The 57671-nt window shown below is 56.4% G+C and carries 53 protein-coding genes, 1 tRNA gene, 1 pseudogene and 1 riboswitch (2 of these 56 running past the window's edge); of the genes and pseudogenes, 27 read left to right on the top strand and 28 right to left on the bottom strand.

Annotated features, from left to right (window positions below; genetic code table 11):
- The 3 genes in view from leuS to holA are tightly spaced (each overlapping or abutting the next) and all read left to right on the top strand, a layout consistent with a single transcriptional unit that may run on beyond the window.
- A protein-coding gene (gene leuS, locus ABMA60_RS06135; RefSeq protein ID WP_392800196.1) for a leucine--tRNA ligase crosses the window boundary here: on the top strand, positions 1-1012 show its final stretch. It extends 1568 nt beyond the left edge of the window; 1012 of the gene's 2580 nt are visible here — the last part of the coding sequence; its start codon lies beyond the left edge, outside the window; it ends in the stop codon at positions 1010-1012.
- Positions 1002-1505 (top strand): hypothetical protein, encoded by a 504-nt coding sequence (locus ABMA60_RS06140; RefSeq protein WP_392800199.1) that lies wholly within the window; start codon positions 1002-1004, stop codon positions 1503-1505. The genes leuS and ABMA60_RS06140 overlap by 11 nt, the downstream gene beginning before the upstream one ends.
- On the top strand, positions 1505-2527 hold the full coding sequence (gene holA, locus ABMA60_RS06145) for a DNA polymerase III subunit delta (protein WP_392800202.1): 1023 nt from the start codon (positions 1505-1507) through the stop codon (positions 2525-2527). Before ABMA60_RS06140 ends, holA begins: the two co-directional genes overlap by 1 nt.
- Before the next feature lie 24 nt (positions 2528-2551).
- On the opposite strand, the gene ABMA60_RS06150 is transcribed toward holA, so the two are convergent.
- The 3 genes from ABMA60_RS06150 to ABMA60_RS06160 all read right to left on the bottom strand — a co-directional run bounded on the left by ABMA60_RS06150 (position 2552) and on the right by ABMA60_RS06160 (position 6254).
- Positions 2552-4369 (bottom strand): TonB-dependent receptor domain-containing protein, encoded by a 1818-nt coding sequence (locus ABMA60_RS06150; protein ID WP_392800204.1) that lies wholly within the window; start codon positions 4367-4369, stop codon positions 2552-2554.
- Positions 4370-4508: 139 nt separating this feature from the next.
- A riboswitch (cobalamin riboswitch) is annotated at positions 4509-4707 on the bottom strand.
- A 71-nt stretch (positions 4708-4778) separates the two neighbouring features.
- Positions 4779-5255 (bottom strand): Dps family protein, encoded by a 477-nt coding sequence (locus tag ABMA60_RS06155; RefSeq protein WP_392800424.1) that lies wholly within the window; start codon positions 5253-5255, stop codon positions 4779-4781.
- A 129-nt stretch (positions 5256-5384) separates the two neighbouring features.
- Positions 5385-6254, bottom strand: a complete 870-nt coding sequence (locus tag ABMA60_RS06160; RefSeq protein WP_392800207.1) for a LysR family transcriptional regulator ArgP — start codon at positions 6252-6254, stop codon at positions 5385-5387.
- 97 nt (positions 6255-6351) lie between these two features.
- On the opposite strand from ABMA60_RS06160, the gene ABMA60_RS06165 reads away from it, so the two are divergent.
- The gene (locus ABMA60_RS06165) at positions 6352-6951 is read left to right on the top strand and encodes a LysE/ArgO family amino acid transporter (protein ID WP_392800210.1); all 600 of its coding nucleotides are present in this window, start codon (positions 6352-6354) and stop codon (positions 6949-6951) included.
- A gap of 17 nt (positions 6952-6968) precedes the next feature.
- Here the strand turns inward: ABMA60_RS06165 and ABMA60_RS06170 are convergent, their stop codons facing one another.
- From ABMA60_RS06170 to queA, 9 genes and pseudogenes are all read right to left on the bottom strand, one after another.
- Positions 6969-7229 carry a hypothetical protein gene (locus tag ABMA60_RS06170; protein ID WP_392800212.1) on the bottom strand — a complete coding sequence of 87 codons (261 nt, stop codon included), beginning with the start codon at positions 7227-7229 and terminating at the stop codon, positions 6969-6971.
- Between the two features lie 235 nt (positions 7230-7464).
- Positions 7465-10197: an aconitate hydratase AcnA gene (gene acnA, locus ABMA60_RS06175; protein WP_392800215.1), complete on the bottom strand. Its 2733-nt coding sequence runs from the start codon at positions 10195-10197 to the stop codon at positions 7465-7467.
- Positions 10198-10295: 98 nt separating this feature from the next.
- Positions 10296-11522 carry a glycosyltransferase gene (locus ABMA60_RS06180; protein ID WP_392800218.1) on the bottom strand — a complete coding sequence of 409 codons (1227 nt, stop codon included), beginning with the start codon at positions 11520-11522 and terminating at the stop codon, positions 10296-10298.
- 2 nt (positions 11523-11524) lie between these two features.
- Positions 11525-12538, bottom strand: coding sequence for a tryptophan--tRNA ligase (locus ABMA60_RS06185; protein ID WP_392800427.1), 1014 nt, complete (start codon positions 12536-12538; stop codon positions 11525-11527).
- 113 nt (positions 12539-12651) lie between these two features.
- Positions 12652-13602 (bottom strand): protein translocase subunit SecF, encoded by a 951-nt coding sequence (gene secF, locus ABMA60_RS06190; RefSeq protein ID WP_392800221.1) that lies wholly within the window; start codon positions 13600-13602, stop codon positions 12652-12654.
- 10 nt (positions 13603-13612) lie between these two features.
- Positions 13613-15460: a protein translocase subunit SecD gene (secD, locus tag ABMA60_RS06195; RefSeq protein ID WP_392800224.1), complete on the bottom strand. Its 1848-nt coding sequence runs from the start codon at positions 15458-15460 to the stop codon at positions 13613-13615.
- 97 nt (positions 15461-15557) lie between these two features.
- A complete protein-coding gene (yajC, locus tag ABMA60_RS06200; RefSeq protein ID WP_392800226.1) occupies positions 15558-15911 on the bottom strand; it encodes a preprotein translocase subunit YajC in 354 nt (117 codons plus the stop codon).
- A gap of 130 nt (positions 15912-16041) precedes the next feature.
- Positions 16042-17178, bottom strand: coding sequence for a tRNA guanosine(34) transglycosylase Tgt (gene tgt / locus ABMA60_RS06205; protein WP_392800228.1), 1137 nt, complete (start codon positions 17176-17178; stop codon positions 16042-16044).
- Between the two features lie 289 nt (positions 17179-17467).
- A pseudogene (queA, locus tag ABMA60_RS06210) lies at positions 17468-18487 on the bottom strand (tRNA preQ1(34) S-adenosylmethionine ribosyltransferase-isomerase QueA); the annotation flags it as partial.
- 246 nt (positions 18488-18733) lie between these two features.
- Here queA and pyrC point away from each other — a divergent pair.
- From pyrC to ABMA60_RS06230, 4 genes are all read left to right on the top strand, one after another.
- Positions 18734-19774 (top strand): dihydroorotase, encoded by a 1041-nt coding sequence (gene pyrC, locus ABMA60_RS06215; protein WP_392800231.1) that lies wholly within the window; start codon positions 18734-18736, stop codon positions 19772-19774.
- Between the two features lie 63 nt (positions 19775-19837).
- Positions 19838-19924 (top strand) — tRNA-Leu (locus ABMA60_RS06220).
- A gap of 656 nt (positions 19925-20580) precedes the next feature.
- On the top strand, positions 20581-21123 hold the full coding sequence (locus ABMA60_RS06225) for an NADPH-dependent FMN reductase (protein WP_392800234.1): 543 nt from the start codon (positions 20581-20583) through the stop codon (positions 21121-21123).
- A 328-nt stretch (positions 21124-21451) separates the two neighbouring features.
- Positions 21452-22057 (top strand): hypothetical protein, encoded by a 606-nt coding sequence (locus ABMA60_RS06230; RefSeq protein ID WP_392800236.1) that lies wholly within the window; start codon positions 21452-21454, stop codon positions 22055-22057.
- 48 nt (positions 22058-22105) lie between these two features.
- On the opposite strand, the gene ABMA60_RS06235 is transcribed toward ABMA60_RS06230, so the two are convergent.
- From ABMA60_RS06235 to ABMA60_RS06250, 4 genes are all read right to left on the bottom strand, one after another.
- Positions 22106-22729, bottom strand: coding sequence for a LuxR C-terminal-related transcriptional regulator (locus tag ABMA60_RS06235; RefSeq protein ID WP_392800238.1), 624 nt, complete (start codon positions 22727-22729; stop codon positions 22106-22108).
- Positions 22726-24537, bottom strand: coding sequence for a 7TM diverse intracellular signaling domain-containing protein (locus ABMA60_RS06240; protein ID WP_392800241.1), 1812 nt, complete (start codon positions 24535-24537; stop codon positions 22726-22728). Before ABMA60_RS06240 ends, ABMA60_RS06235 begins: the two co-directional genes overlap by 4 nt.
- An 803-nt stretch (positions 24538-25340) precedes the next feature.
- Positions 25341-25751: a VOC family protein gene (locus ABMA60_RS06245; protein ID WP_392800243.1), complete on the bottom strand. Its 411-nt coding sequence runs from the start codon at positions 25749-25751 to the stop codon at positions 25341-25343.
- A gap of 75 nt (positions 25752-25826) precedes the next feature.
- The gene (locus tag ABMA60_RS06250) at positions 25827-26183 is read right to left on the bottom strand and encodes a GFA family protein (protein ID WP_392800246.1); all 357 of its coding nucleotides are present in this window, start codon (positions 26181-26183) and stop codon (positions 25827-25829) included.
- Positions 26184-26305: 122 nt separating this feature from the next.
- Between ABMA60_RS06250 and ABMA60_RS06255 the strand changes: the two genes are divergently transcribed.
- Both ABMA60_RS06255 and ABMA60_RS06260 read left to right on the top strand, forming a co-directional pair.
- Positions 26306-26998, top strand: a complete 693-nt coding sequence (locus ABMA60_RS06255) for a phytanoyl-CoA dioxygenase family protein (RefSeq protein WP_392800249.1) — start codon at positions 26306-26308, stop codon at positions 26996-26998.
- A gap of 27 nt (positions 26999-27025) precedes the next feature.
- Complete coding sequence (locus ABMA60_RS06260) at positions 27026-27385, top strand: nuclear transport factor 2 family protein (RefSeq protein ID WP_392800251.1); 360 nt, start codon at positions 27026-27028, stop codon at positions 27383-27385.
- Positions 27386-27398: 13 nt separating this feature from the next.
- Here the strand turns inward: ABMA60_RS06260 and ABMA60_RS06265 are convergent, their stop codons facing one another.
- The 3 genes from ABMA60_RS06265 to rnk form a co-directional block, all read right to left on the bottom strand.
- On the bottom strand, positions 27399-27986 hold the full coding sequence (locus tag ABMA60_RS06265) for a hypothetical protein (RefSeq protein ID WP_392800254.1): 588 nt from the start codon (positions 27984-27986) through the stop codon (positions 27399-27401).
- A gap of 175 nt (positions 27987-28161) precedes the next feature.
- Positions 28162-28437, bottom strand: a complete 276-nt coding sequence (locus ABMA60_RS06270) for an Lrp/AsnC ligand binding domain-containing protein (RefSeq protein WP_392800256.1) — start codon at positions 28435-28437, stop codon at positions 28162-28164.
- Between the two features lie 17 nt (positions 28438-28454).
- A complete protein-coding gene (gene rnk / locus ABMA60_RS06275) occupies positions 28455-28862 on the bottom strand; it encodes a nucleoside diphosphate kinase regulator (protein ID WP_392800259.1) in 408 nt (135 codons plus the stop codon).
- Between the two features lie 296 nt (positions 28863-29158).
- On the opposite strand from rnk, the gene ABMA60_RS06280 reads away from it, so the two are divergent.
- On the top strand, positions 29159-29635 hold the full coding sequence (locus ABMA60_RS06280) for a GNAT family N-acetyltransferase (RefSeq protein WP_392800263.1): 477 nt from the start codon (positions 29159-29161) through the stop codon (positions 29633-29635).
- Here the strand turns inward: ABMA60_RS06280 and ABMA60_RS06285 are convergent.
- On the bottom strand, positions 29632-30339 hold the full coding sequence (locus tag ABMA60_RS06285) for a substrate-binding periplasmic protein (protein WP_392800266.1): 708 nt from the start codon (positions 30337-30339) through the stop codon (positions 29632-29634). The two genes, ABMA60_RS06280 and ABMA60_RS06285, sit on opposite strands and share 4 nt — an antisense overlap.
- A 209-nt stretch (positions 30340-30548) precedes the next feature.
- On the opposite strand from ABMA60_RS06285, the gene ABMA60_RS06290 reads away from it, so the two are divergent.
- Entirely contained in the window at positions 30549-32186 is a 1638-nt protein-coding gene (locus ABMA60_RS06290; RefSeq protein WP_392800268.1) for an EAL domain-containing protein, read from the top strand.
- A gap of 7 nt (positions 32187-32193) precedes the next feature.
- Here ABMA60_RS06290 and ABMA60_RS06295 read toward each other — a convergent pair whose 3' ends face one another.
- From ABMA60_RS06295 to pobA, 5 genes are all read right to left on the bottom strand, one after another.
- On the bottom strand, positions 32194-33519 hold the full coding sequence (locus ABMA60_RS06295) for a TRAP transporter large permease subunit (RefSeq protein ID WP_392800271.1): 1326 nt from the start codon (positions 33517-33519) through the stop codon (positions 32194-32196).
- Positions 33509-34039 (bottom strand): TRAP transporter small permease subunit, encoded by a 531-nt coding sequence (locus ABMA60_RS06300; protein ID WP_392800273.1) that lies wholly within the window; start codon positions 34037-34039, stop codon positions 33509-33511. The genes ABMA60_RS06295 and ABMA60_RS06300 overlap by 11 nt, the downstream gene beginning before the upstream one ends.
- A 39-nt stretch (positions 34040-34078) precedes the next feature.
- Complete coding sequence (locus ABMA60_RS06305) at positions 34079-35176, bottom strand: TRAP transporter substrate-binding protein (protein ID WP_392800275.1); 1098 nt, start codon at positions 35174-35176, stop codon at positions 34079-34081.
- 338 nt (positions 35177-35514) lie between these two features.
- Positions 35515-35961: an Lrp/AsnC family transcriptional regulator gene (locus tag ABMA60_RS06310; protein ID WP_392800278.1), complete on the bottom strand. Its 447-nt coding sequence runs from the start codon at positions 35959-35961 to the stop codon at positions 35515-35517.
- A 166-nt stretch (positions 35962-36127) separates the two neighbouring features.
- Positions 36128-37309 carry a 4-hydroxybenzoate 3-monooxygenase gene (pobA, locus tag ABMA60_RS06315; RefSeq protein ID WP_392800281.1) on the bottom strand — a complete coding sequence of 394 codons (1182 nt, stop codon included), beginning with the start codon at positions 37307-37309 and terminating at the stop codon, positions 36128-36130.
- A 243-nt stretch (positions 37310-37552) separates the two neighbouring features.
- Between pobA and ABMA60_RS06320 the strand changes: the two genes are divergently transcribed.
- Positions 37553-38380, top strand: a complete 828-nt coding sequence (locus ABMA60_RS06320) for a helix-turn-helix domain-containing protein (RefSeq protein ID WP_392800284.1) — start codon at positions 37553-37555, stop codon at positions 38378-38380.
- Between the two features lie 11 nt (positions 38381-38391).
- Here ABMA60_RS06320 and ABMA60_RS06325 read toward each other — a convergent pair whose 3' ends face one another.
- Together ABMA60_RS06325 and ABMA60_RS06330 are read right to left on the bottom strand one after the other, a co-directional pair.
- Positions 38392-39267 (bottom strand): ion transporter, encoded by an 876-nt coding sequence (locus ABMA60_RS06325; RefSeq protein WP_392800286.1) that lies wholly within the window; start codon positions 39265-39267, stop codon positions 38392-38394.
- Positions 39268-39280: 13 nt separating this feature from the next.
- Positions 39281-40345, bottom strand: a complete 1065-nt coding sequence (locus ABMA60_RS06330; protein ID WP_392800289.1) for a BamA/TamA family outer membrane protein — start codon at positions 40343-40345, stop codon at positions 39281-39283.
- 167 nt (positions 40346-40512) lie between these two features.
- On the opposite strand from ABMA60_RS06330, the gene ABMA60_RS06335 reads away from it, so the two are divergent.
- On the top strand, positions 40513-41109 hold the full coding sequence (locus tag ABMA60_RS06335; RefSeq protein WP_392800291.1) for an IMPACT family protein: 597 nt from the start codon (positions 40513-40515) through the stop codon (positions 41107-41109).
- Here the strand turns inward: ABMA60_RS06335 and queG are convergent.
- On the bottom strand, positions 41093-42178 hold the full coding sequence (gene queG, locus ABMA60_RS06340; protein WP_392800294.1) for a tRNA epoxyqueuosine(34) reductase QueG: 1086 nt from the start codon (positions 42176-42178) through the stop codon (positions 41093-41095). The two genes, ABMA60_RS06335 and queG, sit on opposite strands and share 17 nt — an antisense overlap.
- A gap of 152 nt (positions 42179-42330) precedes the next feature.
- Here queG and tsaE point away from each other — a divergent pair, with 152 nt between their 5' ends.
- From tsaE to ABMA60_RS06405, 13 genes are all read left to right on the top strand, one after another.
- Entirely contained in the window at positions 42331-42804 is a 474-nt protein-coding gene (gene tsaE / locus ABMA60_RS06345) for a tRNA (adenosine(37)-N6)-threonylcarbamoyltransferase complex ATPase subunit type 1 TsaE (RefSeq protein ID WP_392800297.1), read from the top strand.
- Positions 42795-44138 (top strand): N-acetylmuramoyl-L-alanine amidase, encoded by a 1344-nt coding sequence (locus tag ABMA60_RS06350; protein ID WP_392800300.1) that lies wholly within the window; start codon positions 42795-42797, stop codon positions 44136-44138. The genes tsaE and ABMA60_RS06350 overlap by 10 nt, the downstream gene beginning before the upstream one ends.
- Before the next feature lie 85 nt (positions 44139-44223).
- Positions 44224-46083 (top strand): DNA mismatch repair endonuclease MutL, encoded by a 1860-nt coding sequence (mutL, locus tag ABMA60_RS06355; protein ID WP_392800303.1) that lies wholly within the window; start codon positions 44224-44226, stop codon positions 46081-46083.
- Positions 46083-47054, top strand: a complete 972-nt coding sequence (gene miaA, locus ABMA60_RS06360; protein WP_392800305.1) for a tRNA (adenosine(37)-N6)-dimethylallyltransferase MiaA — start codon at positions 46083-46085, stop codon at positions 47052-47054. Before mutL ends, miaA begins: the two co-directional genes overlap by 1 nt.
- A gap of 267 nt (positions 47055-47321) precedes the next feature.
- Positions 47322-47564 (top strand): RNA chaperone Hfq, encoded by a 243-nt coding sequence (gene hfq, locus ABMA60_RS06365; protein WP_108124953.1) that lies wholly within the window; start codon positions 47322-47324, stop codon positions 47562-47564.
- A gap of 59 nt (positions 47565-47623) precedes the next feature.
- Positions 47624-48937, top strand: a complete 1314-nt coding sequence (gene hflX, locus ABMA60_RS06370) for a ribosome rescue GTPase HflX (RefSeq protein WP_392800309.1) — start codon at positions 47624-47626, stop codon at positions 48935-48937.
- 78 nt (positions 48938-49015) lie between these two features.
- Complete coding sequence (hflK, locus tag ABMA60_RS06375; RefSeq protein ID WP_392800312.1) at positions 49016-50218, top strand: FtsH protease activity modulator HflK; 1203 nt, start codon at positions 49016-49018, stop codon at positions 50216-50218.
- A gap of 11 nt (positions 50219-50229) precedes the next feature.
- Entirely contained in the window at positions 50230-51156 is a 927-nt protein-coding gene (gene hflC / locus ABMA60_RS06380; protein ID WP_392800315.1) for a protease modulator HflC, read from the top strand.
- Between the two features lie 199 nt (positions 51157-51355).
- Positions 51356-52552, top strand: coding sequence for an ATP phosphoribosyltransferase regulatory subunit (locus ABMA60_RS06385; RefSeq protein ID WP_392800317.1), 1197 nt, complete (start codon positions 51356-51358; stop codon positions 52550-52552).
- A 2-nt stretch (positions 52553-52554) separates the two neighbouring features.
- Positions 52555-53850, top strand: a complete 1296-nt coding sequence (locus tag ABMA60_RS06390) for an adenylosuccinate synthase (RefSeq protein ID WP_392800319.1) — start codon at positions 52555-52557, stop codon at positions 53848-53850.
- Between the two features lie 92 nt (positions 53851-53942).
- Complete coding sequence (rnr, locus tag ABMA60_RS06395; protein ID WP_392800430.1) at positions 53943-56318, top strand: ribonuclease R; 2376 nt, start codon at positions 53943-53945, stop codon at positions 56316-56318.
- A 12-nt stretch (positions 56319-56330) separates the two neighbouring features.
- A complete protein-coding gene (gene rlmB, locus ABMA60_RS06400) occupies positions 56331-57092 on the top strand; it encodes a 23S rRNA (guanosine(2251)-2'-O)-methyltransferase RlmB (RefSeq protein ID WP_392800322.1) in 762 nt (253 codons plus the stop codon).
- Positions 57093-57339: 247 nt separating this feature from the next.
- A protein-coding gene (locus tag ABMA60_RS06405; RefSeq protein WP_392800324.1) for an alpha/beta fold hydrolase crosses the window boundary here: on the top strand, positions 57340-57671 show its beginning. Its footprint extends 508 nt past the window's final position; the window shows 332 of its 840 coding nt (coding positions 1-332); the start codon lies at positions 57340-57342; its stop codon lies off the right edge, out of view.

A 57671-nucleotide genomic window follows, 5' to 3' on the forward strand; every position in this document is an offset into this window, starting at 1 on the left:
CGATCAATACATCGGCGGCATCGAACACGCCACCATGCATTTGATGTACGCGCGTTTCTATTACAAGGCGATGCGCGATGAAGGTCTGGTTAAGTCCGATGAGCCGTTCACCAACTTGCTGTGTCAGGGCATGGTGCTGGCGGAAACCTGGTTCCGCGTCGGCGATGAAGGCCGCGTTTGGGTATCGCCGACTGATGTCGAAGCGCAGCGCGACGATAAAGGCAAGGTGATTGGCGGCCGCCAGATTTCCACCGGTTTGCCAGTGGAATACGCCGGCATGGCGAAGATGTCCAAGTCGAAAAACAACGGCAAGGATCCGCAACAGGCGATTGAAGAATACGGTGCCGACACGCTGCGTCTGTTCTCCATGTTTGCTGCGCCGCCGGATCAGACTCTGGAGTGGACCGAGTCAGGCGTGCAGGGCGCGCAGAAATTTTTGCAGCGCCTGTGGCGCGCTGTGCATCAGTTGGTTGAAGGCGGTGATATTGCCAAACTGGATGTGGCGGCACTCAGCGACGATCAGAAAACACTGCGTCGTAAAACCCACGAAACCATCGTTGGTGTCACGGCCGATTTTGGTGAGCGCAAAACCTTTAATACCGCCATCGCCAAGGTGATGGAATTGCTCAACGCGGTGAACAAGTTCGAAGCCAAAGACGCCCAGGATCGTGCCGTTATCAGCGAGGCTCTGGAGACCGCTGTACGGGTTTTGGCGCCGATCGTGCCGCACATCACTCAGGTGCTGTGGAACGAACTGGGCCACGACGGTTTAATCCTCGACGTCAGTTGGCCGCAAGCCGATGACAGCGCGCTGGTCAAAGATACTCTGCTCTATGTGCTGCAGGTCAACGGCAAGGTGCGTGGTCGCGTTGAAGTGCCGGCCGATGCCGATAAAGCCAGCGTCGAAGCCGCCGCCATGGCCGATGAAAATGTGCAGCGTTTTATCGGCGATGCCACGGTGCGCAAAGTGATTGTTGTGCCCAACAAGTTGGTGAACATCGTTGCGAATTAATGCGTTGATCAAACAGAGTGTTCTGGTTGTGTTGCTGGCCGCAGTGCTCACGGGTTGCGGCTATCAGCTGAAAGGCCAGTTTCGTTTTGCCGAAGGGCTCAGCCCTTTGGTGTGGCAGGCCAGTGGTAATCAGGATGAGCTCTACCTGATCACCCGCGATATCTTTGCCATCTATGGCTTGGCGCTGTCGGAACGACCGGCCGATACTCTGTTACAGATTCATCGTGTTGAAGATGCCAACGTTGAGTTGAGCGAAGCCGAAGTGCTGACGCTTGAGGTCGAATGGAGCCTGGTGAATGCTCAGGGTGTGGCGGTAATTGATCATCGCCGCACTCGTTCGGAAACGCGTTTGAGCCTGAGCCCGGAAGTCGACGAAGACGATGCACGAATCGAACGCCAATCCTTCCTGCGTCAGCGTATTGCCTTGCGCTTGCTTGACCAGCTTGAAGCCATTTCCGACGCAGAACTGAACCGGGTGCCGGAGTCGCGCTGATGAAAATCACCGCCCAACAGCTGACTCAGCAACTGCAGCAGAACCTGCCAGCCATTATCTGGATCAGCGGTGATGAGCCCTTGTTGACTCTGGAAGCGGCCGATCAGGTGCGCATGGCGGCGCGAGCAGCCGGCATCAATGAACGCCAGGTGTTTCATGCCGACACCAACTTTGACTGGAATTTATTGCAAGACGCCAATCAATCGATGTCGCTGTTTGGTGACCGTCAACTGCTGGAAGTTCGGCTCAGCGCCAAACTGAAAGATGACGGTCGCAAAGCCTTGGTGGCTTATGCTGCCAACGCCAATCCCGATAATATTTTGTTGGTCCAGTCGGAGCGTTTGGAAGCCGCCCAAAGCAAAGCCAAGTGGTTTAATCAGGTAATCGACCAAGGCTGGTGGCTGCCGATCTGGCCGGTAGAACGCCATCAATTACCCGCCTGGCTGCGTCAGCGACTGCAAGCTCAGGGGCTGACCATCGACGATGATGCGCTGGCATTATTGGCCGATAAAGTGGACGGCAACCTGCTCGCCGCTCGTCAGGAAATTGATAAATTATTGCTGCTCAGCGATAACACCAGCATCGATCTCGATACCGTGATTCAGTCCGTCGCTGACAGCGCCCGCTTCGATATTTTCGATTTATCCGACGCCTTTTTAAATGGTGACTTGGCGCGCAGCCAACGAGTGCTGAGAGGGCTGGCTGCCGAAGGTGTGGAAGCACCTATTGTGCTGTGGGTGTTATCACGCGAACTGCGTCATCTGGTGCAGTTGGCCGAAGCGCAACAGGCCGGTCAACAATTGCAGTCGGTATTCAAGCGACTGCGTATTTTCGACAAACGCCAAGGCCCCTACCAACAAGCGATACGCCGTGCCGGCCTTGAGCATTGGCAACACTGCCTGGTGCGTTGCGGTGAAATCGACGCCACCATCAAAGGCCGCCGCGCTGGTGATCCTTGGCATGCATTAAGTGTGGTAATCAGTGAAGTCGCGCAGCCGGGGCGCGTGCCGGCTGCGCTTTAATAACCGATTAAAACCGGTGATTAATCAGAGGTGATATTCGATACCGACTTTGAAGGTCCGGCCTGGGGTGTTGTAGTCGAAGTCGTCAGCGAAGTCGCTGGTCGTGTGGTTCAGGGTGTAGTCCGTATCCAGCAAATTGTCGATGCGACCGAATAGGCGACTTTGTCCCTGGCTGCCGAAGTTATATTGAGTTCCTAAGCCAAGCAAAACGAAGCCGTCAAAGGTTTTGCCACCAGATTTTCGCTCACCTTCCAATTGGACATCCGCACTGATTTGAGCAGCTCCGAAATGGCGTGCCAATGAAGCATCTCCGCTCCAGCTGGCTATGTTCTCCAACTCTTCGTCATCCGCATCTCGGGCATTGATATAGCTGGCGCTAACGGCCATATCGACGCTGTTAAAAGTGCGCGACCATTCCGCCTCTATGCCCTGCACTGTTGCTTCGGCAACGTTGATGGCCTTGTATTTTTGGCTTGGATCAAGTTGGATCAAGTCATCGTAGTTAGTTTGATAGAGGCTGATGCGCCAGTAGCCCATATCGGTAATTTCCCGTAAGGCCAACTCGACCGTCCTGGACTGTTCCGGATCCAGATCTGGTGAGGGTGCATAGGCGTTGTATAAGTCGGCGAAGGTGGGGGCGCGGAAGGCCGTACCGGCACTGACGATGGCGTCTATGTCATTAACGACGTTCGCTAGCAGTGCAATATTACCGCTAGGCTTGGTTCCATAGGCGCTGCTCTCATCGACTCGGGCTGATGTTTCTATTGCAAAATCGCCTGTGCTGAAGCGCGTATGGCCGAACAAGCCAAAGTTATTTCGTTCGGTCTCGTCATAATCGCTTGAGCTGTCAATACTATCGAACAACCCATCGGTGCCGAAGCTAGCACTCAGTGAGGGATTGAATGTTTTTGCGGCCAGAATGCTGTAGGACAAACGTTCTGTTGTATTTTCCGAACCATATTCCTTTTCGAACTGGTCGTCCCAGTGTCTTCCCAACTGAGCTTCAAGTTGCCAGTTATTGGCTGCCTGGTAGTTCAGGGTGATGCTTGAGGTCATTAGGGTCGTTTCATTTTCAACCTGAGTATCACAGTTGCTGGAGCAGCCATTGTTGTCATATTGAACGACACCAGACGATTGGCTATGGGCTAATCCTAATCGAAGGTTTTCGTTCAGTTCAGTATCAACGCCAATATTGGCTGACCATTGCTCGAAGCCGTCCTTGTCTTCATTGCCATTGCTGTTGAGTGTGGTGCTGTCAAAGCCATCCGTTGTCAGGTAACTGAAGCCACCTGTTGCACTGGTGTTCCCCGCTACGGCGGTAAAACCTGTGCTGAAGCGCTGCTGATTAAAGCTGCCGTATTCAGCGGCTACGAATAAATCCTCTTCTTCTGGCGTTGGTGCTTTAGTGAATATTTGTATGACACCACCAATGCCATCAGCACCATAGAGACTGGAAACCGGACCTCTAACAATTTCGATTCTTTCAATATTATTCACCGGAATTGCCGAAAGTGTTACGCCCCCGAGGGTAGCGCTGCCGACCCGAACGCCATCGATCAGTACGATCATTTGTTTGGTGCTGGCACCTCGGATTTTCAGTGAATCAGCAGAACCTAAACTGCCTGTAGGTGTTTGGGAAATACCGACGACACGAGACAATATTTCAGTCAATCTGCTATCACCAAAGCGTTGAATATCTTCCTCAGTCAACACCGTAACCGCCGCCAATGTATTCGTAATCGGCTGCTCATACCGACTGGCAGTCACCACCACCGTATTGTCTTCACCCAAAGCGAAGATTGGCAGGGAAATTAATCCCAATGCCAGAAGTGAATGTTTCATGGAATGTTCCTTTCGTTATTCATGATTGAATAAACGAAGGCGCAAAGAAGCGCAGCGCATTGTTGATGCACGCTGGTAGCCACCTTGTTGCCCTCCGCAACAACAGCGAGTGTTACAGCACCATCAAAACTCGATGTGCTGGACACATAAGGCCATCGGCCGGTCTCCGGGCTTGAGGTGTGATAAGCAGGCTTATCGGGCTTGGCGCCTTCCCACGAATAAATCGCAGTGGCTGGTTGCGTCGCGCACCTCTTACCGTTGCGGGGGCAGCATCAGCTTTGCACTGATTTCCCGTTCACCGACGGCTTTCTGTCGAGCGCGATGTTAGCGATGGGGGTGGTCTAAAACAAGCGGCCGATGCGGGTGCATCGGCCGTGAAAGGTTATTTCAAAGGGGAGCTGGAACGTCGTTATTCACCCATGTAAGAGCGATACATCCAGACGGTTTTTTCCTGTTCGCGAATATAGTCGCTCATCAGGGCGGCGGTGCCTTCGTCGCCAGCATCGGATGCGACGGCGAGCAAGCTGCGCTGTTTGCCGATCAGTGACTGGAAGGATTCCAGGATGTGACCAATGGCAACGCGACCGTCACGAATTTTAGTGTGCTCTTCAATGGACGCCTGTTTGATGTAGTCGCTGTAGCTGTGCAGCGGTTCGTGACCCAGAGTCTGAATACGCTCAGCCACTTCATCAATTTTGGTTAACAGGTCGGTGTACAGCTCTTCGAATTTGACGTGCAGTTCGAAGAAGTTGTCGCCCTTGATGTTCCAGTGATATCCCCGGGCGTTCATGTAGAAGACCTGATAGTTAGACAACAACTCATTCAGGCCTTTGGCCAGTTTTTCGGCGCTGGCGGTGTTTAAGCCAATAGCATTGGTACTCATGATTTGCCTCCTATTCAGGCTTCAATTTAATTGCTGCCTAGTGTCTTACACCTACCAGATAAGGGCGAATGAATTGGTTTAAAGGTGGCGATAGTTTTTATGATTGAAAATGAATCTTTTCAATCATAATTGTCAATTGATGAGCGGTCGCAAGACTTGCTCTGCATGCTGTGTTACTGCCTCGCGCAGCTCGCCCAGGGCGTCGCTTTCGGTCTGCCAGTAGTGCCAGTACAGCGGCACATCGAGATGATAGCCGGGGCGGATGTCGATCAACTGCCCCCGTCTAATGGCGTCGGTGACCTGCAGTTCCGGTATCATGCCGAAACCCAGGCCGGCTTGCGCCATACGCACAAAGCCTTCGGAGGTCGGGCAGCGGTGCACCCGGCCGGGCCCCGCCACGCCCTGATCGGCGAGAAAACGGTGCTGTAGTCGGTCGTCGTGATTGAAGATCAGACAGGGCGCCTGGCTCAGGGCGTTGTCGTCGCTTAAGTCGTAGCGTTGCATAAAGTCGGGACTGGCCAGGGCGCGGTAACGCAGAATACCCAAAGGCTGGACGCGGCCGCCGTTAACGCTTTGGCTCTGCGCACAGATGCAGGCCATGACTTCACCATCACGCATCCGCTTCAAACCAATGTCTTGATCTTCAACGATCAGGTCGAAATTGAACCGCTGGCTGGATTCGGCCATACCCAGTGCTGCTGGCAGCCAAGTTGCCATGGAGTCGGCATTGGCGGTCAGGCGAATGCTCAGCGGCTGATCGGCCTGGGTCAGATCGTGTTCCAGCAGACGAACCTGCTGCAGATGGTTGTTCAGCCGTCGACCCAGGTCGGTGGCAACCGGTGGCTGGGTGCGGATCAGCACCGGCTGGCCTTGCAGGCTTTCCAGTTGGCGGATGCGTTGACTGACGGCGGACTGAGTCAGATGCAGCTGTTCGGCGGCGCGTTCGAAGCCGCCGGTTTCAATCACGGCGGACAAGGCTTCCAGCAAACGATAGTCGATCATTAGAAACTCTAATTAAGCATTAAGATTATTCGTTGGATTAATGATAGTCGCAGCGCTTAGGCTGCGCCCAGTCATTCTTTCGCTGAGAGTTGTTTTTATGTTGTCGTCGCTAATGACGGGCTTTGCGGTATCCCTGGGTTTGATCGTGGCTATTGGGGCGCAGAACGCCTGGGTGTTAAGCCGCAGTCTGCGCGGTGAGCATCGGCTGGTACTGGCTTTGGTCTGTGCCGGTGTCGACGCGGTGCTGATTGTGACCGGAGTCTTTGGTCTGGACAGCGTACAACGTCTGGTGCCGGCGCTGGTGCCGGTGTTGACCTGGTTGGGCGTGGGGCTGTTGTTGTATTTAGCGGCGCAGTCACTGTTGCGCGCTTGGCAGGGGAATTCGGGTTTGCTGGCGGGACCGGCGGTCAGTGCGACGGGCGCCTGGACGCTGGCGGGTCAGGCACTGGCGATCTCGCTGCTGAACCCTCATGTCTATCTGGATACGGTGGTGTTGATCGGCAGTGTGGGTGCTCAGCAGCCGGCACCTGGCTGGTATGCCTTGGGTGCCGCTCTGGCGTCGCTGTTCTGGTTCAGTGCTCTGGCTGGCCTGGGGCGCTATTTGCAGCAGTGGCTGCGTTCGCCCTGGCACTGGCGTTGTTTCGATGCGGTGATTGGCCTGGTGATGGTGGCCGTGGCGGTATCACTGTTGGTTTAGCAACGACAGCATCGTCCTCAAGCTAGATCCCGACGCTTTGACTGGCCGATGGCGTAGTGCAGGCCCGACCCTTTGCGATGTTTGTCGTAGAGACTGGCTATGGTTTCATCCAGCAATTGCAAATACTTGCCGTCGATGGGATGAATTTCCATACCGCGTTTCGCGCATTCAGACGCAGCATGGGCGTGCTTGATGACCATAAAAGGCGTGTGGTCGTGCTCACGCAGATGAATGGCCAGTTGGCGTTTTTCGTGTTCTGTAAGACCGTCGATAAACATCCCGGTTACCCGACTCAAATAAAAGAATGCAGCCTACAAGGGGCCACCTGATCGACCAAGTTTTGTGATTCAGTCGTCTCGGAAAGTGTGATTTATATCGCCTTAAAGTACAAGTCGCGTCAATAAATTGTCGTTTCGGGTAATGGTAACGTCAGTTAGGGGCAGGATGTCAAACTATTGGATGAGTATAAGCTGAGGTGTTAACGGCCCCGGGAAGGATCCCGGGGCGCGTCTTTTATTGCGCCGCAAGCTCCCGCAAAACGTAGTGCAGGATGCCTCCGTGGCGGTAGTAATCCCACTCCACAGCGGTGTCGATGCGCACCTGAACGGTAAAGCGGGTTTGGTTGCCTTCGTCACTGGTGGCGGTGACCTCCAGTGTTTCCGGCTCACCTTCGATCGGTTGGATATCGAAGCTTTCCGCACCGCTCAGACCCAGGCTTTCGTGGTTGTCGCCGGGCTGGAACTGCAATGGCAACACGCCAAAGCCGACCAGGTTAGAGCGATGAATACGCTCGAAACTCTCGGCGATCACCGCTTTCACGCCCAGCAGATTGGTGCCTTTGGCGGCCCAGTCACGTGACGAACCGGTGCCGTACTCCTTGCCGGCCAGCACCACCAGCGGCACGCCATCTTTCTGGTACTGCATGGAGGCGTCGAAGATGCTGGTCTGCTCACCGCTCGGGAAGTGGGTGGTAAAACCGCCTTCGGTGCCCGGCGCCAACTGGTTGCGCAAGCGCACGTTGGCGAAGGTGCCGCGTACCATCACTTCGTGGTTGCCGCGGCGTGAGCCATAGCTGTTGAAGTCTTTGGGCTCGACACCGTTTTCCTGCAGGTATTTACCCGCCGGGCTGTCCGGTTTGATCGCACCAGCCGGGGAGATGTGGTCGGTGGTGATCGAATCGCCCACTTTAACCAGGCAGCGTGCGCCGGTGACCGGGGCCGGAGCTTTGGGCTCCATGGTCATGCCTTCGAAGTAGGTCGGCTGCTTGACGTAAGTGGAGTCCGGCCAGGAATAGATTTCGTCTTCCGGCACCGGCAGGTTGCGCCAGGCTTCGGTGCCGGCGAAAACGTCCTGGTATTTTTCCTGATACAGACCGGACGAGACGGCACTGTTCACGCAGTCGGCAATCTCATGCTGGCTCGGCCAGATGTCTTTTAAGTAAACCGGTTTGCCGTCGCTGCCTGTGCCCAGCGGTTCGGTGTTCAGATCGATGGCCATGGAACCGGCCAGCGCGTAAGCGACCACCAGCGGTGGCGAGGCCAGATAGTTGGTCGGCACGTCCTGGTGAATGCGGCCTTCGAAGTTGCGGTTGCCCGAGAGCACCGACGATACCTTGAGGTTACCCGAGCGAATGGCCTCGGAAATGGCGGCATCCAACGGACCGGAGTTACCGATGCAGGTGGTGCAGCCGAAGCCGACGATGTTAAAGCCCAGCTCCTGCAAGGGCGCCAGCACGCCGGCCTTTTCCAGATAGGCCGGAACCACTTGCGAGCCCGGCGCCAGTGAGGTTTTCACCCAGGGTTGTGACATCAAACCCTTCTCGCGCGCCTTCTTGGCAACCAGACCAGCGGCCATCAGCACCGCCGGGTTGGAGGTGTTGGTGCAACTGGTGATGGCGGCGATGACCACGGCGCCGTGTTTAAGCAGATGGCGGCTGCCATCCATTTCGTATTCCACCGCGCCTTTGTCCTGCAGCTTGGCGCTGTCGACCGCCGTCTGGCCGCCTTCACTGAGGAAGCGGCCATCGGCCTGATCGGAAGCGATGGTGTTTTCGTCGTCTTCCAGCAGCTTGAGGAACTCGGCTTTGGCGTTGCTCAATGGCACGCGGTCTTGCGGACGTTTCGGGCCCGCCAGGCTGGGTTCGACGGTTGAGAGGTCGAGTTCCAGCGTATCGCTGTAGTCGGCCTCGCGGGCGCCGGTTTCGCGCCACATGCCCTGTTGCTGAGCGTAGGCTTTGACCAGATCGCGGTTTTGCTGACTGCGACCCGAGAGTTCCATATAGCGCAGGGTTTCGTCGTCGATCGGGAAGATGCCGCAGGTCGCGCCATATTCCGGCGCCATATTGGCGATGGTGGCACGGTCGGCCAAGGGCAGGTTATCGAGGCCGTCGCCGTAGAATTCGACGAACTTACCGACCACCCCTTTCTTGCGCAGCATCTGGGTGACAGTCAACACCAGATCGGTGGCGGTCGCGCCTTCCGGCAGCTTGCCGTTGAATTTGAAACCGACCACTTCGGGAATCAGCATGGTGATCGGCTGGCCGAGCATGGCGGCTTCGGCTTCGATGCCACCGACACCCCAGCCGAGTACGCCCAGACCGTTAATCATGGTGGTGTGCGAATCGGTGCCGACCAGGGTATCGGGCAGTGCCCAGGTTTCGCCGTCTTTCTCTTCCGTCATCACCACTTCGGCGAGGTATTCCAGGTTCACCTGGTGCACGATGCCGGTGCCTGGCGGTACCACGCGGAAGTTATCCAGCGCCTGTTGGCCCCAGCGCAGGAATTGATAGCGCTCGTTGTTGCGTTCGAATTCTTTGTCGGTGTTTTTCTTCAGCGATTCCATATCGCCGTAGTAGTCGACCATGACCGAGTGGTCGATCACCAGGTCCACCTGGGAGCGCGGGTTAATGCGCGACGGGTCGGAGCCGAGTTTGCTCATGGCATCGCGCATGGCGGCCAGATCGACCACGGCCGGCACGCCGGTGAAATCCTGCAGCACCACACGCGCCGGCGAAAAACCGACCTGATGGCTGGGTTCGGCTTTGGCGTCCCAGTTGCACACCGCTTTAATATCCTCGGCGCTGACGTTCTTGCCGTCCTCTTTGCGCAGCAGGTTTTCCAGCAGGATTTTCAGTGAGAAGGGCAGGCGGTCGAGGTCGGTGTTATCGGCCAGTGCCTGTAGATTGTAGTAGCGGTAGGTTTTGTCACCTACTGCCAGGCTGTCGAGGGCGTTGAAGCTGTTGCTCATCGAAAATCCTCCGTCGTTGGTCCGCATTCCCTACAAGATGGGAGCTGCGCGATCAGTTGTCCACTGCCGGACCGATGAGTCTTCGCTATGAGCGCGGTTTATTTGTTTCCTCTGTTCTTGGCTTCGATCCAGCGGCTCATAAACTCTTCGGCCCGGTGCTCGGTGCGCCGCAGAATACGACCCCAGATCTGACGGTTGCGATGCTGCGCCAGATCCAGCGCCACACTGTGCAGGCGACGAACAAAGCCTGGAACATAATCTTGATGCCAAAAGCCGCTTTTCAACGCTTGCACAGCGGATCGCTGCGTTTGCTGCCAGGCAACTTTGTTCGAATAAAGCTCGACGATGTTGTTCGCCAGCTGTTGCGGAGCGTCGCTGACGCTATAGCCCCAGCTGTCCAAAGGCGCCATGGCTTCAGCGCCGATCGGCGTGGTGACGGTGGGTGTACCGCTCAGCCAGCCATCGAGAATCTTGCCTTTCTGGCCGGCACCAAAGCGCAATGGCGCCAGGTTAAGTCGATATTGTTTCAGCGTTGCCAGCGCATCTTCAGCGCGGCCTTTCAGATAAAAACCGGCCTTGGGTTGATGTTGCTGCTGGATGGCGTGGTCGGCATAGGCGCCGTAAACGTGGCATTCCAGGGTCGGTAACTGCTGACGGACTAATGGCCAGACCGCGGTGCGAAACCAGGCGACGGCGTCGCGATTCGGCGCGTGTTTGAAGCCACCGATGATCATCAGATTTTGGCGTTCATCGAAACCGGGCAGGGCGTCCAGATCGGGCAATTGGTCGACCAGAAAAGGCAGATACAGCAGTTGCTCGGCCGGGAACTGAAACTGCGTTTTTAGCAGTTCGATTTCGAATTGAGAAATCATCAGTGTTAAATCACAGCGCGCCATAGCCGCCAATTCGCGCTCGGCGGTGGCGTTAAAGAGGTTCAGCGGTTGGCCGGAAGTGAGTGCTTGCTGACGCGCTTCGCGCAGGCTGTGGAAGTCGCTGGTGTCGAGCAGTGTCATGGCGCCTGGGCATTGCTGATGCACGCGCCAGCCGAACTGTTCTTCCATCACGAAGCGGTCATAAACCACTAACGCGGGCTTGAGTTCGGCAATCCACTGATCGAAAGCTGAGTCGTTTACAGCGATAGCGTGTTGGCGGTGGCCGGTAGCGGCCTGGAACGGAGAAGCCTCTGCCGCGCTGGCAATCTCGACCTGATAACCGGCGCTTTCCAGTGCGCCAATCAGGTCGAGCGTGCGCCGCCCGGCGGCGGTCGAATTGGGCTCCGGCCAGTGCCGGGCGAGCAACAGTGCCAGGCCGGCCGAAGTGGTCATGTTCAGCCGGCGATCGGGCCGATGCCGACTTTGCGACGCACGTCGGCCATCAACGGCACCGACAAGTCACGCGCTTTTTCGGCGCCGCGTTTCAGGATGGCGTCGAGCTGAGCCGGATCGTCCATCAAGGTCAGATAATGCTCGCGTTTGTCTTTGAGTTCCTCATTGAGGAATTCAAACAACTGCTGCTTCATCTCGCCCCAGGCGATGCCGTTGGCGTATTGCTGACGCATGTCGGCAATCTGCTCGGGGCTGGCGAAGGCCGAATAAATATCGAATAAGGCAGAATCATCCGGATCTTTCGGTTCGCCCGGTTCCAGCAGGTTGGTCTTGATCTTATTGATCAGTTTGCGGAATTTTTTCTCGCCTTCGAACAACGGAATGGTGTTGTTGTAGCTCTTCGACATCTTGCGACCGTCGAGACCAGGCAGAATCATGCCCGACTCTTCAATGACCGCTTCCGGCAATTTAAAAGTATCGCCATAGATGTGGTTAAAACGACCGGCGATGTCGCGCGCCATTTCGATGTGCTGAGTCTGGTCTTTACCGACCGGAATTTTTTCACCATTGAACATCAGGATGTCGGCAGCCATCAGCACCGGATAACTGAACAAACCCATAGTAATGCCACGATCCGGGTCGGCATTGTTGTCATCGATGTTGTCCTGCACCGCCGCTTTATAAGCGTGAGCGCGGTTCATCAGACCCTTGGCGGTGACCGTGGTCAGCACCCAGGTCAGTTCGGTGATTTCCGGAATATCGGTCTGCCGATAGAAGGTCACGCGATCCGGGTCCAGGCCACAAGCCAGCCAGGTTGCTGCAATGGCGCGTACCGATTCCTGTACCCGTTCCGGCTCCTGACATTTGATCAGGGCGTGATAGTCGGCCAGGAAAAAGAAAGATTCGGTGTCCGGGTTTTGGCTGGTGGCGATGGCGGGACGAATCGCGCCGGCGTAGTTACCCAGGTGAGGAATGCCGGTCGTGGTGATGCCGGTCAGGACGCGCGTCATGCTGATGGTTCTCGATTGGCTGTAAACAGGAAGGGCGAACCTTAGCGGAAAGGGCCGCTAAAATCGAGAGCCCCGGCGCAGTGGCCGGGGCTCGAAAGGTGTTGCTTAACGCTGCCGGATCAGGATTTTTCTTCGTCCGGATCGGTCAGCCAGGAAGGCACTTCTTCTTCGTCCACCTTCTCTTTTTCCGGCGGCATCAAATCTTCTTTGGACAGCTTCAGGGTCAGCAGAATGTTAGACGCCACGTAGATGGACGAATAAGTACCGATGACGATGCCGACGATCAAGGCTTCGGCAAAACCACGAATCAATTCACCGCCAAACACACCCAGGGCGATCAATACCAATAAGGTGGTCAGAGAGGTGATGATGGTTCGATCCAGCGTTTGCGTCAGTGACAGGTTGACCAGATACGTCGGATCGTCACGGCGCACGGTACGGAAACTTTCACGCACCCGGTCGAACACCACGATGGTGTCGTTCAGCGAATAACCGATCACCGCCAGAATTGCAGCCAGTACGGTCAGGTCGAACGCAAATTGTGTGACCGAGAAAAACCCCAACACGATGGTGACATCGTGAATCAAGGCGGCAACAGCGCCTACTGCAAACTTGAACTGGAAGCGTAGCGCGATGTAGACCATCACCAGGCCGAGCGCGACGATCATGCCGATGCCGCCTTTCTCGCGCAGTTCCTCGCCCACCTGCGGGCCGACGTATTCGTTACGACGCAGTTCAACGTCATCGCGTTCGGCCGACAACAGACCCAGCACCTCGTTACCCAGGTTGGGGTTGTTGTCTTCCTGCATACGGATCAGCACATCGGTGTTATTGCCGAAATACTGCACCACCACATCGCGGTAACCGGCGTCGGTTAAAACGCTGCGCACCTGCTCGACATCGGCGGGCTGCTCGTAGCCGACTTCAATCTGAGCACCGCCGGTGAAGTCCAGACCGTAGTTCAGACCGCGCACCGCCAGCGACACTACGGAAATGATCAGCAGGGTGATGGAAAAAGCCGTCGCCAGGTGGCGGCGGCCCATAAAGTTAAAGACTTTGGGTTCACTCATGTCGGCGTCCTCAGATCGGCAGCTTTTTCAGGGCCCGACCACCAAAGGTCAGGTTTGCCAGCGCACGCGTCAGCATGATGGCCGTGAACATGGAGGTGATGATGCCCACCGACAGCGTCACCGCGAAACCTTTGACCGGGCCGGTGCCGATGGCAAACAGAATCACCGCCACGATCAAGGTGGTGATGTTGGCATCGAGAATGGTCACAAAGGCGCGGCCGTAACCGGCGTCGATGGCTGCTTGCGGTGGTCGTCCCTGGGCCAGTTCTTCGCGGATACGGCTGAAAATCAGCACGTTGGCGTCCACCGCCATACCGATGGTCAGCACGATGCCGGCAATACCGGGCAAGGTCAGGGTGGCGCCCATCAGCGACATCACCGCCACGATTAACACCAGGTTGGCGCTCAGCGCGACGCTGGCGAAGATACCGAAAACCTTGTACCAGGCGATCATAAACAGCACCACCAGGGCAAAGCCGATCAGCGCTGAGTTGGTGCCTTGGCTAATGTTTTCCGCACCCAGGCTGGGGCCGATGGTGCGTTCTTCGACAAAGCTCATCGGCGCCGCCAAGGCACCTGCGCGCAGCAACAGCGCCAGCTCGGAGGCTTCTTGCGGGCTGTCCAGACCGGTGATCACGAAAGAGTTGGAGAAGGCGCCGCGAATGGTTGCCAGCGAGATAATCTCTTTCTCTTCGACGCTGTCGTAAATCGGTACTGTTTCGCCATTCTGCTGCTCGTAACGCTGCAGCACCGACTTCTGCTCGATAAACAGCACGCCCATCGGCCGGCCGATATTGGAACGCGTTACCTGGCCCATACGCGAACCACCTTCGCCGTCCAGGCTGACCTGAACCTGCGGCAGACCGTTCTGGTCGTAAGAGGTACGCGCATCGGTGACGTTGTCGCCGGTGACGATGACATCGCGTTCCAGAGACGCCGTACCACGGCCGCCCTGGCTGGAGCGCATCGGGAAGACTTCACCACCGCTGGTGGCTTCCAGACGGAATTCCAGGTTGGCAGCTTTGCCGAGAATGTTCTTCGCCTGAGCGGTGTCTTGCACGCCCGGCAGTTCGACGACGATGCGGTTTTCACCCTGGCGCTGCACCAGCGGTTCGGCCACACCCAGTTCGTTCACCCGGTTGTTCAGGGTGGTGCGGTTCTGGCTGACGGCGTAGTCCTGCAATTCATTGATGCGGGCGTCGGTCAGCGTCAGCGACAGGCCCGGCAAGCCGCGTACTTCGATGTTCTCGTGTTGGAAATCGGGCAGGTTGTCGCGCAGCCAGTCTTCGGCCTGGTCGCGGAAATCGGTGTCGGCCAGCAGAATCTGAATGGAATCGTTGTCGAGCACATCGACGCCGCGATAACGGATATTTTCTTCGCGGAAGCTGCGCCGGATATTGGCCGAGTAACTGTTCAACTGAGTATCGATAAAGCGGTCCATATCGACTTCCAGCAGGAAGTGCACACCGCCGGACAGATCGAGACCTAAAGCCATGGGTTGCGCGCCGAGGGCGGTCAACCAGTCGGGCGTGGTCGGTGCCAGGTTCAGGGCAACGATGTAGTCGCCGCCCAGGCCGCGTTGGATAGCGGCTTTGGCGTCCAACTGATCGTTGTTGGAACGCAGTCGAACCAGCGCTGACTGACCGACGATTTCATCATCAAAATGGTCAATGCCAGCTTCGTCGAGCAAGTTGGTAATGCGATTTAGACTGGTCTGGTTCATAACCATGCCGGCGTCGGCGCCACGCACCTGCACAGCCGGGTCGGCGGGAAAGAGGTTCGGCAAGCTGTAGAGGATGCCCAACGCCAGCACAACGATGACGATGGCGTATTTCCACAGCGGATACTTGTTCAGCATGAGGGTTTCCTGAGCGATTGAGCAGGCCAGCGAGCCAGCGGGCTACCGACTTAATTGAAAACGCCGCTTCCGGGGAAGCGGCGTTAGCTGTGGCCGATTAGAGGGCCTTCAGCGTGCCCTTGGGCAGGGTGGCGACGATGGCCTGTTTTTGGAAAGTCAGTTCAACTTTCTCAGCAACTTCAACGCTGACGTAGTCGTCGCTGACTTTGGTGACCTTGCCAGCGATGCCAGCAGCGGTGGTCACTTCATCGCCTTTGCTCAGCGCAGCGATCAGCGCTTTGTGCTCTTTGGCGCGCTTGCTTTGCGGACGCCAAACCATGAACCAGAAGATCAGTACGAACAGGCCGAGCATGATCGGCAATTGCCAGGTCGGTTGTGCCGGAGCGGCAGGAGCAGCCAGGGCCAGTGCCGGGGACAGAGCCAGGGCAGCGGCGGCGAGCAGTTTTTTCATTGTGTAACTCCGAAATGCCAGAGGTTGATTGAATTTGTAATAAGCCAGAGGCAGTTAAATAGGCATAGCAGCCCCATTTGATGGGGCCGTTTGGCCAAGCCTCAAGGCTGGGTGTTCGGTTGTTGGTCGATCACAGCGTCAGCGGGGGTGTTTCCAGGCCGCGAGCCGCGTAGAAGTCGTCCACAAAGGCCGACAATTTACCCGCTTCAATGGCACCGCGCAAACCAGCCATTAAGCGCTGGTAATAACGCAGATTGTGCAGTGTGCCGAGTTGGGCGCCGAGCATTTCGCCGCATTTGTCCAGATGGTGTAAATAGGCGCGGCTGAAGTTCTGGCAGGTGTAGCAATCGCACTGGGCATCGAGCGGCGCGGTGTCGTGGCGGTGGCGCGCATTGCGGATGCGCACCACGCCGTCGGTGGTGAAGAAGTGACCGTTGCGACCGTTACGCGTCGGCATCACACAGTCGAACATATCGACACCACGGCGCACGCCTTCAACCAGATCTTCCGGCGTGCCGACGCCCATCAAGTAACGCGGCTTGTCGGTCGGCATTTTTGGAGTGACGTGGTCGAGCATGCGCATCATGTCTTCTTTCGGTTCGCCAACGCTGAGGCCGCCGATGGCGTAGCCGTCGAAACCGATGTCGGTGAGGCCGTTCAGACTGACGTCGCGCAGGTCTTCATACATGCCGCCCTGAATGATGCCGAACAGGGCTGAGGGGCTGTCGCCGTGGGCGGTCTTGGAACGCTTGGCCCAGCGCAGGCTCAGTTCCATCGACTTTTTAGCGACCTCGTGCGTGGCCGGGTGCGGCGTGCACTCATCGAAAATCATCACGATGTCGGAACCCAAAGCGCGCTGTACTTCCATGGAACGCTCCGGCGTCAGCTCGACTTTGGCGCCGTCGACCGGCGAACGGAAAGTCACGCCCTGCTCGGTGATCTTGCGCATCTTGCCCAGCGAGAACACCTGGAAACCGCCGGAGTCGGTGAGAATCGGTTTGTTCCAGCCAGCGAAATCGTGCAGGTCGCCGTGCTCTTCAATGACCTGAGTGCCCGGACGCAACATTAAATGAAAGGTGTTACCGAGAATGATGTGCGCGCCGATCTCTTCGATCTGCTGCGGCGTCATGCCTTTCACCGTGCCGTAGGTGCCGACCGGCATAAAGGCCGGCGTCTCGACTTTACCGCGCGGGAAATTCAGGGTGCCACGACGGGCAGCGCCGTCGGTGGTTTTGAGTTCAAAGTCCAAAAAGCATTGGCGGCTCATGCTAGTGTCCCGATCCGGAAGTTCGTTGATTTTTGAGGGTGTCAGCGGTGTCTGAACGAGGCGCGCGACGCAGAGCCGTAGTCATTCTACGGCCAAGTCGTGCAACGTGGTGCAGGCGCCGCTGACGCCCTCCCAAAGGGCCGGCTCGCCGGGTCCCCCCGACTGCGTTGCCAGGGCTTGACGTGGAACCACCACGCCGGCGCCCTGGCGCCTTGCGATGCGACCCGGCGGGCTCGGCAAAATTCAACGAACTTCCGGATCGGGACACTTGGTCCTCTGAATGGGGTTTGCGGCTGACAAACATGGCATCGCCATAACTGAAAAAGCGGTAGCGTTCTGCGATGGCGGCTTCATAGGCGGCCATCACCGCATCGCGGCCGGCAAAGGCGCTGATCAGCATGATCAACGTCGACTGCGGCAAATGAAAGTTGGTGACCAGCGCATCCACCACCCGGAAACGATAGCCCGGATAGATAAAAATGTTGGTGTCGCCAGTAAAGGGCTGCAATTCGCCCGAAGCGGCGGCCGATTCCAGCGACCGCACCGAGGTGGTGCCGACGGCAATAACGCGGCCACCGCGAGCGCGGGTTGCGCGCACGGCCTCGACCACGGCATCGGAGACTTCAATCCACTCCGAATGCATATGGTGGTCTTCGACCTTATCGGCTTTCACCGGCTGAAAGGTGCCGGCGCCGACGTGCAGCGTGACGAAAGCCGTGTTCACGCCCTTGTCGGCCAGCTTCTTTAATAGCGCTTCATCGAAATGCAGGCCGGCGGTCGGTGCCGCTACCGCGCCACGGCGTTCGGCGTAGACGGTCTGGTAGCGGTCACGGTCGCTGGCCTCATCGGCGCGGTCGATATAGGGCGGCAGCGGCATATGGCCGTGTTGCTCCAGCAACTCGACCAGCGGGGTGTCGTTCAGGCAACGCAGCTTAAACAGATTGTCGTCACGGCCGGTGACTTCCAGTTCGATGCCGCCTTCCAGTTGCAGGTGAGCACCTTCTTTAGGCGAGCGCGACGAACGCACATGCGCCAGCGCGGTTTGCTCGCCGGTCATGCGCTCGATCAGCACTTCGATCTTGCCACCACTGGCTTTCTGGCCGAACAGCCGCGCCGGTATCACCCGAGTATTGTTGAACACCAGCAGATCGCCGGGTTCGAGCTGGTCGAGCAAGTCCGGGAACTGGCGATGAGTGATGGCGCCGGTCGGGCCATCGAGGCACAGCAGGCGGCTGCCGGTGCGCTCAGCTGTGGGTTGGCGAGCGATCAGCTCGTCGGGCAAATTGAAGTCAAAATCGCGAACGTCCATGCGGGTCGTCGGGCCTGGAAAAAGGGCCGCGTATTTTAGGGGCTGAGCGGAGATAAAAAAAGCCGGCAGGAGCCGGCCAAAGGTTCCGAGGTTCTCCGATCGGACCGATCGGTTGCCGAGTGCTTTAACGACGAGCGCAGACTAACCCCGTTTGATGACCGCCCAATGACAGCGCCAGGAAATGAAATCTGGTAAACTCCGGCGCGCTTATTTTCACTGCTGTTACCACCTATTTAGGCCCTGTCGATGACTCAACTGACCCTGCGTACCCCGGACGATTGGCACCTGCACTTTCGCGACGATGCCATGCTGGCCGAAACTGTGCCCGCCACCGCACGCTGTTTTGCCCGCGCCATCGTCATGCCCAACCTGACCCCGCCGGTGACCACCGCCGACCTGGCCAACGCCTATCGCGAGCGCATTCTGGCGGCACGTCCGGCCGGTAGCAGTTTCGAACCCTTGATGACTATTTACCTGACCGACCGCACCACAGCCGCCGACATTCAGGCCGCCAAAGCCGCCGGAGTGGTCGCCGCCAAACTCTATCCGGCCGGTGCCACCACCAACTCCACGGCGGGTATCAGCGCCTTAGATAGCCTCGACCCCGTATTCGACGCCCTGGCCGAAGCGGGCTTGTTATTGCTGATCCACGGTGAAGTCACCGACGGCGATGTCGACATCTTCGACCGCGAACAGGTGTTTATCGACCGTCATCTGGCCGGCATTGTCGAGCGTCATCCGGGCTTAAAAGTCGTCTTCGAACACATCACCACCAAAGACGCCGCCGATTTCGTCATGGCCGCGCCCGACCGCGTCGCCGCCACGCTCACGCCGCAACACCTGATGCTCAACCGCAACGACTTGCTGGTCGGTGGCATCCGCCCGCACAACTACTGCTTGCCAGTGCTCAAGCGTCGCACTCATCAGGAAGCGCTGCGCGCCGCCGTCGCCAGCGGCTCCCCGAAATTCTTCCTGGGCACCGATTCCGCCCCACACGAACGCCACAAGAAAGAAAGCGCCTGTGGCTGCGCCGGCTGCTACTCCGCCTGGTCGGCGCTGGAGCTCTATGCGCAGGTGTTCGAAGAACTGGGCGTACTCGACAAACTCGAAGCCTTCGCCAGCGAACACGGCCCCAACTTCTACGGCCTGCCGCTGAACCAAGGCACAGTGACGCTGGTGCGCGAACCCTGGCAGCTGCCAGAACAGATCGAACTGGCCGACGGCGAGACCATCGTCCCCTTCCAAGCCGGCCGAACCATCAACTGGCGCATGAAAAGCGCAACTTGAAGTAGACAAGCCATTGACGGGCAAGGTTTTTTCGCTAGAATGCCCGTCACTTGCGAAAGCAATGCCAGAGTGGCGAAATTGGTAGACGCAGGGGATTCAAAATCCCCCGGTGGCAACACTGTGCCGGTTCGAGTCCGGCCTCTGGTACCAAATTAGATAGCCCCGATCACGTTGAGTGGTTGGGGCTTTTTTGTGCTCGGCGTCGCTACCGGACTCTCACCGTTCGGCCGATGTGTCGGACCATCGAGTCCGGCCTCTGGTACCATATTTAAGGAGCCCTGATCATTTACGGTGGTCGGGGCTTTTTTGTGCCCGGCGTCGCTAGCCGGTCTCTCACCGTTCGGCCGATGTGTCGGACCATCGAGTCCGGCCTCTGGTACCATATTTGAGAAGCCCTGATCACTTACAGTGGTCAGGGCTTTTTCGTTGCTGAGCGTCGCTAGCCGAACACGAACCGGCACGTGCCGGCCGAAGCGTCGGACCGTCGAGTCCGGCCTCGTTCGAGCACTGGCTAATCGGCCACGCCTGTGAAATTGCACAGCAGGGTCTGGACGTTCAGCGCTTGCGTGCAGATGCTCATCAATATGCCTCGTCGCTTGCGCCCAAAGCGAAACAGATGATCACAAACTGGCTGACGTTGCTGAATTAATCCGCCAGGCAAACCAGCCAACGTCCTGCTGATTGGCGCCTTTAACCGCATGGCGGTCATCATCGTGGTGGACTTTGAAATTTGCAGCACAGATATTAACTAAACTCGTACCCGAGCCTCACTTGCTGGGCAAATTTTTGTGAAAAGGACATAAACCATGACAAAGACGATTCTTGGTCTGAGCGGCAGCTTACGACGCGCCTCTTTCAATGCCGGTTTGTTGAGGGCGGCTGCAGAGCTCGCGCCTGCCGGTACAAAGATCAACGTCGGCTCAATTCGCGAGGTGCCGCTTTACGATGGCGATCTGGAAAAAGCTGAGGGTTTACCGCCCGCTGTCCAGACTCTCCAGCAGCAACTGCAGGCAGCGGATGGAGTTTTGCTTGTGACGCCGGAATACAACAACGGCATTCCGGGTGTTTTCAAGAACGCCATTGACTGGATGTCACGTGGGCCGGGTCTGCAGATGTGGGCCGGCAAGCCGGTCGCCATTATCGGCGCCTCGCCCGGTGGTTTCGGCACGATCATGGCGCAGAACCATTGGTTGCCGGTGTTGCGAACGCTTAAAGCATCCGTCTGGACTGAGGGGCGGCTTCTGGTGTCACAGGCGGGTAAAATGTTCGATGAACAGGGCGACCTGATCGATACCGCAAACCGTGACAAATTGGCCGACTTCATCAGCGGTTTTGCCAAAGTGATTTAACGACAACTGCTAATACCCACCGATTAGATTGGTCGGGACTCCTGTTGTATCGAATGTTTCATTTACATCACACCCTATGGTGATAAACGTATCTTGGTGGCCTGTGTTCCAAAGTTGGGCTTAGGTCAACCTCAAGGGTGTGCCAATCTATCCTCCGTCAATTTAACGACAGCCAGCCAGGAATCATCAGAATTTCCTGGCTGACTTTCTGCATCAATCGGCCACTCTTTTGCGTCAATTTTCCAATGGGTTCATTGGCTAATAATGTAATGATGCCTGATAAACCATCGGGACATGGGTCAGAGTTATTTTATTGTTTGGAATGACTATGAAAAAGGTGGCGCTATTCCTGGGACTTATTACGCCAATACTGGCGATGGCTGACTGGCCAATCGGCTATGGGGTGGGCTTGGAAACACAAGCTGGCGGATATCACTGGGCGACCGACAGGCGAGCAGGAGAACCCGATCAAGAGATTAATCTAGGCTCCGGAATGTACTTCTATGGTGTCGCTGTTGCGGAATTTCCGTGGCTAAGTCAGCTTGAGCTGCGCAGCCGATTGGGTGTGAAAACCAATTCAGGCGAAGATGATGATGTCGCCTATTCTAAACGCTCATTTCCAGTTGAGTTGGGCGTTCGTTACACCAATGATTGCACGATACTGACTGCACTAACCTGCGGTTTTTTTGTCGAAGCTGGTGCCGTTCATCAGTTTAATGCCCGTTACACGGCCCGCGGTAATCGATTTCAGCGTGACGAATTTTCAACGGAAGCATCCTATTCCGTTCGGGCAGGCTGGTACTTTTTCTACGTCAGCTATTGGCATCAGGAGTACCAGTTGGCAGGGGAAACCTATGATGCTTCTTCAGTGAATTTTGGTTTGGAAATAGCGCTGACTAAAGTCGGAAATTGGGCGTTCGGTCTTAAGAAATAAGCCCGTGCTTGATTCAACAGTGGATGGATCGGTTCTGGCTATGTTGGATTAAAAAATCCCAAACCGCTTCCCCTTACTGATCGCATCCCGCTTGCTGCTTACCTGCAGCACGTCGTAGATGTTTCGGATGTGTGTACGTACCGTCATTGGGCTGATGTTGAGTTCCTGAGCGATGTCTTTGTATTGGTAGCCCAACGCCAGGTAGCGAAGAATGTCACTTTGCCGTTCGGTGAGCGGAGACTTTTGTTTGGCGGTGGGTTGGAGGATTAATGACATTTTTTGCGCCAGGCCGGCACTCAGCGGTGAGCCTCCCAGCTGCAACGACTTGATTTCATGAACCAGCAATTCGTCTTGTTGACCCTTTACCAGATAACCCTTGGCACCCGACTGGAAAGCGCGAATCAATGAGTGTTCGTCATCCAGTAAACTGAGGATGCAGATACGGGTTTCGGGTGAGATCGATACAAAATCAGCCAAGGCGTCTAAAGAGTTTTCCTGATGCAGACCGAGGTCGAGCAACAGAATATCCGGCTGCAATTTCGCGAGTTTTGTTTTGATGTCAGTGATGGTGTCTACGATGCCGACAAGCTCGAACTCAGCTTCTAACTCAACCAGCTGGCTTAACTTATCCTGATATAGCTGTTCATCTTCGGCCAATAGTATTGAAATCATGATGAGGCCTCCTTTATCGGCATTCTCAACACAAAGCGGCAACCAGAGTTCTGGCCTGCCATCACCCGGACTCGGGCTTTTAGGTTGTTGCATCTGTGCTGGATGTTTATCAAACCGGAACCCACTGCTTGGTTGATTCTGCGGCTGTTCCAACGAAACTTCGCACCGTTGGACTGTATGCGCATTAGGATGAAATCCGCACGTTGTATTAATTCAATTCGAAATTGGTTGGCGCTGCCGTGTCGCAGGCAGTTGCTCATCCACTCTTGAAAGATTCGATACAGCTGTAATTGTGTGGGCGTAGAGAGCTGCAGTTGCGTCGAATAGACAAGCTCGGCCTTTTTATCGGCGTGTTGTTGCAAAATATTTAAGTACTGACGAATGCCATTGTGCAGACTGAACGACGAACCTTTGTGGGATTGACCCAGCAGCGATGCGAGATCGCGGGCATTGTTGAGTGCGCGTTGCAAGAGCCCGGTGGAAACCGTCTCGGTTTTATCTGGTAACGCCAGTATTGCCGTGTGAATGTCGGTGGCGATGTTGTCGTGCACCTCACGCATAAGCTGACCCATTTCCTCTTGATGCTGTTGCTGATCGCGGCGGCGAGCGCGTGATTGTTCGCGGTACAAATCCGCCAAACCCAGCGAGAACAGCAGCAGTTCGATCAGCACTACGATACGCAATAACAATAGTCGGTACGGGAATTCCGGCAACACACCGAATACCACCAGCGCTGGAACAGGAAAAACGATGGCCGACAAGCCAACGGCCACAGCCAGCCAGCGGGCTGGTCGAAAACCGTGGAACAATCCAATGCCGACTGCTACCACGCAGCTAACGACGGCCAGCAGAATGCTGACCTGATTGATCAATGAATAAGGAATGTCGCTTTCCGACGTCGGCGGTAAAAAAGGATTAATACCGATTAACAAAACCGCCACGGCGATCTGCACCTTCATGACGACGTCAAAACGCGGGGTCAGTTGTTTGATTGGCAGGAAGCTGCGAAAGAATAGCAGGGCAGTTAATACCGGTAAGTTATAGAACAGTGCGGCGGTGCCGTTGGTGGATGGCACACCGAGATGACGTAACAAGCCGGAATCAAAAACCACACCTGTAGAAACGGCCAAGGTGTATAGGCTGTAATAGGCATAAGGGCTTTTAAATAAGATAAGCGCTAACATCAGGTTGTAACCAACCATGATCAAAGCGCCACCCAGAAAAATTCCCATGCCCAGATATTCCAGCAGACTTCGTTTATAGAATTGTTGTTGGCTGAGAACATCAATCTGAAAATTCATCCGGGTACCGGCTCTGACTTTAAAAAACACCTCGGCAACGGCTGCGTCATTAAAATCCATGGTGAAAACGTAGTTGTAGTGCGCAATGGGTTGTTCATTGATGCTGAGGCGATATCCCGCCTGTTGGATTGGCTGCCCTTGCTGATACATATCGACGCTTTTCAACATCGAAGATTCAATGATGAACGCCAGTCCCGATTCGTCGGCCGACCAGATTGTTCGATCAATCTGTAAACGAAACCAATAGGGTGCCAATGTCCTGGGTAGGTTGATGCCGGTGGCTGGGGCGGGTTGGAACTGATCCAGCTGTTGCTGAACCTCAGTAATGGTCAGACTGGTGGAGGCGTCAGGCAGATAGCTCAGACGGATGCCTTTTTGCTGGGCGTCATCGCTTGAACAGCCGACTAACCCAATGAAAACACCGATACTGAGTGCTAGAAAATAGCCCAATCGAAGGTTTGTCATATCCTTGTATCCCGCTGTCAATAGATCAGGCACTTTGTCCATACCGCAACCTGCAGTATTCAATAAACGACTCTAGTTGTGGTACTAAACTGACAATGAAATGAATAGTTACTGGAAAAAATAATATTAAATACTAAGCGGTAAATTATATTCAAACCAATTTTTTATATACCACATCCTGCGGTATTCCACTTCCTTGCTCCCTGTTCAATACTCCATGCCTTCCATAGGGTTCTGTCTGGCTATACAGGAGCAAAAGATGCGGTCACTTATCAGTAAAATCACCTTGTTTCTGGTTGCTATGACTTAAAGCCTGACGTCGTATTCGGCGAATCAAACAGTGCCGTTGTAGGGTGGCGTGAGGACGTTGACTACACCTACTATCTTAGGTCAAAAATCTACGAATTCAGTGAAGGGTGGGGCGGTGTCGTTCTCTTGGCCGACGAAACAGTGGGTGACTACAGTGATGAAATTCGGGTGGTTTCAGACACTCAAGATAATGTGATTGCGTTGTGGTCACGATTGCACTTTCTCGTTGGCTCTGTACTTCAGCGTTTTTTATCCGCCATGCGGCTTCTCTGGGCATTATGAAAATGGATTATTGGCAAGGTGTAGAATAATTCGCGCAAATGTCTGAAATATAAATCAATGTTAAGTTTGCGATGAACGTTGGACCGGACCGTGTGGCTGGCCGGCTGGCGCTATCTGCTGATGGACTATTACTGAGTAGCGGCGCTTTAGGTGGCGTTGGCGCGACAGGGGCAGGGCAGATCCGGGGGCTGGATGGCACCTGGAGCCCTGCTGTGTTATGGAGCGTTTTGGCTATCAATCTTGGTTCAGGTTTACTAGCTTTCGCTTTCCATTCCCGCCATATCCATCCAAACCATTTCCCAGACATGACCATCCGGATCAGCCAGGTTGCGGTTGTACATAAAGCCCAGGTCTTGTTTGGGGTTGATGTCGGCGGTGCCGCCGTTGTTGGTGGCGGCTTCGTTCAGGGCATCCACCTGGTCGCGGCTTTCGCAGGCGAGGGCGAGCATGACTTCGCTGCTGGAGCTGGGTGGAATGGGCCGGTCGGTAAAGGTTTTCCATTTGGCGTGGGTCAGTAACATCACCATGATGGATTCACTCCATACCATGCAGGCGGCGGTTTCATCGGTGAATTGCGGGTTGTTGGTGAAGCCCAGGGCGGTGTAGAAATCCATGGCGGTGTTCAGGTTGGAGACGGGCAGGTTGACGAAGATCATCGGGGTCATCGTTACTATCCTTCTGTTGTGGATTGGCTGACTCTAGCTGGTCGAAATCCGGGCTCTATTTTCGACAAGGCAGTATTAAGCACTACGACCATCAAAGTGATGGCTGGCCAGTTGTCTTGGTTCGACGCCGTCCAGGCAATTAACATTGATGGCCGCCATTTCGCTGCCGTCGGGCATGCGACCGTAAGCAAAGCTCTCTACGCCGCAGACCGAACAGAACAGGTGCTGGATTTCGTGCTTGTTGAACAGGTACTCGGTCAGTGATTGTTCGCCGGATTGCAGCTCGAAGCTGGCTTTGGGCGCGAAGGCCAGCACCAGTCCAAGCCGTTGGCAACGTGAACAGTTGCAGGTGATGGTATTGTCCAGGTCGACATCGACGTCATACTGAACAGCGCCGCACTGGCAACTGCCATGATAGTGAGAGGTGGCCATTGGCTTCTCCTTTTGGCGTGCAGAAAGGTTTGCTGTTGGTTTGGTCGAATCAGCCGCTTCATATTCGACAAGGCCAGCAAGGAAATCCATAAAATAGCTAAGATTTAACCCGAGGCAGGCTGATGACGCCGGAACAGAGCACAGAATTTGAGGCCAAGGGCTGCCTTTATCTGGGTGAGGCCCTGTCTAAACAGGTAGTACAACCGATTAAGACCCGGATATTGGACGACCTTAAACGACTCAATATCTGGTCGTCGGGCCGTACTTTGTCGCAGCGCCTCAAAGGCGTGCCCATCTTTCAGCAGACCGACAAGCTGGGGCAGTGGATTGCCTGCCCCGAGCTGCACCAGACCTTGATGACCGCGTCTTTAAGTTCGGCCATGGAACAACTGGCACAACGGCCTCTGTTGCCAGCGCAAAGTGCTCCGCTGTTAATTTCGTTACCGCAGAAAGACGCTTGGACGCTGACTGGCCTGAACTGGCACCGCGATATCGCCCAGTCGCAGACGCGATCGATACCCGGCATCCAGGCTTTTGTATTGCTGGATGATGTGCCGGTTCACGGTGGCGCGACGCTGGCGTTGGCGGGTTCGCACCGGTTAAGCAATCCGACGACAGCCAGGCAGCGGCTTGAAGAACTGAGCAAGGGCGGTGTTATTTCTGTTGAGGGCTGCGAGTTGTCCCTCGTTGAAATGAGCGGTCGTGCTGGCGATGTTTATCTGATGGATATGCGGGTGTTGCATACACCGTCGATCAACGCATCGAAAAAACCCAGGTTAATGGCGACGATGCGACGGCTGGTCGATGCACACTGATTATTTTCAGCAGGGAGTCAGGTTGGTATGACGCAGATAAACCGCAGCGCCGATTGCGGCAATTCACCCAAAAATACCACCACGGAATGCATTGGCGTGGCGCTGGAAACGCTGGCTATGAAACAGTTGCAAGGCTTGCTGGCTGAGACTGTTATGTGGCGATTGCCAGAGGTAACACTTACCGGGATCGATGCTATTGCCGTTTATTTATCCGAACAGTCCGCGCCGATAAAACTGGATATCGACCGGGTAGCCTCACACGGCAAGGCGGGCGCGGTGAATGGTATTGCAACGCATGGCAAGACGCCGCGACGCTTTTGCCATCTGATCGAATTTACGTCGGTAAAGTGTGAGCGAGTCAGTCGTATTGAATCCTATCTGGGCTGACGTGGATTCACACTCAACTGAGCGCTGTCACAAAATAAGGTTTGCCTTGCTCAAAAGCCTGACGCATATCGTCGGGTAATAATTCCAGTTGCTGAGCGCGTTGTTCCATAAACCAGTCTGGCACGCTTTGCTGGCTGGCAACGATGGCGTGGTGGTCAAAGGCGATACTGGCTGGGCCATCCGTTGTATTGAAGGCTTCTTTAAATGCTTGCTGGAAGGTACGACCGGCTTCTATCAGGGTTTCTTTGGTCAAGTCGAGTCCTTGTTGAGTCCAGCCTTCAGCTGAACTGCCCATGATCATCCAGCCCAGCATCAGTTCGAGCTCAGGTCCGTATATCAATTCCCCGGAGTGAAGCTTTTCATCCAGTTCCTGCATGGCTTCAAGGTCCAGCGGCTCCGGCTCTTTGCCCGGCTCCTGAACCATTGAATTAACCAGCGCTTCCAGCCGGCTCAGATGTTGTGCTTTGTCGGACAGGGTGACGGCGGAATCGGTGTTGTTGGCAATACCAGGCGTCGGTGATTCCTGCTTGGCATACAGAGTGTTTTTCTGCGGATTGTTTTGCACCGAAGTGATCAGATTGGCTATCGACAGGCCGTTCACGGAGCCTCCTTACGGGCAAAACGATGCTGGTTTGCCGGTTGCTGTCCCTGCGTTGATGAACGCATATTTCGGGCCAGAATTAAGGCCGCGCGGTCTGCGGGTTTTTACGGCGTGCCGCGAGTAGACCGGCAAGGTTTTACCGGTCTGGCGGAGGGCGTTGCCGACGGCCTGAATATTATCCAGGTGTCGGTTTTGTCGATCGTTTTATGGTGGCGACTACCACCTGATCGTTAATGGCACTGACTGCCGGCACGGATTGATACATCCGATATTTCAGTCGTTGATATTCAACCGAATTGCGGGTGTTTATTTTCATCACATAGTCGTTATCACCAAAGACAAAATAACAGTCAGCGATTGCCTGTTCCTGCCGCACGAACGTCTCCAGCGAGCTGGGATCATAGCCGCGTTCGCGGCTCAGTGAGACGTACCAAAAAGCTTCAAGAATCATGGTCTTGCCTCTTGGTATCAGCGATGCAAATGGCCGTCGCGCTCGGGTTGATAGTGAATCTGGTGCAAGGTGATGGTGTGTGCTTCATCGCCATCCGGCGCTGTGCTTAACGTCTCGCCCAGCCGTGCGCCGAGCAGCGCTGTTCCAATGGGTGAAAACACCGACAGCGTCGACTGAATGTCATTTGCTTCGCGGGGATAAACCAGCGTCAGATTGAAATGTTTCCCCGATGGCGACAGGGAGAATTCAACGATGGAATTCATGCTGACCCGATCGGCTGGCATCTCGCAGGGTTTGACATAGGTGGCATTGGCCAGCTTGTACTGCAGTCCGGACAAATTCTGGATAAGGTTTTTCGGTGTTGAGTCGAGCAGTGTCTCCAGGCGTTCGCAATCCAGAGACGAAAGAATCAGTTCTGTGTTCATAACCACACCTTGCGATCTTGTTGTCACAATAAAATGGCGTCATCCCGTTCGAGCAAAGACGGGCACTGTGAGTTTTTCAGCAATGAACTGGCCGGACAGCGAGAAACCGCCCGGCTTAGATGGGGAAGGTGAGCGAGGTTTTGTGGTGTGGCTGGGCCAGGGGGTTAATCATGGCAATCAATAAACAGGTCGCGTGGGATGCTTAAACCCTAGTGTAGCCTGTGGGTAAAAGCAAGGCAGCCCTGTGGTCTGCTAATATCGCCAGCTTGGTTATTTTTTCGGTCGATACCCTAATGATGAGCAGTAAAGACAGTCAGCCTGTTGACGTCACCATCACCCCGGCTACAACGGCCGATATTCCCGATCTGGATGCCATTGCCGATGCGGCGCATCAGCACCAAATATATCCATTGCTGTCGGCCGCAGGCGTCGAAACATTGGAGCAGCAGCGATCCAGGCGCTGGCAGAGGCCGTTGAATGACGACGGTTTCGGAGCGCTTAAGGCGACGCTCGGTGATGGTACGGTTGGCTATATTCGCTGGCGTGACGATTATTTTGTGTTTGCGCTTTATGTGGCGCTGGACCATCAAGGCCAGGGTATCGGGCGTCAGTTATTGGATGCCATGCTGGCGCAATGCCCGGCGACAGACATTCATTTGCGTTCTTCCATTAACGCCGTCGGTTTTTATCAACGCTATGGTTTTGTGGCAGAAGGTGATGAAGCGGTTATAGACGGCATCCGCTTTGTGCCGATGGTGTACCGCCATCGTTAAAGCGCGGCTTCCAGTTCAAGTCGAAAATTCCGGTGGATGCTTTCCAGGTATCCCGATGCTGTCCAGTCTTCCAGCACGGCGGTCAAGGGTGCGACCAGATGCTGATGCCGTTGGTGCAGGTAGTGATAGACCGGTACTTCGGCCAGTACCGGGCCAATGGCGTGCGTATTTGTCAGGCCGCTGTCGTTAATGATGCCCAGGCCCTCGGTGTAGGGCAGCAGGACCAGATCGAGGCGTTGCCGGTCGACCATGCGCATCATCTGCTTTGGATTGTTGATAGCCACGAAGCTGAGGTCGTTAGGCAGTGCCGCGCGAGCGTCATTGTCAATGATGCCTCTGAGCACACCCAGCGTGAGGCCGGCAGGCAGTGGCCACTCAAGATCGTCGCGGCTGGTAAACAGACGCAGTCTGACGGCGGTAATCGGCACCGGCAGGCGGATAAATTCAGCCTGGGTTCGTTCCAGCCCTTCGGGATAGACAATGATGGCGTCGACCTTCTGTTGTGACAGCATCATCGCCTGACGTGGTGCTGGAACGGCCAGGGTGGCAACCTCGACACCCACTTGCCGGTAGAGTTCTTCAATCAGTGGAATGCCGATTTTGTTATAACTGGATTCCGGCAAGGTGACGACTGTCAGAGGTTCTGCCAGGGCCGTGGTGGTCAGCAACAGGAGAGTCAACCCATACAGAAGGCGGTGCAACATCCGGCGTTCCTGAGGTTTTGAATCGGTGTACACAGAAGTCTAGTCGCCGCTGAGGGGTTTTGCTGTCATCGAACCGTCATAAAATCTTCATAGACTGCGCGCCACGATACTCCGGGACGACGCGGTCATAACGGCCGTCGTCGCCAGGACGATTCCTCCTCGATTCGAGCGTGGTTAAAGGCCACGGTTGTCGGTGGTTCGAGAGCAAAATGCCCCTGCATTTACGTTGGAAAGACAGTTTAACGGACCGTTGGACCTGGCTGGTCAGCCTGATGTTGATGGTGATTCCGGTTACGCTGGTCTGTTTATTGATGTTGTCGACGGTACGCAGCCATCAGGCCGATCAGGCCAGAGAGACTTCGCTGGCGGTGCTGGCTGATCTGGATATCCTGCTCGACCACGTCAACGGCAGTTTGATCAATCTGCAACTCGATAACAGCGCCGGCTGCTCTGTTGAACGTCGTCAGATGATGCAGCGGGAGGCCTATGGCCTGCCGGGTATCGAGGGCTTTTTGCGCATCAATGCGGGCTACCGTCTGGTCTGCACCAGTTGGGGAGCTTTGGACCAAGCGCAACCTTTAACCGCACTGCGCGACGGCCTGGGCCTGCATCTGTCGCTGGAGCGCTATATCCCGGTGGTAGAGCGTCCCGGACTGTTGATCTACCGCTGGGATGCCCGGGGCGTGGCCACGGCGGCAGTGCTGTCTTCGGCGGCGTTGCGACAGCTGTTCGACCGCGTCCGTCAAGCCAATGAAGCCATCATGATTGGTCACCGCGATCAACGTCGACCGCTGCTGGTTGAAGGCGCTATATCGTCACTCAATCGCCAGGCGGCGGAAGCCGTGCTGGAGCGCAATGACACCCTGATCGAAACTGCTTTAAGCCCACATGCACGCCTGGTGCAGGTGCGCTCCAGTCAGGATGCCAAGCTCAGTGTGTCACTTATTTATCCGCCGGAAACACTCTGGTCGGTGATCAGACTGGAGCGCTGGGCGGTGTTCAGCATTCTTTTGCTCAGCTGTGCGCTGACCGTGGCCTGGGTGCTGTTGCGTCGCCATCGTCTGGAACAGGTCAGTCATCAGATTCGTTTAGGGCTGGCACGGCAAGAATTCGAAGCCTGGTTTCAACCCATTGTCGATCTGCATTCTGGACAATGGCTGGGTGCGGAAGCCTTGGCACGCTGGCGCCGTAATGGTCAGTTTGTGTTGCCGCCGGTGGAGTTTATTGCCGAGGCCGAAAGCAGCGATCAGATCCGCCCGCTGACCGCCATCATCGCCTGGCAAAGCTGTGAGTTACTCAATCGGTTGATGCCGCAAGCACCGGATTGCTATATCTCCATCAATGCGTCGCCACTTGCCTTGGGTGCGCATAGCCAGGAATTCGCCGCTCGACTACAGCGTTATTTTCCGGCGTTAAGGCCGCATCATCTGCGTGTGGAAATGACCGAATCGGCGCTCGATCCCGGCCATCGGGGTCAGGTGCGCGAGGCGTTGGTTAAACTGGATGCTCTGGGTTGCATCCTTGGCATCGACGACTTTGGCACCGGTCAGGCCGGTCTCGATTATCTGAGCGACCTGCCGTTTCATTTCCTGAAACTCGATCGCCGCTATGTGCAGGCAATCGGCACCGACAGCATCGATTTCCGTTTGCTGCAAAGCATTATTCAACTGGCTTGGTCGCTCGACTTAACGCTGGTCGCTGAAGGTGTGGAGACAGAGCAACAAGCCGAATGGTTACGCGCCCAGGGCGTTAATTACGCCCAGGGCTGGCTCTATGGTAAGCCGATGCCTGCCGATGAATTTTACAGCGCCTTTGTCGCCAATCGACGCCAGCGCAAGGCTGCCTAGAACGTCGCTACCAACCAATCGCTTCGGGCAACCAGGTTGCCAGACCGGGCAGATTAAACATCACCAGCAAGGCCAATAATTGCAGCAATACAAAGGGAATGACACCGACATAAATATCGCGGGTGGTAACACCCGGCGGCGCCACGCCTTTGAGAAAGAACAGCGCCCAACCGAAAGGCGGCGTTAAAAACGACATCTGCAAATTCATCGCGATCAGAATCGATAGCCACACCATGTCGGTGCCGTAGTTGAGAAAAACCGGCAAAAACATCGGCAAGGCAATGTAGGAAATTTCGATCCATTCGAGAAAAAATCCAAGCACAAAAAGCAGCGCCATTAAAAAGATCAGCGCGCCTAATTCGCCGCCGGGAACCTGGGCAAACAACGCCTGCACCATCTGATCGCCACCGAGTCCGCGAAACGCCAGTGAAAATGGCTGAGCACAGAGCAGGATAAAAAACACCATCGCCGAAATGGTTAAGGTGCCGTGAGTCACATCGCGCAATAACGACAATTTTAATCGACCAAATAACGCCGCTATTAAAATCGACCCCAGCGCGCCCATCGACGCCGCTTCGGTCGGCGCCGCGATACCACCAACAATAGAACCCAGTACTGCTACCACCAACAGCAGCGGCGGCACTACATTGCGCAGTAACTTTATCGCCAGTTGTTTGGCATTGACCTGGGCACGTTCCTCTTTGGGAATGGCCGGTACCCAATCGGGTTTAAACACGCCCAGTAATAACAGGTAAGCCATATAAATCAGCGCCAGCACCAGGCCGGGAATAAAGGCCGCTGCGAACAAAGTGCCGACCGATTCACCGACGATATCGGACAGCAAAATCAGCACTAAACTGGGTGGAATAATTTGCCCCAGAGTACCGGATGCGCAGATGGTGCCAGTGGCAACGCTGGGTGCGTAACCGCGACGAATCAGGGACGGTAAAGTGAGCAGACCGACGGTCACCACCGTAGCGCCGACGATGCCGGTGGAGGCGCCCATCAAGACACCGACCAGAATAATCGCCAACCCCATACCACCGCGCAGTCCGCCCATGGCGGTGCCGATGGTTTCGAGCATGTCTTCGGCGACGCGCGATTTTTCCAGCATAACGCCCATAAATACAAAGAGTGGAATGGCGAGCAGGGTGTAGTTGGTGACCACCCCGGTTAAACGCGCCGGCATCAGGCTGAAGAGCAACGGACCGAAACCGATAAAACCGGCAACAAAACCCGACACCGCCAGCGAAATCGCCACCGGAATGCCGATCATCATCATGCCCAGGAAACCGACGATCATGCCGATGATTAACCATTCATTACCGGTCATGTTCAGGCTCTCCTGCGGACTGGAATTTGGCCGGTAGTAATTCCGTGATGGCGTGCAAAATATTGGCGATAGCCTGCAACGCCAGCAACGCAAAACCGAGCGGGATAAAGACTTTTAACAGATAGCGGTAAGGCAACCCACCGGGGTTGGGTGAGCCTTCCATCATGCGAAAAGATTGCAGCACATAAGGCAGCGCCAGCTTGGTGATGATGACACCAACAGCAAGCGTTAATAACGCCGCAACTAAGTCGACCAGGGCGCGGCCGCGCGGACCAAAACGGTCATAAATAAAATCCACTCGAACGTCGGCTTTATGCTTCATGGTATAAGCCAGGCCGAGCAGGGCGATGGGCGAAATCAGATGCCATTCCAGTTCCTGCAAGGCAACCGGACCGATGGAAAACAGATAACGCAGGATGACATTGGTGGCGACCAAAAAAACCAGGGCCAGCACGCACAGGCGCGCCAGCCCTCCGAAAGCCTCCACCAGCCATTCAATCAAGGCAATGGCTTGCTTCATAAAACGACTTCCTAGATTTGACGTTGAGAAACGCTAAGTTCAGACAATATTGAGAAACGGCTTCTCACTCAGTGCCGCCCAGGCCAGATGTTTCTGACGGAAAGCCATAAAGGCGTCGTACACTTGGCGGGTTTGTTCGTCGGCATTGGCCATGCTTTCCAACGTGTCGAAAGTGGCCTCTTTCAGGCGCGCGACGATGTCGGCATTGAGTGGCTGGGCGATAACGCCTTCGTTTTCAACCAGATCGGTCATGGCTTCGGAGTTAACGCTTTCCGACCAGGACAGACTTTCCAGCACGCCGGCTTGTGACGCCGCGCGGATGATGGCTTTGATGTCATCGGGGAAGCTGTCCCAAACCTCTTTATTGATCAGCAATTCGGTCAGGTTGGTCGGCTCGTGCCAGCCGGTGGTGTAGTAATATTTGGCGGCGTTATGCAGGCCCAGACGACGATCCTGATAGGGGCCGACAAACTCCGCCGCATCAATAACGCCACGTTCCAGCGCCGGGAAAATTTCACCGCCGGGCAGCAACTGCACCGATACACCCAGCTCGCTGTATACCTGACCCGCCAGACCCGGGATGCGCATTTTCAGGCCGTTGAAATCGTCGATCGATTCAATCGGTTCGCGGAACCAGCCGGTCATCTGCACGCCGGTGTTGCCCATTGGGAAGGCGACCAGACCAAAGGGTTCGTAGAGTTCCTGCCACAATTCCAGGCCGCCGCCATGGTAGATCCAGGCGTGCATGCCCTGGCTGTTCATACCGAAGGGTACGGTGGTAAAAAACTGAGCCGCTGGAATTTTGCCCGCCCAGTAGTAAGCATTGGCCGCGTTCATTTCCACCAGACCGGCAGAGACCGCATCGAAACCTTCCAGGGCAGGAATCAATTCACCGGCGGCGAAGTGTTGAATATTCAGACGACCACCGGACATCACGCGCACGCGCTCGCAAAAATCGGTCGGGCTGCCTGGCCCTTGCACATAGAAGGGTGAACCCGGGCCGTAAGCGTTGGTCATGCGGATATTAAAAGTCGCCGCGGATTCGGCGCGGGCGATCATGGGTGCGCCCAGTGTCAGACCGGCGCCGCCAGAGGCAGCCAGTGCCGTTTTAAGAAACTTACGTCGATCGGAAGTCATGCTAGTGCCTCATCGGTGATGGCTGGATTGAGAATTAAAGGTTGATTGGCATCCCTGATGAGCGAAATTGCAGCTTCTGTGCCAGCGGACTTTTTGCGCTTAACTGATTGAATAATAAAAAGAATTTAGAAATATCGACGCTGAGTTTTATGGTCTGTTAAGAGGCGTCTGACGAGCCCTGTCTGGTCATTAAAAAACGTCATGAACACCAATCATAGGATTGACGGTCGAATGTTTGATGAACCGGCTGGCGCCACGTGCATTTGTCATTTTTTACGGCCTGAAGATGCCAAATGTATGCTTTGCCACATTATCGACAGGGCCGGGTGGTGACCGCCCTATAATCGGGCACCACCGCGACGATGTTTGACTCTTTTGAACAGACTTTTGCAATCGATGTAGCTGATGTCGGGGTTGTTCAATAAATGGCGGCTGGCGAAATCGGCAAAGGCCTCGCTGTCTTCGGTCAGCGTATGAATATGCAGACTTTGCAGGTCGGACATGATGTACAGGCTGACCACTTCGGTTTGTTCGGCCAGATGCTCGGCGAGCATTTCGATGCGTGCGGGCAGTACTTTCAGATCGACAAAGGTCGAGACCATCTTGCCGGTTTTTTCCGGGTTAACCACGGCGGTGAATTTTTCAATAACGCCGCTGTCGACCAGAAACTGAACCCGGCTGCGGGCGTGGGCGCGGGAAACATTCAGTTGGCGGGCAATGTCGGCAAAGGACAATCGGGCGTCTTTTATTAATAGATTAAGCAGCGCTGCATCGAGAGTGTTCATCGGTGGGTAACCTCGAAACCATGGACCCCGAAGGAGAGGCGATAAGCGCAGCAACTAGCAGGCCAGTTGATCGAGGTGATGCAGTAACGAAGCGTTCGTGCGGTGGGATGGGGAATGCCAGCGCCGCTGACATTCCCTCGGTCTACATGATTCTCTGAGTCGCGAACTATTCGAGCGCTTCGTAAGGCAGGCCGACGTAATTTTCGGCAATGGTGGTTAAGCCCGCCTGCGAACTGGTGACGTAATCCAGTTCGGCCTGGGTGATGCGCTGATCGAAATCTTCATCGCCAAAACGATGCAGCATTGAGGTCATCCACCAGGAAAAACGCTCGGCTTTCCAGATGCGGCGCAGGCAGATTTCGGAATATTTTTCCAGCAAATCGGCGCGGCCGTCTTTGTAGGTGGCGGTCAAAGCGCGGTACAGCGTACTGACATCGCTGGCCGCCAGGTTCAAACCTTTGGCGCCAGTGGGCGGCACAATATGAGCGGCGTCGCCAACCAAAAACAGGTTGCCGAATTTCATCGGCTCGGCAACAAAAGAACGCAGCGGTGCGATGCTTTTTTCGATCGACGGACCGGTGATCAGTTTTTCGGCGGTTTCCGGCGGCAGGCGTTTTTTCAGCTCGTCCCAGAAGCGTTCGTCCGACCAGTCTTCGACTTTTTCATCCTGCGGCACCTGGACGTAGTAACGACTGCGCGTGGCCGAACGCATGGAGCACAGCGCAAAACCGCGGTCGTGTTTGGCGTAGATCAATTCGTCCGAGACCGGTGGCGTGTCTGACAAAACGCCGAGCCAGCCAAAGGGATAAACGCGTTCGAAAGTTTTCAGTTTGTCCTGCGGTACTGATTTGCGCGAGATGCCGTGAAAACCATCGCAACCGGCGATGTAATCGCACGCCAAAGTGACCGTTTCGCCGTTTTTGCGGAAGCTGACGGTGGGGGCGTCGGAATAGAAATCGTGCGGCTGCACATCGCTGGCTTCGTAGATGGTGGTGAGGCCAGCGGCGGCGCGGGCGTCCATCAGGTCTTTGGTGACTTCGGTCTGGCCGTACACCATAACGGTGTCGCCGCCGGTCAGGCCGGCGAGATCAACGCGCACTTTCTTGCCGTTGAACGCCAGGAAGACGCCTTCGTGGACATCGCCTTCGCGGTCCATACGTTCGCTGGCACCGGCTTCGCGTACCAGATCAACCATGCCCTGTTCGAGCACGCCGGCGCGAATACGACCGAGCACATAGTCCTGGCTGCGCTGTTCGATGATGACGTTGTCGATGCCCTGTTGGTGCAGTAACTGACCGAGCAACAGGCCGGATGGACCGGAGCCAATAATGGCGACTTGAGTTTTCATGGAGGCCTCCACAGATGCCGGCTTGTACAACGCTCCGGCTTTGTTGTTATGGATTTGTTGTTATGGCTTTGTTTTTCTGGAATTGTCATTTTCATCGATGCGGTGGCGCTTTGAATGGCTAAATCGACCTAATACTTGTACATTTGAAAACTTCTGATGATTTTTTGATCTAAGGAGTCTGCTATCCAGACGGTCCCGGTTTTCAAACTCTATGGTGAGCATCAGGACTGGCCGACGCCGGACTTGCTGCACTGCGAAGCCATCGCCGAGCGCAGTCGCCCGCTCGACTGGGTAATTCGGCCGCATCGCCACTCTGGTTTGTATCAACTGCTGTATCTGCGCCAGGGACGGGCGCGGGTGCAGCATGAATCCCAGCTTCATGAGCTGGGACCGGGTGGTCTGGTGGTGGTGCCGGAAATGAGCGTGCACGGTTTCGAGTTTGATGCCGATGCCCAGGGGCTGGTGTTAACGCTGGCCAATCCGTTGGTGCAGCGTTTGGCCGAGCGTGTCAGCTCAGCATTGCTGACGCAGTTGTTTACCGAGTTTCGGCTCTGTGCTTTGGTGGCGTCGCCGCAGCACGCGGCCATCGATGATGCACTGCTGCAGATTCACAGCGAGTACATTGCTCAGGCACCGGGGCGGGCGGCGTTAATGGAGGCGCAACTGGCTGCCTTGATGGTGCGGCTGATTCGGCATTGTCTGCCGGCCGGCGGTTTGTTGGTCGAGCCGGCGGCAGCGGGCGTGGATCATTTTGGCGACTTCAACCGCTTGATTGAACAGCATTACACCGCCGGCTGGACGGTGGCGCAGTACGCCCGCGAATTGGGTATTACCAGCGCGCATCTGAACGGTATTTGCCGGCGCACGGTGGGGCAGTCGGCGCTGCAGTTGGTGCATCAGCGCATCTTGCTAGAGGCCAAGCGGTTGCTGGTCTATACCGCTCAGACGGTGGCGCAGGTGGGCGACCGGCTGGGGTTCAACGATCCGGGTTATTTCACGCGTTTTTTTAAACGTCAGACCGGCCAGTCGCCGCGTGATTTTCGGCGTTTTGCCGGGACGTCTCGTTGGTAGACAGGGCTGGCTTAGTCGTCGGACGCTGCCAAAGCTTCGCCGCAGTAACGGCAGTGGTCGGCATCCATTTCGTGGCCGGTTTTGCCGCAGCCGGGACAGCCGCGCGAATCGCGTTTGATGCGAATCTGGTTGGCCAGTTCAGCGGTGTAGATGCCGGTTGGCACGGCAATGATGGCGTAGCCGGTGATCATCACTGCCGAGGCGATAAACTGGCCGATGGCTGTGAGCGGGGTGATGTCGCCATAGCCGACGGTGGTCAGGGTGACAATGGCCCAGTAGACCGAACGCGGGATGGAGGTGAAGCCGTGAGCCGGACCTTCAATCAGATACATGATTGAACCGAAGACGATGACCATGGTGATCACCGCATAGAGAAACACCAGAATTTTGCGGTAGCCGGTGCGCATCGCCTGCAACAGCATTTCCGCTTCGTTGAGGTAACGAAACAGCTTAAGTACCCGGAAGACGCGCAGAATACGCAGCACACGAATCACCAGCAGCGAATTGACGCCGGGAATCAGCAGGCTCAAATAAGTCGGGATAATCGACAGCAGATCGACGATGCCGAAAAAGCTGGTGGCGTAACGCCAAGGGTGACGCACGCACACCAAGCGCAGTCCGTATTCGACGGTAAACGCCAGCGTGAAGAACCATTCCAGTCGCACCAGCGCTCGACCGTGTTCAGCCTGAACCGGGCCGACGGTTTCCAGCATCACCGCCCCAACCGACATCAGGATGGCAATAATCAGTGCTATATCGAAGGCTTTGCCGGGCGCTGATTCGGCGCCGAAGATGATGTCGTTCAGGGTCAGCCGCCAACCGGCCATGGGTTCTGGCTGGTCGGTCTGGCGGACAATGTGGAAATGGTCGGTACGACGCTGGTTCATAACCGGGTGCTGATCAGAAGGCTTCACCGACGCTGATGGTAAAGCCGAGGCTTTCGCCATCGACCAACGCCAGATCACCGCGGACGTTAAAGCGCGAATCAGGCATGACGGCATAGCGCACACCACCGCCAACAGCGGTATGGAAACGGCTCCAGGCCAGGTCGTCGGAATCGTCAGCCACCTGAGCCGCATCAATAAAACCGGTGACGGCCCAGCGGTCGGTCAGCGTATGGCGATATTCGCTTTGCAGACCGAACAGATGGTGACCGATCCAGAGGTTGCCGTCGGCGCCGCGCAATGAGGATTCACCGGAAGGACGCGGCAAGCGCGAGAAGGGGGTGTCGTCATTGCCATAGCCGTAGTTTCCGCCTACTGCCAGGACGTCATTACCCAGCGGAATGTATTGGCTGATGGCGGTGTTCACCAACAGGAATTCGTAGTCACCGCCCAGTGCTTCGCTGTACTGGCGCAGTTCGGTTTGTGCCAGGGTGCCTTGAGTCGGCCAGTCGCGATCGTCGCTGGTGTCCCAGCTGGCTTTGATGCCCATACCGGTGAATAAGCCGCCGTCAAAACCCAAGTCGTTGCTGGTCAGGATGGCGACATCGGCATCGTCTTCAATGTCTTCGGATTCGACGAAAACTAAAGCACCCAGACGCAGATTGGGCGTCACCGCATAGGCGGCTGAACCCTCAGCACTGAAGGCGGTCAGTTCGTAGGTTTCGGCATCGGCATCCAGGTCGGTGTCGTTGCTCTCGCCATAATAGGTGGTGGGCCAATATTGGGCGGATAACGAACTGCTCAGGTTCCAGTCGCCGCCAGCCACATAAAAGTCGGGCTGAATGACGGCCTGGTACTGGCCTTCGCTGGTGCCCTGCAGCAGCAACGCCAAGCGATCTTGCGGCTCGCCTTCGGCGGTCTGAGCGAACTGGTGCATCACATAGGCACCGTATTGAAAGCCGGTTTCCGGGCTGGAACCGATGGCCGGCAAAATAACCCAGCCAGCTGATTTCAAATCTTCAGCCTGGGCAGCAGCAACACCTAATGCCAGTAAGCAGCCAGTAGCGAGGACGTTTTTCATGAGTTTTACTTTGTAATTAAGGTGACCGGAGTGTAACCAGTGGTTTTCGTGAATGGAACGCGACGGCTGTTGGCGTGGCGCTAAATCACTATAATCGTGACTTTCTTCACCTCGCCTCTGGTCACTCTCCCTGATGAATCTTTAATAACTGTGCAGCAGGACGCCTTATGAAGTGGACACTGGCCGCACCGGTGCACAACGAAACCCTGATCAAGAAAAGTCGTTTTCTGGCTTGGGTTGAGCCGGTCGCCGACAAAGCTCAGGCACAGGCCCGACTGGCGCAATTGCAGCAACAGTATCCCGATGCCCGCCATCTGTGTTTCGCCTTTGCCGCCGGTGGTGATTCCGGCATGAGCGATGATGGCGAACCGTCTGGCACGGCCGGCAAACCGATCTTCAACGTGCTCAGTCACAAGCAACTCGATAATGTGCTGGCGGTGGTGGTGCGTTATTTCGGTGGTATTAAGCTGGGTGCTGGCGGCTTGGTGCGGGCTTACGGTGGCGCTGTGTCCCAGGCTTTGGAACAGGCCAATTATATCGCTCTGGAAGCCCAGCATCGGTTGACGCTGAAGCTGCCTTTTGCGTTGGAAAGTGATGCCCGGCGTTTGCTCGATCAGTCAGGTTTAACCGCTGAGCGGGTCGATTACGGCACAGAAGTGACGATGACGGTGCAGTTGCCGGACAGTCAGTTGGAGCGTTTTAAGGACGACTTTAAGGCGCTGGCGCCGGCCAATCCGGACGTGACTCTCAGTGTGACGGATTGACGCCGTGGCGTTCTAAGGCCCAGTCGATGTGTTCGCGCACCAGGTCGGAGACGTCATTACGACGCGCCTTTAAGGCGACGACGATGTCTGGCTGAGTCGGCGCATTACCCAGCGCCACAGCCAGATTACGCAACCACTGCTGATAACCGATACGACGAATCGCCGAGCCTTCGGTGTTGCCCAAAAACTCCGCTTCACTCCATTGAAACAAGCTCAGGAGATCGGCCTGGTCGAGGTTGTGGCGTGGTTCGAAGTCGGCCTCGCCGGTGGTCTGGCTGAACGAATTGAACGGGCAGACAATCTGGCAATCGTCGCAACCATAGATGCGGTTGCCCATCAGCGGGCGCAGTTCCGGGTCGATGGAACCGCTGTGTTCGATGGTCAGATAGCTGATGCAGCGCCGCGCATCGAGCACGCCTTCGGCAACAAAGGCGTCGGTCGGGCAGGTGGTCATGCAACGATCACAGGAGCCGCAGTGTTCGGTTTCGAAAGGCGGATCGATCGGTAGCGGCAAATTGGTAAACAGTTCACCCAGAAAAAACCAGGAGCCGGCGGTGTTGTTCAGCAGCAGGCTGTTCTTACCCAGCCAGCCCATGCCGGCTTGCTGGGCCAGTTGACGCTCCATTACCGGGGCGCTGTCGACAAAGGCGCGAAAGCCATGTTCGCCGACCCAGCTTTCGATGGTGCGCCCCAGTTGCGTCAGCCGTTTGCGCATCACTTTGTGGTAGTCGCGGCCCAAGGCATAGCGGGAGATGTAGGCTTTATTCGGGTCGTCGAGGATGGCCTGCATCGGGCCTTCGGGTCGGTAATCGAGCCGCACCGAGATGGCGCGCTCGGTGCCCGGGTGCAGCTGGGCGCCGTCGAAGCGTTTGTCGAGATTGCGCTCCATCCACTTCATCTCGCCGTTATAGCCTTTGGCCAGCCAGGCTTCATAAGCCGGACGATGGGCTTCGCTATTGGCCGAACCAATATGCACCGCCTGAAAACCCAGAGCCTGAGCTTCGGCTTTGATGCGTTCAGCCAGGGCGCTGAGATCCAGAGCGTCGATACGGGTGGCAGGAGCAGACATGGCGGTGATAGAGGTGAGTCAGCAGGAACAGGGCGCAGTGTGGTCGTTGGGCGGGTTGTCGTCAATGCGGCGGGGTGGGTTCAGCCTTTGGGCCAACCGGTGGCAATGGTACACTGCGCGCCAATTAATCTGCCCGGGTTCGGAGAAACCGCTTGTACCGACTGACTGTCGATGAATCTCAGATGCCTGCGCTCGGCCAACGGCTGGCGCGTGCGCTGATGCACCTGGACGGTGCCCGTCTCTATCTGGATGGCACCCTGGGCATGGGCAAAACCACCTTGAGCCAGGCCATTATTGCCGGCTGTGGCTGGACCGGGCGGGTAAAAAGCCCGACTTATACCCTGGTTGAGCCGTATGAATGCGAGTCCATAACAGTGGTGCATTTCGATCTGTACCGACTTGCCGATCCCGAAGAATTGGAATTTATTGGTGTGCGTGATTACTTAACGGACCATACCGCCTGGCTGGTGGAATGGCCGGAGCGTGGTGCCGGGGTCTTGCCCGGTGCTGATGTCGTGATACATTTCAGCGAAGCTGACTCCGCCCGGAGTCTGGCGTTCGAGCCCGGCACTGAGCGGGGCCAGAGTCTGATTGAATGGTTGCAGCAAGAAGGGGAATGCGCCTGATGCATCGGTTGTTGATGCTGGTCGTGATGTGCGTGCTGGCACCTGTGTCCTTGGCTGCGCAGATTGAAAGTGCGCGGGTCTGGCCTGCGCCGGATAATACGCGTCTGGTCTTCGATTTGAGCGGTCCGGTGGAGCACCGCGTCTTTACGCTGTCCAATCCCAGTCGTGTGGTGGTGGATATTGCCGGTTCTGAATTGCAAACCTCGCTGGCGTCGCTCGATTTGCAGCGCAGCGGTATTCAGCGCATTCGCAGTGGTGCCCGTCCCGATGGCGATCTGCGCATTGTGCTGGATTTGGATACCGATTTAACGCCGCGCAGTTTTACCCTCACTCCGAACGAACAATACGGTCATCGCCTGGTGCTCGATCTGGAACGCCCCAGCGGTGAAGCGCTGCAACCGCGCGAACAGCAAGTCAGCAAGACGGTGGGCGATCTGTCGGGCCAAAGACGCAACATTATTGTTGCCATTGATGCCGGTCACGGCGGTGAAGACCCCGGTGCTATTGGTGGTCGCGGCACACGCGAAAAACACATTGTGCTGGCGATAGCGCGTGAGCTGTATCGGCAACTCAGTGAGGTCGAAGGTTTCGAGCCGTTCCTGGTGCGCACCGATGACTATTACATTTCATTGCACCGTCGGCGTCAGATTGCGCGGGAACACAACGCTGATTTGTTCATCTCCATCCACGCCGATGCGTTCACCAGTCCTCGCGCTTCCGGCGCCTCGGTGTTTGCGCTGTCCTCTGGCGGCGCGACCTCAACCATGGCGGCCTATCTGGCGAACCAGGAGAATGAGGCCGATGTCATTGGTGGTATTAACGGCATCAGTCTGGAAGACAAAGACGAGGTGCTGAAATCGGTGCTGGTCGATTTATCGATGACCGCGACGATGCGTTCCAGTCTGGATGTTGGCAGCCGGGTGTTGGGTGAAATGCGCAGCGTGGCGCGACTGCATAAGTCGACCGTTGAGCAGGCTGGTTTTGCTGTCTTGAAGTCGCCCGATGTGCCCTCCATCTTGGTCGAAACCGGTTTTATCTCCAACCCGACCGAGGAAGCCAATCTGGGTTCGGCGGGCTATCGACGCCAACTGGCCAGCGCGGTGCGCGATGGTGTGATCGACTGGTTTAATGACAACCCGCCACCGGGTACCTGGGTTGCCTGGCGACAGAGCAATGGCAACGATGGCATGCGTCGTTACACCGTAGTCAGCGGCGATACGTTGTCAGGCATAGCCACGCGCAACGGCACCTCGGTGGGTCGTTTGCGCGAAGTGAATCAATTGCAGGGCAGCGCCATTCGCATCGGTCAGGTGTTGTTGATTCCTGAAGCCTGAGCCGGCGTTATTGTTACCGCAAAAGACGGCACAGTTACGTCAAAACAGCGACCACCAACACCCGCGACGACCAACAAGAGTTCTTATGAAACGAATACAGATACTGACGCCGCGTCTGGCCAACCAGATCGCTGCGGGTGAAGTGGTTGAACGACCGGCGTCGGTGATCAAGGAGCTGCTGGAAAATTCGCTCGACGCTGGTGCCAATCGCATCGATGTGGAGGTCGAAGCCGGTGGCGTGAAACTGATGCGTGTGCGCGATAATGGCGGCGGTATCGGTCGTGATGATTTGGCGTTGGCGCTGGCGCGTCATGCCACCTCCAAGATTTATAATCTGGACGATCTGGAAGCGGTGTCGTCGCTCGGTTTTCGCGGTGAAGCCCTGGCATCGGTTGCCTCTGTAGCGCGCTTGCTGCTGACCTCCAAACCGCCCGAGCAAGCCGAGGCCTGGCAGGTGAATACCCACGGCCAGGATATGGACACCGAGATCAGTCCGGCGGCGCACACCGACGGCACCAGCGTTGAAGTGCGCGATCTGTTTTTTAATACGCCGGCCCGCCGTAAATTTTTACGCACCGAAAAAACCGAATTTAATCATCTCGAAGAAGTCATCAAACGCCAGGCGCTGGCGCGGTTTGATGTCGGCTTTTCGCTGCGTCATAACAACCGCACCATTCATTCGTTGCGCGCGGCCACGACTCAGGCCGAGCAGGAACGTCGGGTTGCCCAATTGCTCAGCGCTGACTTTATGAATAATGCGCTGGTTATCGACGTTGAAGCTGCGGGTTTGCGGCTGACCGGCTGGATTGGATTGCCAACCTTTTCGCGCTCCATGCCGGATATGCAGTATTTCTTTGTGAACGGTCGGGTGGTGCGCGACAAGGTGATCGGTCATGCCGTTAAGCAGGCTTATCGCGATGTGCTCTATCACGGTCGACATCCCTGCTTTGTGTTGTATTTATCGCTCGATCCGGCCGGTGTGGATGTCAACGTTCACCCGACCAAACACGAAGTACGTTTTCGTGATCAGCGTCTGGTGCACGACTTTCTGTTCCGCCAATTGCACCGTGTGCTGGCCGATGTCCGGCCCGATGCCAATAACGATCCGGTCATGGCGCGCGCGCCCCAGCCGGCGCCGGCAACCGGTTTGGCTGCGGGTGAATTTGCCGGTCAGCAGCGCATGGATATGTCGCCGCAGAGCTATTCACCGTCCGCTTTTGCGCCTCAGGGCAATCGCTCGGAAAGCTCAGTCAGCGAGCAGATTGGTTTTTATCAATCGCTGCAGGCGAACCCTCAGCCCGGCCCACGCCTGGATGATTTGGCGTTAAACACGCCGCCGTTGCCGGAAGCAGTCGATGATGTGCCGCCGCTGGGTTTTGCGGTTGCCCAGTTGCACGGCATTTATATTTTGTCGCAAAGCCGTCTGGGTTTGATCGTCGTCGATATGCATGCCGCGCATGAGCGCATTACCTACGAGCGCATGAAAACCCAATACGATCAGCAGGGCATTCAGGCGCAGCCGGTGTTAGTGCCGCAAAAACTCTCAGTCAGTGAACGCGAAGCCGATACCGCCGAAGAATTCGCGAACTTGTTGGCGCAGTTTGGTCTGGTGATTGAACGGCTCGGTCCGGAAGCTTTGATCGTGCGGCAGACGCCGGTTTATTTGCAGCAGGCCGAAGTCGAACCGCTGGTGCGTTCAGTGCTGGCTGACTTTATGACCCACGATACTTCGGACGCCATCATCGCCCGGCGCGATGAAATTCTGTCGACCATGGCCTGTCATGGTTCGGTGCGCGCCAATCGCAAATTGACCATTCCCGAGATGAACGCCTTGCTGCGTGATATGGAGCGCACCGAGCGTTCCGGTCAGTGCAACCACGGTCGGCCGACCTGGACTCAACTGAGTCTGGACGATCTCGATAAGCTGTTTTTGCGAGGACGTTAGTGGCGACCGATCTGCCCCGCGCCATCTTCCTGACCGGCCCGACCGCGGCCGGAAAAACCGATCTGTCGTTGATGCTGGCCGATGAATTTAATGGCGAAATCGTCAGCGTCGATTCGGCGCAGGTCTATATCGGCATGGACATTGGCACCGCCAAACCCGATGCCGCCATCCAGGCACAGGTGCCGCATCATCTGCTCGATCTATGCGACCCCGCGGTCAGTTATTCAGCGGCCAATTTCCGCGATGACGCTCTGGCGGCGATGACCGATATCACCGAGCGCGGGCGATTGCCGATTCTGGTCGGTGGCACGGCGCTTTATTTCAAAGCGCTGGTGCAACCCATGGCGGCAATGCCGCCGGCCGATGCAGAAGTGCGTGCGCAATTGCAAAGCTGGCTGGATGAAGCCGGGCTCGATGCCCTGGTCGCCGAACTGCAGCGTGTCGATACCGCCGCCTGGGAACGTATTGATCGACAAAATCCGGCGCGGGTGTTGCGTGCTTTGGAAGTGCAGCGCGTCAGCGGTCGTCCCATTTCCGAATTCTGGGCGGCTTCGGCGCATGACGGCCGAGGTGGGCTGAGTGCGTCGGCGCTGGACGATTTTCCCTGGCAGGTGGTGCAGTTTGCCGTTGCGCCGGATGAACGCTCGGTTCTGCATCAACGCATCGAACAGCGTTTTCAGTTGATGTTGGCCGGTGGTTTCCAAGCCGAAGTGGAGCGCCTCTATCAGCGCGGTGACCTGCATCTGGATCTGCCTTCCATTCGCGCCGTTGGCTATCGGCAGATGTGGCACTATCTGGCGGGCGAGCTGGAACACGCTCAGATGGTGGCCTCGGGCATTGCCGCTACCCGTCAGTTGGCCAAACGTCAATTGACCTGGATGCGTGGCTGGCAGGGTTTGCATTGGCTGGATTCGCAAGCACCAGATTTGTTCGAACAAGCGCGGCAAAGGTTGCGTAAAAAGGTAACGTAAAGCGAAATTTAGGTGACTACCGACCATCCACAAGCTTCAGCTTTTCGCCTACAATGTGCGGAAGATTTTCGTGATTGCGACCGGGCCGGTTGCGGTTACTGCACTGTTAAAGCATCGCAGCGGTAACCGGGCCACCCTGCCAGACTTTTTGTCAGCCGGGTGCCCTCCAGCATGGAGGCAGATGGCGACGCTGGTGCCAATCACCTGGCGCCCGGATTACTTCGGGCGGGAACGATACTTATAATCCTTCATTAAAAGGAGTCCGACATGTCAAAAGGGCACTCGTTACAAGACCCTTTCCTGAACGCCCTGCGCAAAGAGCGCATCCCTGTCTCCATCTTTCTGGTTAACGGCATCAAGCTGCAGGGTCAGATTGAAAGCTTTGATCAGTTTGTCATTCTGCTGAAGAACACCGTCAGCCAGATGGTTTATAAGCATGCCATTTCAACCGTCGTTCCGGCCCGTAACGTCAAAATCGCTCATGAAGGCGATGAAGCGGTGGCTGAATAAAGCCGGCGTCGACGTCCTCTGTCTGGATAGCCCGGCGAAGCCGGGCTCGGAGAGTCTGATTGTTTTTTGAACGTGTCGAAGGTGGGGACCGGGCTGTCCTGGTCCACATCGACTTTCCCGAGTCCGACGATCGGGAAGATCCCCAGGAGTTCGAAGAACTGGTGGTGTCTGCGGGTGGTGAGCCGGCCGCTTTTATTGGTGGTTCGCGTTCCAGGCCGCACCCGAAGTATTTTGTCGGTCCCGGTAAGCTGGATGAAATTAAGGCGGCGGTCGCCAGTACCGACGCTGAAGTGGTGTTGTTTAACCACAGTCTCAGCCCTTCTCAGGAACGTAACGTCGAGCGCGCCGTCGAGTGCCGCGTGCTTGATCGTACCGGTCTGATTCTCGATATCTTTGCGCAACGCGCCCGCACCCACGAAGGTAAATTGCAGGTTGAGCTGGCCCAGTTGCAATACCAGAGCACTCGCCTGGTGCGTGGCTGGACCCATTTGGAGCGCCAGAAGGGTGGTATCGGTTTGCGCGGTCCGGGTGAAACCCAGCTGGAAACCGACCGCCGTCTGTTGCAGGCGCGCATCAGCAGCATTCACCGCCGTCTGGAAAAGGTGGAGAAACAGCGTAATCAGGGCCGCCGTGCGCGCACCCGTTCCGATACCCCGACCGTCTCGCTGGTGGGTTACACCAACGCCGGTAAGTCGACGCTGTTTAATGCTTTGACGCAATCTGAGGTCTATGCTGCGGATCAGTTGTTTGCGACCCTGGACCCAACGCTGCGTCGGCTCAGCATTCCCGACATGGGCGACATTGTACTGGCCGATACGGTAGGCTTTATTCGACATTTGCCGCATAAATTAGTGCAGGCATTTAAGGCAACATTGCAGGAAACGGCAGAAGCGGATCTGCTGCTGCATGTGATCGACAGCGCCGACGAAGACCGGGTTGAGAACATCGAGCAAGTTGAAGCCGTACTAGAAGAAATTGGCTCGCTCGACATTCCCCGGCTGGAAATTTTCAACAAGATCGACCTGCTGGATGACTTTGCACCAGCGATCGAACGCGACGATCAGGGCATGCCGATCCGCGTCTGGGTTTCGGCTCAGCGTGGTGACGGTTTGGCCTTGATTCAGGCGGCCATTGCCGAGCGTTTGGGTGATGACGTCATCGCCCAGCAGCTGGCATTGGCGCCGAGCGAATCGGCATTGCGCGCAGCGCTCTATCAACAGAACGCTGTGCTGGGCGAAGCCTATGACGATGCCGGCAATGCCTTACTGGATGTACGCATTCAGAAGAAAGACCTGAAGCAACTGGTCAAGCACAACGGACTTGAGTTATCGCGCTTCGGGTTGGCGGAAGCCAAAGAACATTTTGAACATTGATGGTGGGTTTTTTGAACGTTGATGCAGTGCATCGCCCGACATCGAAACGGACGGAACACTTGAGAAACGGAGACGACCATGGCGTGGAATGAACCACCAAATGGCAATAATAACGATCAGGATCCCTGGGGGAACCGTCGCCGTCGTGGCAATAACGATGGTCCGCCGGATCTGGACGAGCTGTTAAAACAATTCAACGACAAACTGAGCAAATGGTTTGGCGGTGGTAAAGGCAACAAGGGCGGTGGCTCCAATAAAGGCGGCGGCTCTGCCGGCGGCCTGGGCGCCATTGTCGGCATCCTGGTGGTGCTGGTGGTTGGCTATGCCATCTACGACTCCATCTACACCGTTGATGAATCCGAGCGCGCCGTGGTGTTGCGTCTGGGTCAGTTCCACGCGCTGGAAACGCCCGGGCTGCACTTCAAAGTGCCGTTCATCGATACCATCGACCAGAAGGTGAACGTTACCGAAGTGCGTTCTTACCGCCATCAGTCGAGCATGTTGACCGGTGATGAGAACATCGTTTCGGTCACCATGACGGTGGAATATCGTGCCGTTAATGCGCGTGACTTCGCCTTGAACGTCCGTCAGCCGGAAACCTCACTGGCTAACGCCGCTGAATCAGCGCTGCGCCACGTGATGGGTAGTGCAACCCTGGAGCAGGCGCTGACCGTCGGTCGTGACGCCATTCAGGTGGCGGTGCGCGAACGTCTGCAGAACTACCTGACGTCTTACAACGTCGGTATTGAGCTGGCGCAGTTGAACATCAACGACACCTCGCCGCCTTCCGCGGTGCAGGACGCCTTCGATGACGTGATTAAAGCGCGCGAAGACGAACAGCGTCTGATCAACCAAGCCCAGGCTTACGCCAACCAGATTCTGCCGGTCGCCGAAGGTAATGCCCGTCGGCAATTGGAAGAAGCTCAGGGTTATAAAGAGCAGGTTGTGGCACGCGCCACCGGTGAAGCGGATCGTTTCAGCGATATCCTGGCGGCTTACAACGAAGCGCCGGATGTAACGCGTCAGCGTCTGTATCTGGAAACCCTGTCGAACATCTATGAAAACGCGCCCAAGGTGCTGATGGATGTCGAGAACGGCAACAACATGATGTACCTGCCGCTGGATCAGCTGCGTCGTAACGCAACTGGCAGCAGTGGTGGCAGTGCCAGCGGCGGCGGTAACGGCGGTGGCAGCGACATTAATAATCTGTCGAGCAGCGAAATTCAGAATCTGACTGATCAGATTCTGGGTGAGCTGGATCGTCGTCGCAGTGGCAACTGAGGAGCGAGACAATGAGCAATCGTAATGCACTGGTTCTGGTCGTGCTCGCCCTCTTGGTGTTTCTCGGCATTCAGAGTCTGTTTGTCGTCACCGAAAAAGAGCGCGCCATCAAACTGAAATTTGGTGAAGTGGTTCAGGCGGATTTGCCGCCGGGGCTGCACTTCAAAATTCCGTTTATTGAAGATGTGCGCAAGTTCGACCGCCGTATCATCACCCTGGATACCGACCCGGAACGCTTTATCACCAGCGAGCAGAAAGGTCTGGAAGTCGACGCCTATATCCAATGGCGCATCGACAACGTGCGTGACTACTACACCGCCACCAGTGGTGGTGACCTGTTCCGCGCCAATTCCATTCTGGAAAGCCGGATTAACTCCGGTCTGCGTGATGCCTTCGGTCTGCGTACGCTGCGTGAAGTGGTGTCCGGCCGTGGTCAGGAAGAGCCGCTGTCGACCGGTGGTCGCATCGAAGATGAAGGTGAGCGTGATCGCTTAATGCGCCAGGTCACCCAGCAAATTAACCAGTTTGCTGATGGCCTGGGTATCGAAGTGATCGACATCCGCATCAAGGCCATCGACCTGCCGCAGGAAGTATCGCAGGACGTGTTCAGCCGGATGCGCTCCGACCGTGAACAGGAAGCGCGCCGTTTCCGTTCTAACGGTGAACGCCAGGCCGAAGAGATTCGCGCCTCGGCCGATCGTCAGCGCACGGTGATTCTGGCTGAAGCCTTCCGTGAAGCCGAGCAGCTGCGTGGTGAAGGCGATGCCCAAGCCTCGCGCATTTACTCCAGCTCCTTCGGTCAGGATGAAAACTTCTACGCCTTCTACCGCAGCTTGCAGGCCTATCGCGAAAGCTTCAGCGAAGGCAGCGACCTGATGGTGCTGGATCCGGAAAGCGACTTCTTCCGCTTTATGCGGGATCAAAATGGCGCTAACTGACGCTTAACGGGAGCGGAGCGCCGCCCGGACGGGAGACGCTGAAAAGTGAAAAACCCCTTGGGGGTTTCCCGTCCTAAGTGTAGAATTCGTTAACCGGGCTCCTTGCCCGGTTTTTTTGTGCCCAATGAATGGTTTTTTGCTGTGAGTAGCCGTCTTGGGGTTCTTTAAACGCAGATCGCAAATGGAATAGTGTCCTGGCATGACCATCGCTGAACGCTGGCTTTTGCCGGACGGCATCGAAGAAATTCTGCCGCCGGAAGCCGCACGCATCGAGGCGCTTCGCCGCCTGTTGCTCGACGAATATCGCGCCTGGGGGTATGACCTGGTTATACCGCCGAACGCCGAATACCTCGAATCCCTGTTGACCGGCGTCGGCCACGACCTGGATCTGCTGACCTACAAGCTGACCGATCAGGCCACGGGCCGGTTAATGGGCCTGTCGGCCGATAAAACCCAGCAAGTCGCCCGTCTGGATGCGCATTCGATGCCGCGCCAGGGCGTGTCTCGTTACTGCTATTCCAGCGACATTCTGCACGCCCGCGCCACGCACTTGCTGTCCAGTCGCAGCCCGATTCAGATCGGCGCTGAGCTGTACGGTTATTCCGGCCGTGAAAGCGATGTCGAAATCGTCTCGCTGATGCTGGCGTCGCTGACCAAAGCCGGCCTTGCTGAGGTATCGCTGGATTTGGGGCATATCGGCATTTACCGCGCCTTGATTGAAGGTGCCGAACTCGGCGCTGACGCTCAGGCCGAGCTGTTTGAACTGCTGCGTCTGCGGGCGCTGCCGGATCTGCGCACCTGGCTGGAAAAAGCCGAGCTGGATAAACCTTACAAAGGCTGGCTGGCGATGTTGCCGGAATGCCACGGCTCTATCGATGCATTAAGCGAATGGCGCCAGGCTTTCGACGGCGCTCCGCAAAGCGTTTTTGAAGCGCTCGATACCCTCGAAGGCATCGCGCGGCTGTTGCGTGAACGCTTCCCGGAACTGCGCATCCACCTCGATCTGGCGGAACTGCGCGATTACAACTACCACACCGGTCTGGTGTTCTCGGCGTTCGTGCCGGGCTTTGGTCAGCCGGTTGCCAAGGGCGGTCGTTACGACGCCACCGGCAAGGTGTTTGGCCGGTCGCGTCCGGCGACGGGTTTTTCTTCCGACCTGAAAATCCTCGCCAGCCAGACACTCGGTCAATGGCACGAAGCGGCCGCTATTTTGGCACCCGCTGCGGGACCGGCGGGTTTGGATGCAAAAATTACCGAGTTACGCGCCGAGGGCGAGCGGGTAATTCAGGTGTTCAGCGACCAGACGCATCTGGACGAACTGAACTGTGATCGTGAACTGGTGCAGCAAGGCGAACGCTGGACCGTACAACCTTTAACCAAGCAACAGGCAAACTAACGATGGGCAAAAACGTTGTCGTACTCGGCACCCAATGGGGTGACGAAGGCAAAGGCAAGATCGTTGATCTACTGACCGAAAAAGCCGCCGCTGTGGTGCGCTTTCAGGGCGGCCACAACGCCGGTCATACACTGGTCATTGATGGCGTCAAAACCGCACTGCATCTGATTCCATCCGGCATTTTGCGCCAAGGCGTCAGCTGCATCATCGGTAATGGCGTGGTGTTGTCCATCGAAGCGCTGTTGACTGAGATGGCCATGCTCGAAGAGCGCGGTGTTCCGGTGCGAGAGCGGCTGAACATCAGCCAGGGTTGCCCGCTGATTTTGCCGGTGCACATTGCGCTGGATCAGGCGCGTGAAAAGCGTCGCGGTAATGCAAAAATCGGTACCACAGGACGCGGTATTGGCCCGGCTTACGAAGATAAGGTCGCGCGTCGCGGCGTGCGTCTGGGCGATGTGTTCCAGGACGATTTCGAAGCCAAGCTGACTGAGTTGATGGATTACCACAACTTCGCGCTGACCGGTTATTACGGTGAGCCGGCCATCGATGTGAAGAAGACCTTGGCCGAAACCCGCGAACAGGCGGAAAAAATCCGCGATATGATCGTCGACACCGTCAGCAAGGTGCACGGTATCCGCGAAGCCGGTGGCGATATCATGTTTGAAGGCGCTCAGGGTTCGTTGCTGGATATCGATCACGGCACCTATCCCTACGTGACCTCGTCCAGCACTACCGCTGGCGGTGTGTCGACGGGTTCCGGAGTCGGTCCTTTGTATCTGGATCAGATCATGGGCATCACCAAGGCCTACACCACGCGCGTTGGTGCCGGTCCCTTCCCGACCGAATTGTTTGACGACGATGGCAAACACCTGGCCAAACAAGGCAACGAGTTTGGTACCACCACTGGCCGTCCGCGTCGCTGTGGCTGGTTCGATGCGGTGCTGGTGCGTCACTCCATTCGCATCAACTCCATCAATGCCATCTGCCTGACCAAGCTGGACGTGCTTGATAACCTCAAGACCGTCAAAGTCTGCACCGGTTATCAGGACGAAAACGGCCAGGCGGTGGAATGGCCGGCCTCTGCGGAAGCGTTTGAAAAAGTGACGCCGGTTTACGAAGAGCTGCCAGGCTGGCAACAATCAACCGTTGGCGCGCGTTCGCTGGACGACTTGCCGACCGAAGCACGCGACTATATCGCTTATTTGGAAAAGGCGATCGGGGCCCCCATCGACATCGTGTCGACCGGTCCGGACCGCACCGAAACCATAGTGTTGCGGCATTCGTTCGACATTCAGTAACGACGCACAACATACCGATGGCACTGCGGTTATACTCATCTAAAGTGATGTCAGCCGAGTGCCATCCATTATTCATTTAAGGACACTTTCCTATCAGTCGAGATTCTAACGCTGACCCGCACCACAAGCGGGAAGCTGAAAAATACGAAAACCCCATTCCCAGCCGGGAATTCATTCACGCCCACCTGGAACAACGCCAGGGGCCGGCGACGCACCCTGAACTGTGCGCCGAGCTGGGCCTCACCGGCGAAGACGATATCGAAGCGCTGCGCCGCCGTCTGATCGCCATGGTCCGTGACGGCCAATTACTCTGTTCGCGCAAAGGCGCCTTCGGCCTGATCGACAAAATGGACCTGATTAAAGGTCGCGTTCAGGGTCATCCCGACGGTTTTGGTTTTCTGATTCCAGAGCAGGGCGGCAAAGATTTTGTGCTCACCCATCGCCAGATGCGCTGCTGTTTTGACGGCGATATTGTGCTGGCGCGCAAAGGCGAGCGCGATCATCGCGGCCGAATCGAAGCCATCATTGTCGAAGTGCTGGAACAGAACACCCAGGAACTGGTCGGCCGTTATTCCAGTGAAGGCGGTTTTGGCCGCGTACTGCCGGAAAACCGCCGCGTCAGCCACGATATTTTAATTCCCCCGGGCGATGAAGCCGGCGCCCAGGAAGGCGATGTGGTTGTGGTCAGCATTATTGAGCAACCCAAAATTCGTCGTCAGCCAATCGGTAAAGTCAGCGAAGTGCTGGGCCAGCATATGGACCCGGGCATGGAAATCGACATCGCGCTGCGCACCTACGATATTCCGCACACCTGGCCGTACGAAGTTGAAGAAGAAATCACCGGCTTGAGTGACACCGTCGATGAGGCCGACAAAGCCAATCGCATCGATCTGCGCGACAAAGCCTTCGTCACCATCGATGACGAAACCGCGCGTGATTTCGACGACGCCATCTTCGCCGAACCGGTACCAGGCGGCGGCTGGAAGCTTTATGTGGCCATTGCCGATGTTTCTCATTACGTCGAAGTCGGCGCACCGCTGGATGTCGAAGCGCGTTCGCGTGGCACCTCGGTCTACTTCCCCGAGCAGGTTATTCCTATGCTGCCGGAAGTGCTGTCCAACGGTCTCTGTTCGCTGAACCCTGAAGTCGATCGACTGACGCTGGTTTGTGAAATGACCGTTACTGCACGCGGCGATATTCAGTCCTATCGTTTTATGGAAGGGCTGATTTATTCGCATGCGCGCCTGACTTATTCCAAAGTCGGCCCGGCTCTCGATCCGGAAACCGCCACCGAAGCGCGTGCTGAAATCGAACGCGATCACGGTGCCTTGGTGTTGAAAAATATCACCACCTTGCGCGAGCTGTTTAAGCTGTTCCGGTTCCAGCGTCAGCATCGCGGTGCCATCGATTTTGAGACCACCGAAACCCGCATCGTGTTCGATGACGATCGTAAGATCGATCGCATCGTGCCCAGCCAGCGCAACGACGCTCACCGCCTGGTCGAAGAGTGCATGCTCTCGGCCAACGTCTGCGCCGCGGACTTCCTGCAACAGCTGGAAATTCCTGCGCTCTATCGAGTGCACGATGTACCTTCGGCCGAACGTCTGGAAAACCTGCGCGCTTATCTGGGTCAACTGGCGTTGGATCTGTCCGGTGGTGAAAAACCCCACGCCCGCGATTACCAAAAGCTGTTGGCGACCATCAAAGGCCGGGAAGATTTCAACCTGATCCAGACCATGATGCTGCGTTCCATGAATCAGGCGGTCTATCAGCCGGACAACATCGGTCACTTCGGCTTGGCGTTCGAAGCCTACACCCATTTCACCTCGCCGATTCGTCGTTATCCGGATTTGCTGGTGCATCGCGCCATTCGTTCGGTGATTCGCTCGGACAAGAAAACCAAGCTGGTTAATCGTGTCGAGGGTGCACCCAAGCTGGATGCGCAGAACATCTATCCCTACGACTACGCCGCCATGCTGGAATTGGGCGAACATTGCTCAATGACCGAGCGTCGCGCCGACGAAGCCACCTGGGATGTGGTCGCCTGGTTGAAGTGCGAATACATGAAAGATCACGTCGGTGATGAATATGAAGGCTCGGTGTCTTCGGTCACCAACTTCGGTTTGTTCGTGCAGCTCGATGACGTCTACGTCGATGGTTTGGTGCATGTGTCGTCGCTGCAAAGTGACTACTACCAGCTCGATGAAACCGCTCACCGTCTGGTCGGTGAACGCACCCGTGTCAGCTATGGCCTGGGTGATCGTCTAACCGTGCGGGTAGTGCGCGTTGATCTGGATGATCGCAAGATCGACTTCGAACTGGCCGATGGCGAGGTGCGTAAAGTTAAGCACCCGGGTCCGGCGGCGGGCAAAAAGAAAGCCGGCGCTAAAAAGGCCGGTGCCAAAAAAGCCAGTTCCAAAAACACCCAGTCCGATAAGCCCAATCGCAAGCGCAAACGCCGTACTTAAGGTTGCTAGTTGATGTCAGACGTTCAATGGATTTATGGCTTGCACGCTTGCCAGAGCGCGCTGGAAAACCAAGCCGACCGCGTGCGCGAACTGGTGCTGCTGAAAGGTCGTCAGGATAAACGCATCCAGGCGGTGCTCGACCAGGCGCGTACCGGCGGCATCAAATTCCGCTGGCTGGAGCGTGATGCTTTCGAGCGCCTGGTGCATCAGCAGCAACTGGGCGATGCCCGTCATCAGGGTGTGTTGATTCAGATGCTGGCCGCGCCGGTGCTCGATGAAGCGGGCCTGGAAGAACTGCTGGATGGTTTGCAGCGGCCCGCCTTGTTGCTGGTGCTCGATGGAGTCACTGACCCGCATAACATCGGCGCCTGTTTGCGTTCCGCCGACGCTGCCGGCGCCGATGCGGTCATCGTACCCAAAGACAAATCCGCCAGCCTGACGCCGACGGCGGTGAAAATCGCCAGCGGCGCGGCCGATACCGTCCCCTTTGTTGTCGTCACCAACCTGGCGCGCACCCTGGAACAGATCAAGGCGCGCGGCATTTGGGTATACGGTGCGGCCGGCGAAGCCCAGGCGTCACTCTATCAGAGTGATTTCAGAGGCGCCGTTGCGCTGGTGCTGGGCGCCGAAGGTAAAGGTCTGCGGCGCTTAACGCGCGATACCTGCGATGGCCTCTTTATGATCCCCATGGCCGGTCAGGTGAGCAGCCTGAATGTCTCAGTCGCCGCCGGTATCTCCCTGTTTGAAGCGGTTCGGCAGCGTTTGCCTAGCTGAACTCCAGTTTTTTCTCTCTGCTAACGGGCGCTCTGACAGCGCCCGTTTTTCTTTGCAACTCCCCAACTCATCTCAACTCTTTTCAACCCTAGGGCGGACAGATGTGCGCCCTTTTCCATTTCCTCCCCTCACAGGCCCCGTATGCTGATAACAGGGCTGGATCGGCCCCAAGCGGCATTGCCTATAGGGACTCAAGGGAAAAGTTGGCGGTGCTCCTTTCATTCAACTTGATAGGAAGGTGAGTTCCATGATCAATCCAATCCGTACCCTGACTGCTGGCCCGGGCCTTGAAGCCCGCTACCTGATTCTTGGCGATCGGCAGGGCGATCGTCTACCGCTGGTGTATTTGGGCGGCGCATTCCAGACCTGTGAGAACGTCGAGCGGACCTTGCGCCAAATCTATGCCCATCGCCAGGTGGTCATTATCGAAATGCCGGGCTTCGGCGATACACCGGTGGTGCCGCGCAGTGTGCCGACGGCAACCATCGCCGCCAGCGTCGGCCTGGTGGTTGAGCATCTCGATATCGGTCGGTTCGATCTGATTGGCTGCAGCTATGGCGGGCTCTTTGCGTTGGATGT

The organism is Saccharospirillum sp. HFRX-2, from assembly GCF_043196805.1.
GTDB lineage: Bacteria > Pseudomonadota > Gammaproteobacteria > Pseudomonadales > Natronospirillaceae > Saccharospirillum.

Bases quoted from the DNA above. Each gene is read 5' to 3' on its own strand.
- holA (WP_392800202.1), top strand. From the start codon at position 1,505: ATGAAAATCACCGCCCAACAGCTGACTCAGCAACTGCAGCAGAACCTG.
- ABMA60_RS06150 (WP_392800204.1), bottom strand. From the start codon at position 4,369: ATGAAACATTCACTTCTGGCATTGGGATTAATTTCCCTGCCAATCTTC.
- ABMA60_RS06160 (WP_392800207.1), bottom strand. From the start codon at position 6,254: ATGATCGACTATCGTTTGCTGGAAGCCTTGTCCGCCGTGATTGAAACC.
- ABMA60_RS06165 (WP_392800210.1), top strand. From the start codon at position 6,352: ATGTTGTCGTCGCTAATGACGGGCTTTGCGGTATCCCTGGGTTTGATC.
- ABMA60_RS06170 (WP_392800212.1), bottom strand. From the start codon at position 7,229: ATGTTTATCGACGGTCTTACAGAACACGAAAAACGCCAACTGGCCATT.
- acnA (WP_392800215.1), bottom strand. From the start codon at position 10,197: ATGAGCAACAGCTTCAACGCCCTCGACAGCCTGGCAGTAGGTGACAAA.
- ABMA60_RS06180 (WP_392800218.1), bottom strand. From the start codon at position 11,522: ATGACCACTTCGGCCGGCCTGGCACTGTTGCTCGCCCGGCACTGGCCG.
- secF (WP_392800221.1), bottom strand. From the start codon at position 13,602: ATGAGTGAACCCAAAGTCTTTAACTTTATGGGCCGCCGCCACCTGGCG.
- secD (WP_392800224.1), bottom strand. From the start codon at position 15,460: ATGCTGAACAAGTATCCGCTGTGGAAATACGCCATCGTCATCGTTGTG.
- yajC (WP_392800226.1), bottom strand. From the start codon at position 15,911: ATGAAAAAACTGCTCGCCGCCGCTGCCCTGGCTCTGTCCCCGGCACTG.
- tgt (WP_392800228.1), bottom strand. From the start codon at position 17,178: ATGAGCCGCCAATGCTTTTTGGACTTTGAACTCAAAACCACCGACGGC.
- pyrC (WP_392800231.1), top strand. From the start codon at position 18,734: ATGACTCAACTGACCCTGCGTACCCCGGACGATTGGCACCTGCACTTT.
- ABMA60_RS06225 (WP_392800234.1), top strand. From the start codon at position 20,581: ATGACAAAGACGATTCTTGGTCTGAGCGGCAGCTTACGACGCGCCTCT.
- ABMA60_RS06230 (WP_392800236.1), top strand. From the start codon at position 21,452: ATGAAAAAGGTGGCGCTATTCCTGGGACTTATTACGCCAATACTGGCG.
- ABMA60_RS06235 (WP_392800238.1), bottom strand. From the start codon at position 22,729: ATGATTTCAATACTATTGGCCGAAGATGAACAGCTATATCAGGATAAG.
- ABMA60_RS06240 (WP_392800241.1), bottom strand. From the start codon at position 24,537: ATGGACAAAGTGCCTGATCTATTGACAGCGGGATACAAGGATATGACA.
- ABMA60_RS06245 (WP_392800243.1), bottom strand. From the start codon at position 25,751: ATGACCCCGATGATCTTCGTCAACCTGCCCGTCTCCAACCTGAACACC.
- ABMA60_RS06250 (WP_392800246.1), bottom strand. From the start codon at position 26,183: ATGGCCACCTCTCACTATCATGGCAGTTGCCAGTGCGGCGCTGTTCAG.
- ABMA60_RS06255 (WP_392800249.1), top strand. From the start codon at position 26,306: ATGACGCCGGAACAGAGCACAGAATTTGAGGCCAAGGGCTGCCTTTAT.
- ABMA60_RS06260 (WP_392800251.1), top strand. From the start codon at position 27,026: ATGACGCAGATAAACCGCAGCGCCGATTGCGGCAATTCACCCAAAAAT.
- ABMA60_RS06270 (WP_392800256.1), bottom strand. From the start codon at position 28,437: ATGATTCTTGAAGCTTTTTGGTACGTCTCACTGAGCCGCGAACGCGGC.
- rnk (WP_392800259.1), bottom strand. From the start codon at position 28,862: ATGAACACAGAACTGATTCTTTCGTCTCTGGATTGCGAACGCCTGGAG.
- ABMA60_RS06280 (WP_392800263.1), top strand. From the start codon at position 29,159: ATGAGCAGTAAAGACAGTCAGCCTGTTGACGTCACCATCACCCCGGCT.
- ABMA60_RS06285 (WP_392800266.1), bottom strand. From the start codon at position 30,339: ATGTTGCACCGCCTTCTGTATGGGTTGACTCTCCTGTTGCTGACCACC.
- ABMA60_RS06290 (WP_392800268.1), top strand. From the start codon at position 30,549: ATGCCCCTGCATTTACGTTGGAAAGACAGTTTAACGGACCGTTGGACC.
- ABMA60_RS06295 (WP_392800271.1), bottom strand. From the start codon at position 33,519: ATGACCGGTAATGAATGGTTAATCATCGGCATGATCGTCGGTTTCCTG.
- ABMA60_RS06300 (WP_392800273.1), bottom strand. From the start codon at position 34,039: ATGAAGCAAGCCATTGCCTTGATTGAATGGCTGGTGGAGGCTTTCGGA.
- ABMA60_RS06305 (WP_392800275.1), bottom strand. From the start codon at position 35,176: ATGACTTCCGATCGACGTAAGTTTCTTAAAACGGCACTGGCTGCCTCT.
- ABMA60_RS06310 (WP_392800278.1), bottom strand. From the start codon at position 35,961: ATGAACACTCTCGATGCAGCGCTGCTTAATCTATTAATAAAAGACGCC.
- pobA (WP_392800281.1), bottom strand. From the start codon at position 37,309: ATGAAAACTCAAGTCGCCATTATTGGCTCCGGTCCATCCGGCCTGTTG.
- ABMA60_RS06325 (WP_392800286.1), bottom strand. From the start codon at position 39,267: ATGAACCAGCGTCGTACCGACCATTTCCACATTGTCCGCCAGACCGAC.
- ABMA60_RS06330 (WP_392800289.1), bottom strand. From the start codon at position 40,345: ATGAAAAACGTCCTCGCTACTGGCTGCTTACTGGCATTAGGTGTTGCT.
- ABMA60_RS06335 (WP_392800291.1), top strand. From the start codon at position 40,513: ATGAAGTGGACACTGGCCGCACCGGTGCACAACGAAACCCTGATCAAG.
- queG (WP_392800294.1), bottom strand. From the start codon at position 42,178: ATGTCTGCTCCTGCCACCCGTATCGACGCTCTGGATCTCAGCGCCCTG.
- ABMA60_RS06350 (WP_392800300.1), top strand. From the start codon at position 42,795: ATGCGCCTGATGCATCGGTTGTTGATGCTGGTCGTGATGTGCGTGCTG.
- mutL (WP_392800303.1), top strand. From the start codon at position 44,224: ATGAAACGAATACAGATACTGACGCCGCGTCTGGCCAACCAGATCGCT.
- hfq (WP_108124953.1), top strand. From the start codon at position 47,322: ATGTCAAAAGGGCACTCGTTACAAGACCCTTTCCTGAACGCCCTGCGC.
- hflK (WP_392800312.1), top strand. From the start codon at position 49,016: ATGGCGTGGAATGAACCACCAAATGGCAATAATAACGATCAGGATCCC.
- hflC (WP_392800315.1), top strand. From the start codon at position 50,230: ATGAGCAATCGTAATGCACTGGTTCTGGTCGTGCTCGCCCTCTTGGTG.
- ABMA60_RS06385 (WP_392800317.1), top strand. From the start codon at position 51,356: ATGACCATCGCTGAACGCTGGCTTTTGCCGGACGGCATCGAAGAAATT.
- ABMA60_RS06390 (WP_392800319.1), top strand. From the start codon at position 52,555: ATGGGCAAAAACGTTGTCGTACTCGGCACCCAATGGGGTGACGAAGGC.
- rlmB (WP_392800322.1), top strand. From the start codon at position 56,331: ATGTCAGACGTTCAATGGATTTATGGCTTGCACGCTTGCCAGAGCGCG.